The organism is Streptomyces sp. 1222.5 (genome assembly GCF_900105245.1).
Taxonomy (GTDB): Bacteria; Actinomycetota; Actinomycetes; order Streptomycetales; family Streptomycetaceae; genus Streptomyces; species Streptomyces albidocamelliae.
In genome coordinates, this window is sequence record NZ_FNSZ01000001.1 from 4,447,498 (window position 1) to 4,505,168 (window position 57,671).

Below are 57,671 nucleotides of genomic sequence, written 5' to 3' on the forward strand. Positions count from 1 at the left end.
CCAGGCGGCCCACGTCGACCCCGCCGAGCGCGCGGCCCGCATGGCCGTCGCGGAGGCCAGGGCCCGCGTGCTGGCGGAATACGGATGGGCCCGACCGGACCGTCAGGCGGGCCGCTGAGCCGTACCGGCACCGTCCCTCACCGCTGCCGCCCCGTCACTGCGTGAGCCCGATCGCCTGCGAGGGACACTTCTCGGCCGCCTCCCTGACCCGCGGATCCTCGGTGATCTCCGCACGGCCGGGCCGTACGACGCCGTACCCGTCCTCGAAGCCGAACACCTCCGGCGCGCGGTGCGCGCACTCGGCGGAGCCGTAGCACAGGCTGCGGTCGACGGAGACCTTCATGCGTCCTCCAGACGTCGGCGCCCCCGGCCGCTGTGGGCCGTCCGGGGGCGGCTCGGTGGCTTCAAGGACGTCACTGCCCGACGGAACGTGCGCCGAACCGGCCCGGCGGGCGGTTGTGCGGACCGGCGTGGTGCGCGGCCGCGCGCTACTGCCGGCCGCCCGCCACCGACAGCCAGTGCGCCACCCGGCGGACCGTGATCTCGTCGAGCCGGTCGGCCAGCACGCGGACCGCCTCACCGTCCTCGGGACCCAGGTCGTACAGGCCCGCCTTGCCCAGACCGGCCATCAGCACCTGGTGCCGCCGGTCCGTCATGCGCTCGGCCAGCACGGCCGGTCCGGCGACTCCGTCCGCGGCTGCCACGGGCGAGGCGGCGGCGGGGGCGGGTGCCTGGGCGGCGGCCGGCGCGTCGTGGAGATGCCAGGCGTCGCCCTCCGGGCCCCACAGGGCGATCGTCGCCTCCTCCCCGCGGGCTCGCACCGTCTGCGTCATGTCCCCGACGGCGTACAGCACGGGTTCCCGGTGGGGGGACTCGGCGGCCACCGTCCAGGAGTTGCGGGAGGGCTGGTGGAACATCGCGACCCAGCGCGGAACGCCGGGCGGTCGCGGGCACCGGGGACGCTTCTCCATGGCACTCACCCTTTCGAGAACGGCCGAGAGAGCGACCGTAACTGACACTCCGTCAGATTTCCAGGTGGGCCCCACCCGCGTGCGGCCTGATCCGGCGCCCCGCGACCACCTCGTGCCCGCATGCTTCTGGTCTCTTCGCGGCCGCCGTGGCACCCTGCCCGCGCCCGGCCCGCAACCGGACGAAGGAGGCCGAGGATGAGCGGACGGAACGAGACGTCGACCGGATCCGGAGCACCGGAGGAGTCCCTGCGCACCGCGCACGGCGCCCGCGCGCACAGCGCCTACGAGCGTGCGGTGGCCGCCTGCCGGTACGCCGGGGTCGCTCCCGACGCGGCCGAGATCGTGCCGAAGGACCCCGTCGGCAGGGCCGCCAACGCGCTGCGGCTGTCGGCCCGGTCGCTCGCCGCACTCGCCGCGAGTGCTCCGGACCCGGCGGCGGACGCCCGCTGCGCCCGCAACACCGCCGCCACCGCGGCCCTGGCCGCCCAGGTGGCCGCGGCCCGGAAGTCCTCCGAGGCCGCCGACGCGGCCTTGCGCGCGGCCCTCGCGGCGTCCGGGGCGGCAGCGGCGGCGGCCGGCGGCATCGCACCGGGACGGAACGCGTCCCTGAACGCCGCCGCCGAGGAGGCGGAGCGGCGCGCGGTCGCGGCGGCCCGTGGGGCGGGATGGTCCGAGGCGGACGCGGTGACCGTCTGAGCGTTCCCGGGGCACCGCGACACGAACAGGACCCTGCCCGCCCGGCACCGGTCCCTCCCCTCGTGGGGACCGGTGCCGAACGGTGCAGGGAGTGCCGGCCCGTGCCATGTCGGCATGGTGGCGCGGGCCGAAGAAGGGAGCCGTTCCCCGCGGGGCTCGTGGGTTCAGCCGAGAGCGTCGTCGCCGATCGCCGGGTCCGACGCGACACACCGGTGTCGACGCGGGGGAAGTTGACCGAGAACGTTCGCTGCCATGGGCTGTCCCTCCGAGCACCGAGCCGGTGGCCTGTCCGGACGGTTCGTGACGGGTCCGCTACCGGGTTCGGATCCTGCCATCTGTCGCGCCCCGCGAGGAGGTTCCGGTGTCCGGCCCAGGCCTTATCCGCAGGTCAGCCGTATAAGGTGAGTTTTCCGGTCCGGACGTCCGAACGTGGGGGGAGAGCAGAGGGGTGGGACCTTGAGTTCCGACTCAGGGGCACGAACGGCCTTCGCGGAGCGCCTCGCGCTGCTGTACAAGGAGGCTGGGAACCCTCCCCTCAAGAGCGTCGCCGAGGCGGTCGTACGGCTCCAGCGGGTCGACGAGCGCGGCCGTCCGGTGCGGGTGTCCGCGCAACGGATCAGCGACTGGCGGCGGGCCCGGAACGTGCCGGCCCAGTTCCCCGCCCTCGCCGCCGTCCTGCACATCCTGATCCCGGAGGCGCGCCGGCAGCGGGCCGCCCCCGTGTCCGGCGGCCTGTACGACCTCGTGCAGTGGCAGCGCCTGTGGGAGCGCGCACTGGCCGACCCGGTGGGCGACCGGCCCGCGCCGCCCGCCGAGGAGAACCTGCGGCAGGCGCCCGAGGCCCCGCCCGTCGCCGGTGGCGTCTGCCCCTACCGGGGGCTGGCCCCGTACCGGCGGGAGGACGCACGGTGGTTCTTCGGCCGCGAGCGCAGCACGAACTCCCTGGTGGCCCAGTTGCGCGCCGCGCGGCGGACGGGCGGGCTGGTGATGCTGGTGGGCGCCTCGGGGGCCGGGAAGTCGTCCCTGCTCAACGCCGGCCTGGTCCCCGCCCTGCATGACGGCGTCCTCGACACCCCCTCGGCCGACATGGCCGACGGCCTCGTGAGGGCGCCGGCCGGCGCCCTGCCCGAGGACCACTCCGCCGACGCGGCCGCCGCCCCTTGCGGGCCCGTGCTGCAGCTCGTCCCCGGCCCCCACCCCTTGGGCGAACTGGTCCGGCGCATCCCGGACCTCGCCCCCGTGGCCGCCGACGCGCGCAAGGCCGAACAGGAGGCCACGGAGAACCCCGCGGCACCCGGCTCCGACGCCCCGCGCCTCGCCCGCGCGGCCCGCGAGGCAGTCTCGGCGTGGGCGCGCCGCGAGGCCGCGCCGGACACCCGGCCGGTCGTCATCGTGGACCAGTTCGAGGAGGCGTTCACCCTCTGCGCGGACGAGGCGGACCGGCGCACCTTCATCCAGCTCCTGGCCGCCGCCTGCACCCCGCCCGCCGGCTCCCCCGGCCCCGCCCCCGCGCTGGTCGTCCTCGGTGTCCGCGCCGACTTCTACGAGCAGTGCCTCGCCTACCGCGAACTCGCCGACGCGCTCCAGCACCGCCACATGGTGCTCGGGCCGCTGACCAGCGGCGAGCTGCGGGAGGCCGTGAACGGCCCGGCCAAGGCGGTCGGTCTGGAACTGGAACCGGGACTCGCCGAGCTGATCGTGCGCGAGGTGAGCGCCGACGGCCCGCGCGGGACGCACGACGCGGGCGTGCTTCCGCTGCTGTCCCACGCCCTGCTCGCCACCTGGCAGCGCCGGAAGGCAGGGCGGCTGACCCTCGCCGGCTACCGCGCCGCCGGAGGCATCCAGGGAGCGGTGGCCGCGACCGCCGAGCGCGCCTGGACCGGCCTCGACCCCGCCGCCCGGACGGCCGCCCGGGGGCTGCTGCTGCGGCTGGTCCGGCTGGGCGAGGACACCCAGGCCACCCGGCGGCGGGGCACCCGGCGGCAGCTGGCGGAGGAGTCGACGGACCCCGGCAAGACGGAGGAGTCCCTGGAGGCGCTGGTCCGCGCCCGGCTGGTGACGCTGGACGCGGAGACCGTGGAGATCACCCACGAGGCGCTGCTGCACGCCTGGCCGCGGCTGCGGCACTGGATAGACGACGACCGCAACGACCACCTGCTGCGGCAGCGGCTGGAGGAGGACGGCCGGGCCTGGGAGGAGTCCGCCCGGGACAGCGCGCTGCTCTACCGGGGCTCCCGGCTGGAGCAGGCCGGCAGTTGGGCGCGGTCGGCCGGGGACACCTATCTGACCCGCGGCGCGATGGAGTTCCTCGCCGCCTCGGTCAGGCTGCGCAGGCGCTCGGTGTGGCTGCGCCGGGCGGCGGTGGCGACTCTGGTCGTCCTGGCACTGCTCGCCGGCGGTTCGGCGGTGATCGCCTGGCAGCAGCGCGACGACGCCGTGTTCGCGCAGGTCCTCGCCGAAGCCGACCGGGTGCAACGCTCGGATCCGTCCCTGGCCGCGCAGCTCGATCTGGTCGCCCATGAGCTGCGCCGGGACGACGAGGGCACGTACAGCCGGCTGATATCGATCGTGAACGCGCCCCTGGCCACCCCGCTGTCCGGCCACACGGGCGCCGTGTACCTCACCTCCTTCAGCCCCGACGGCAGGACGCTGGCCACGGCCAGCTACGACCGCACGGTCCGGCTGTGGAACGTCGCCGACCCGCACCGCCCGAAACCCCTCGGCGCCCCGCTCACCGGCCACATCAGCTGGGTGAGCAGCGCCGTCTTCAGCCCGGACGGGCATACCCTCGCCAGCGCCGGCGACGACGGCACCATCCGGCTGTGGGACGTGACCGACCCCGCCCACCCGGTGGCGCTCGGCCGGCCCCTGACCGGTCACACCGGCACGATCTACCTGGCCGCCTTCAGCCCCGACGGACGCACCCTGGCCTCGGCCGGCGAGGACCACACCGTGCGTCTGTGGGACGTGGCCGACCCGCACCGGCCGAAGGCCGTCGGCGTGCTGCGCGGGCACACCGCGGCGGTGCGCTCCGTGGCGTTCAGCCCGGACGGGCGGACGCTCGCGGCGGGCGGCGACGACGCCCGGATCCTGCTGTGGGACACCGCCGACCCGCACCGGCCGGAGCGGATCCGCGCGGTGCTCGAAGGCCATCAGGACATCGTCCACTCGGTGGCGTTCAGCCCGGACGGGCGCACGCTGGCCAGCGGCAGCGCGGACGACACGGTCCGGCTGTGGGACATGACCGACCCCCGCCGTCCGGCCGCGCTCGGCTCACCCCTGACCGGCCACACCGGTCCCGTCTGGTCGGTGGCGTTCAGCCCGGACGGCGGCAGGCTGGCCGCCGCGAGCGCGGACTCCACCGCGAGCCTGTGGAACGTCGCCGATCCGGCGTCCCCGTCGCAGGTCGGGGAGTCGCTCGCGGGGAGCAGCGGGGAGATGTACGCCCTGGGGTTCAGCCCCGACGGCCGGACCCTCGCCACCGGCAGCGGGGACGGCAAGGTGCGTCTGTGGTCGGTGCCGGCCACCGACATGGTCGGCCGGAACGGCGCGTTCCGGCCGGACGGCCGGGTACTGGCCACGGCCGCGCGGGACGGCAGGCTGCGCCTGTGGAACGTGTCCCGTCCGGGCCGGCCGGTGCCGCTGGGCAAGCCGTTCATGCGGGCCGACGGCGACCAGCGGTCCCTGGTGTTCTCCCCCGACGGCCGCACCCTCGCCGTGCTCACGGGCAAGAAGACCGTCCACCTGTGGAAGGTCTCCGCCCCCTCGCACCCGGTCCCCGCCGGGCCGCCCCTGCGGCTGCGCACCCGCTTCATGGGCCCGCACGCGCTGGCGTACAGCCCCGACGGGCGCACAATGGCCACCGCCTACGACGACCGCACCATCCGGCTGTGGAACGTCGGCGACCCCGCGCGCCCCGTGCCGCTGGGCGAACCGCTCACCGGTCACCGCGGCTACGTCAACGCGCTCGCCTTCAGCCCGGACGGGCACACCCTGGCCGGCGGCAGCGCGGACAGCACGATCCGGCTGTGGGACGTCACCGACCCGTCCCGGCCGGCCCGGACCGGCGTCCCGCTCGACAAGCACACCGGGCCCGTCAACGCGCTCGCCTTCAGCCCGGACGGGCACACCCTGGCCAGCGGCAGCGACGACGACACGGTCCGGCTGTGGAACGTCACCGACCCGGCCGCCGCGAGCGCGCTGGGCGCACCGCTGACCGGCCACACCGAGGCGGTGACGTCCCTGACGTTCGGCTCGCGCGGCCGCACCCTGGCCAGCGGCGGCAACGACAACACCGTCCGGCTTTGGAACGTCTCCCGCCCGTTCGCGGCGACCCCCATCGGCCAGTCGATGAGCCCCAACGCCAAGACGGGAAACTTCCTTTCCTTCAGCCCGAACAGCCATGTCCTCGGCGTCTCCAGCGGTGCCGACACGGTCCGCCTGTGGAGCCTGGACGCGGACGCGGCGATCCGGCACATCTGCGCGGTCACCAGGGGCGTTCTGACCCCGGAGAAGTGGCACGAGTACCTTCCCCGCCTCTCCTACGACCCCCCGTGCGGACGATGATCGGCCAACCTCGCTGATTCCCCGCCGACTTGCCCCCACGGACGGCCCAACCTTGTTACCCTTGGCCATGGCCCGATCGCTGGTGCATCCCCCGTCGCCAGCGGTCGGGTCTTTTTTCATGTCCTGAGGCGCGAAGACCGCCCGTGCGGGTCTCTCAGCGGCGGAAGGTGCCAAGACCGTTCGCGTTCAGGTGCTCGACGGTGACGCTCGTGGCGTGGCCGGAGTCCCTGTGGAAGGTGACGCCGGACAGCCCGGCGGCGTTCTCGCCCCGGGTCCGGTAGCTGAAGGTGTCGCCCGTGTAGTGCGTCAGGCGGAACGACATCTTCTGCGGGCCCAGCGTCATGCTCAGCCGGCCGCCGCTGTCACCGGTGACGGTGACCGGCCCGAAGTACGGGTTGCCGTAGGTGCCCGTGTAGGTGGTGGCGGCCTTGGCCGGTGCCGCGTCGGCGGGCGGCTCGGCGTAGTTCGTGGGGGAGGCGCCCGTGTAGGCGGCGGCTTCGACCAGTTTCTTGTAGAAGGCCGCCCAGTCGACCGTCTGCCTGCCGTGGCGGGCGATGTCGAGGAACGCGGCGGACACCGACTCGGGCACGCCGATGGGCTGCCCGTTGGTCAGCACCACGATGCCGAGCCGTTCGCCGGGCAGCAGGGTCACCTCGGTGGCGGCCCCCAGGTCGAAGGCGCCGGAATGGTTCAGGCGCAGCGCTCCGCCGTCGTCGTAGCCGACGTTCCAGCCGAGCCCGTACAGGCCCGGTTCGCCCGCCGGTGCGAGCGGGGCCATGGAGACGGCGTGGGGGATGCGGGTCTGGTCCAGGGCCGCGGAGTCGATCAGTCGCTTCCCGCCGAGCGTGCCGTTGTCCAGCTGCAGGCGCATCCACTTGGTGAGGTCGTCGACGGTCGAACTCGCGCCGCCCGCGGGTGCCTGACTGTCGGCGTTCTCGGTGGTGGAGGGTTTCCAGTGGCCGTCGACCTGGACGTGGGCCGAGGCCTTGTCGGCGGCCTTGTCGTAGTCGGCGCGCCGATAGCTGGAGTGGTTCATCCCGAGCGGCTCGAACAGCGTGTCGGCCGCCAGCCGCGGCCAGTCCGTCTTCGCCGCGACGGCGACCGCCTCCCCCGCCTCGGTGAAGCCGTAGTTGGTGTAGGCGTAACTCGCCCGGAACGGGGACAGCGGCTCCAGCCGCAGGTGCCGGAGGATGTAGTCGCGCTGGTAGCCCAGGTCCTCCAGCAGGTCACCGGCATGGTCGGGCAGTCCGCTGCGGTGCGAGAACAGGTCGGCGACCGTCACGTGCGCGCTCACGTACGGGTCCTTCAGCGCGAAGCCCGGATCATGGCGGACCACGGGGTCGTCCCAGCCGACGGTCTTGTGTCCCACGACGCCGGCGACGACGGTGGACGACAGCGGCTTGGACACCGACGCCAGTTGGAAGACGGTCCCGGTGCCGACCTTGGCGCTCCTGCCGACCTCACGGACGCCGAAGCCCTTGGCGTACACGACCTCGCCCCGGTGGACGACGCCCACGGCGATCCCCGGTACCCCGGTCCGGCGCATCGCGTCCTCCACCAGCCCGTCGATCCGGCCGACGGCCGCGTCCACCTGTGCCTGCGTCAGCTGCGGCGGCGGCTGCTTCGGCGGCGTGGGGGCGAGCGACGTGGCAGGCGGACTGCCGGTGGCGGCGCTCATGCCGGCACACCCCGACAGGACCGCACCGAGCATCCCCAGGCATCCCATGGCCGCACCCGTACGGGCCCGTCGGCGGGGCCGTCTCCCCTGACTGTGAGTGGCCATGCTCCGCTCCCCTCGTACTCGAGGCCCGTAGGGGGCCTCGGGGGCACGCCAGCCGTCCGTTCCATACTCGCCGCGGCGGCGGACCGCGGCACTCGGGCGGCGGCGCGCGGATGAGGGACGCCGTGCGGACGGGTGCGTGCAGACGCAAGAGACCCCCGGTCCATGAGGACCGGGGGTCTCTTCGCAATCTGACGGAGGGGACCTGTGCCACGTCCCCTCTACGGAGTGAGGCCGTCGATCGCCACGGGAAGGTGGCGGGGGCCTCGCAGGACGGGGTTGAGTCGGTATGGCGGGGGGTCCGCCAGCAGCCGGGGGTTCTTGATCCGGCGGAAGAGCTGGGTCAGGGCGATCTGCGCCTCCAGCCGGGCCAGTGGGGCTCCGAAGCAGTAGTGGATACCGATGTAGAACCCGAGGTGCTGGTTGTCCTCGCGGTCGGGATCGAAGCGGTCGGGGTCATGGAAACGCCGCGGGTCCCGGTTGGCCGAGGCCAGCATCAGCCAGACCGGCGCGCCCTTGGGAATGGTGGTGTCGTTCCGGGGTGATGGTCGGGGACGGGCCGGAGACGCTGCTCGGTCGGTGAGCGGGAACGACGCTCCCGTCACGATCCGGTGCCGGTGAAAGAGGCCGCAGCGATGATCCGGCCGCGATACCCGCACACCAAGACTCGCTGATCGGTGAGGGTCCCCTGGGCGATGATCAACCGATCGCCCGACGTGGGCACACCCACCGAGTTGATGTTGCGGGCCGAACTGGTGGGACGCCTTGCTTCCAGGATCAACTCCGCCGGAGGGCCTGCAAGGTGGGAACCCCGGCCTGTCGGGCACGTATGGGGCAAGGGGGAGCGGGAAGCAGTGGGCACGCCGGCCGAGCTTCTGGAAGATCCACTCATCGGCTGATGTCGGCCGTGGATGTCAAAGACCCCCAGCCGGTACCGGCTGGGGGTCTTTTCGCATGTGGGGCTAACAGGATTTGAACCTGTGGCCTCATCCTTATCAGGGATGCGCTCTAACCAACTGAGCTATAGCCCCGCCGCGCTCTGCGGTGTGTGTCCCGCGCGCTGACTCCTGAAGATTAGCGCACGACCACGTCAGTCCCAAAATCGGTTGTCGGGGGACCGTCAGGCCGGGATTCCGCAGGCCGTCACTCGTCCTCGGCCAGGGTCAGCTCGATGCCGCCCACGAAGCCCGCGGACAGGTTGTAGATGAACGCGCCGAGCGTCGCGAGCGCCGTGGCCAGCACCACGTCGATGACCGAGATGACCGTCGCGAACATCAGGACGTGGGGGAGAGACAGGAACGCCTGGAGGTCGAAGCCGTTCGCCTCGTTGGATCCGGTCGCCTCCGAGATCGTGCCGCCGACCGTCGAGAAGACACCCATCGCGTCCATGACCATCCACAGCACCGCCGAGGCGACGATCGTGCAGATGCCGAGCGCGATGGAGAGCAGGAAGCTGACCTTCATCACCGACCACGGGTCGGCCTTGGCGACGCGCAGCCGGGCCTTGCGGGTGCGCGGCGCCGTCTTGGCGCCGGTGCGCGGCCGGCGCACGGCGCCGGCCGGGGCCTGCGCCGGGTAGGCCTGGGGCGGGTGGTACGGCCCGGCGGGCTGCTCGGGACGCCGCTCCCCGGGCAGTGGGGACGCCTGCTGGCCCTCGGCCGGGCCGGGCTGGGTCTGCGGGCCGCGCGTGTCCGTCACAGTTCCCCCCTGGGATCCATGCGTGTCGGGTGAGGTCGAGTCGGCCGTGCCTGCGTCGATCTTGCGCAGCTGGGTCGTGTGCGGATCCGCCGCGCGCGCGGCGGAGCCACGGCCGTCGCCGTCCGTCTCCGTACCCGTGGAGGTACCGGCCGATCCGGCGCCCGTGGCTCCGCTCACGATGACTCACTCCTCGTGCTACTCGGCCGAGGGCGCCTCACCCTCGTCCGTGCCGGTGGTCGTGGCATCCTCGGCGGTCTCGTCGACGTCGCCGTCGACCTCCTCCGCCTCGCGCCCCGCCTCGGCGTTACGTGCGATACCGACCACGGCATCGCGCTTGCCCAGGTTGATCAGTTGGACGCCCATGGTGTCACGGCCCGTCTCCCTGACCTCGTTGACTCGCGTACGAATCACACCGCCGGACAGGGTGATGGCGAGGATTTCGTCGTTCTCCTCGACCACCAGCGCGCCGACGAGCGAGCCGCGGTCCTCCACGATCTTGGCGGCCTTGATACCGAGGCCGCCGCGACCCTGGACGCGGTACTCGTCGACGGCGGTCCGCTTCGCGTACCCGCCGTCCGTGGCAGTGAACACGAACGTACCGGGTCGAACGACATTCATCGAGAGAAGCTCGTCGCCCTCGCGGAAACTCATCCCCTTGACGCCCGAGGTGGCACGGCCCATCGGACGCAGGGTGTCGTCCGAGGCGGTGAACCTGATCGACTGGGCCTTCCTGCTGATCAGAAGCAGATCGTCGTCGGCCGAGACGAGTTCGGCACCGATCAGTTCGTCATCGGTTCCGTCCTCGCGCTCCCGCAGATTGATCGCGATGACACCGCCGGAACGGGGCGAATCGTAATCCTTCAGAGGCGTCTTCTTGACCAGGCCGGACTTGGTGGCCAGGACGAGGTAGGGCACCGCCTCGTAGTCGCGGATCGCGAGGATCTCGGCGATCGCCTCGTCGGGCTGGAAGGCGAGCAGGTTGGCCACGTGCTGGCCGCGCGCCTCGCGGCCGGCCTCGGGCAGCTCGTACGCCTTCGCCCGGTACACCCGGCCCTTGTTCGTGAAGAACAGCAGCCAGTGGTGCGTGGTGGAGACGAAGAAGTGGTCGACGATGTCGTCTTCCTTCAGCTTCGTGCCGCGCACGCCCTTGCCGCCGCGCTTCTGCGCCCGGTAGTCGTCCGTCTTCGTCCGCTTGACGTAACCGCCGCGCGAGACGGTGACGACGATGTCCTCCTCGGCGATCAGGTCCTCGATGGACATGTCGCCCTCGTACGGGATGAGCTTGGTCTTGCGGTCGTCGCCGTACTTCTCGACGATCGCGGCCAGCTCCTCGCTGACGATCCCGCGCTGGCGCACCGGGGAGGCCAGGATCTGGTTGTACTCGCTGATCTTCGCCTGGAGCTCGTCGTGCTCCTGGACGATCTTCTGCCGCTCCAGGGCGGCCAGGCGGCGCAGCTGCATCTCCAGGATCGCGTTCGCCTGGATCTCGTCGATCTCCAGCAGGCCCATCAGGCCGTTGCGCGCGATCTCGACGGTCTCGCTGCGCCGGATCAGCGCGATGACCTCGTCGATGGCGTCCAGGGCCTTCAGCAGACCGCGCAGGATGTGCGCGCGCTCCTCGGCCTTGCGCAACCGGAACCGGGTCCGGCGCACGATGACCTCGATCTGGTGCGTCACCCAGTGCCGGATGAACGCGTCCAGCGACAGGGTGCGCGGCACGCCGTCGACCAGCGCCAGCATGTTGGCGCCGAAGTTGGTCTGCAGGTCGGTGTGCTTGTACAGGTTGTTCAGGACGACCTTGGCGACCGCGTCCCGCTTGAGGACGATCACCAGGCGCTGACCGGTGCGGGACGACGTCTCGTCGCGGACGTCGGCGATGCCGCCGATCTTGCCGTCCTTCACCAGGTCGGCGATCTTCTGCGCCAGGTTGTCGGGGTTCACCTGGTACGGCAGCTCGGTGACGACCAGGCACTGGCGGCCCTGGATCTCCTCGACCTCGACCACCGCGCGCATCGTGATCGAACCACGGCCCGTGCGGTAGGCCTCCTCGATGCCCTTGCGGCCCACGACGAGCGCGCCGGTCGGGAAGTCCGGGCCCTTGATGCGCTCCATGAGCGCGTCCAGCAGCTCCTCGTGCGAGGCCTCGGGGTTCTCCAGGTACCACTGGGCACCGGCCGCGACCTCGCGCAGGTTGTGCGGCGGGATGTTGGTCGCCATACCGACCGCGATACCGGCCGAACCGTTGATCAGCAGGTTCGGGAAGCGGGCCGGCAGGACGGTCGGCTCCTGGGAGCGGCCGTCGTAGTTGTCCGTGAAGTCGACGGTCTCCTCGTCGATGTCGCGGACCATCTCCATCGACAGCGGCGCGAGCTTGCACTCGGTGTACCGCATCGCCGCCGCCGGGTCGTTGCCCGGGGAGCCGAAGTTTCCGTTGGAGTCGACCAGCGGCATCCGCATCGACCACGGCTGGGCGAGGCGCACCAGGGCGTCGTAGATCGAGGAGTCGCCGTGCGGGTGGTAGTTGCCCATGACGTCGCCGACGACGCGGGCGCACTTGTAGAAGCCGCGCTCGGGGCGGTAGCCGCCGTCGTACATCGCGTACAGCACGCGGCGGTGGACGGGCTTGAGACCGTCGCGGACGTCGGGAAGCGCACGGGACACGATGACGGACATCGCGTAGTCCAGGTACGAGCGCTGCATCTCCGTCTCGAGCCCGACGGGCTCGACACGCATCACGAGTTCGCCGCCCTCTTCAGGGGTGACAGGGGTGTTCTCGTCGGCCATTGCTGGTGAAGATCCTTCCTGGTGCGGTCAGCTGAGACCGACTCAGATGTCGAGGAAGCGGACGTCCTTGGCGTTGCGCTGGATGAACGCGCGTCGGGCCTCGACGTCCTCGCCCATCAGGACCGAGAACAGGTCGTCGGCCTGGGCGGCGTCGTCGAGCGTGACCTGGCCGAGGACGCGGTGCTCCTGGTCCATGGTGGTCACCCGCAGCTCCTCGGCGTTCATCTCGCCGAGACCCTTGAAGCGCTGGATCGAGTCCTCGCGGACGCGCTTGCCGCGCTGCCGCCCCATCTCGATCAGCGCGTCGCGCTCGCGGTCCGAGTACGCGTACTCCGTGTCGTCCCGGCCCCACTTGATCTTGTAGAGCGGCGGGCGGGAGAGATACACGTGTCCGGCCTCGACCAGCGGCCGCATGAAGCGGAACAGGAAGGTCAGCAGCAGGGTGCTGATGTGCTGCCCGTCGACGTCGGCGTCCGCCATCAGGATGATCTTGTGATAACGGAGCTTCTCGATGTCGAAGTCCTCGTGCACGCCGGTACCGAAGGCGGAGATCAGCGCCTGGATCTCCTGGTTCTGCAGGATCTTGTCGATCCGGGCCTTCTCGACGTTGAGGATCTTGCCGCGGATCGGGAGGATCGCCTGGTACTGCGGGTTGCGGCCGGACTTGGCCGAGCCGCCGGCGGAGTCACCCTCGACGATGAAGATCTCGCACTTGGTGGGGTCGTTCGACTGGCAGTCGGACAGCTTGCCGGGCAGGGACGCCGACTCCAGCAGGCCCTTGCGGCGGGTCAGGTCGCGGGCCTTACGGGCCGCCACGCGCGCGGTGGCCGCCTGGATGCCCTTGCGGATGATGTCGGCCGCCTCGACCGGGTTGCGGTCCAGCCAGTCGTTGAGGTGCTCGTAGACCGCGCGCTGCACGAAGGTCTTGGCCTCCGTGTTGCCCAGCTTGGTCTTCGTCTGGCCCTCGAACTGCGGCTCGCTCAGCTTGACCGAGATGATCGCGGTCAGACCCTCGCGGATGTCGTCACCCGTGAGGTTGTCGTCCTTCTCGCGCAGCAGCTTCTTGTCGCGCGCGTACTTGTTGATCAGCGACGTCAGCGCGGCGCGGAAACCCTCTTCGTGGGTACCGCCCTCGTGCGTGTGGATGATGTTCGCGAAGGAGTACACGCCCTCGCTGTAGCCGCTGTTCCACTGCATCGCGACCTCGAGGGACAGGCTCTTGTCCTTGTCCTCCGCCTCCAGGTCGATGACGGTGGGGTGGACCGCCTCCCCCTTGCGGGAGTTGAGGTACTTCACGAAGTCGACGATGCCGCCTTCGTAGTGGTACGTGACGGTCTTGACCTCGTCCTTCTCGTCCGCACCCGCCTCGTCCGCCCCGGCGGTGGCCTTCGCCGACTCGCGCTCGTCGGTGAGCTTGATCGTCAGACCCTTGTTGAGGAACGCCATCTCCTGGAAACGCCGTGACAGCGTCTCGAAGGAGTACTCGGTGGTCTCGAAGATCTCCGGGTCGGCCCAGAAGGTGACCGAGGTGCCCGTCCGCTCGATCGGCTCGTGCTTGGCCAGCGGCGCCGTGGGGACGCCCATCTTGTAGTCCTGGGTCCAGCGGTGGCCGTCGGTCCTGACCTCGACGGACACCTTGGACGACAGGGCGTTCACGACGGACACGCCCACACCGTGCAGACCGCCGGAGACCGCGTACCCGCCGCCGCCGAACTTGCCGCCCGCGTGCAGCACGGTCAGCACGACCTCGACGGCCGGCTTGCCCTCCGAGGGCACGATGCCCACGGGGATGCCGCGGCCGTTGTCGACGACGCGCACCCCGCCGTCGGCGAGGATCGTCACGTCGATGGTGTCCGCGTAACCGGCCAGCGCCTCGTCGACCGAGTTGTCGACGACCTCGTACACCAGGTGGTGCAGGCCTCGCTCGCCCGTGGAGCCGATGTACATGCCGGGCCGCTTGCGGACCGCGTCCAGCCCTTCGAGCACGGTGATGGCGCTGGCGTCGTAGGAGGCGGAGACCGGGGCCTCGCCGTTCACGCCGGCGTCGGTGGACGGGATGTTCTCGTTGGGGTTGCCGGAATCGGCCACGAAGCGCCCTTTCTGGCACAGCACGAGCCGGGCTCGTCGGCAGGTTGCCGGAGCGGCTGCGGCATGTTGCGTTGGTAAGCCTTGATCAGCGTTGCTCAGCTTTTCCCGGGCGGTCCCCACGTTGGGGCGGGATTGTCTTCCAGTCTACCGGTAGCGCTGACATCGATGGGGGTTTGCCGGTACCTGAGTCCCCATGTGCCGCCCTCAACCGGTCTCCACCGGGTCCCGATATGCGGATGGGGGCTCCAAGGGGCTCACAGCGGCATTCAGCGCTTCGAGCCGTCAACCCTTGGCTACTGGCGGGTCAGATGGCCGTCAGGGCGCGAACGGGTGGTGATCCACACCGGTGTGCGCAGGTACGACGACATGCGCGCGCGACCGCGGGACGTGAGGTACGTCACCCGTACGTATCGCCCGGTCCGGTGCTTCCCGGGGCCCGCAGCGGGCCGTAGCGGCGGGCCGGGCCGCCCGGATTGAGCACCTTGATCATCCGCACCGTGCCGTGCCCGAGATCCTCGTTGAGCCGGGCCACCAGCGTGGGGGCGAGCACCCGCAGCTGGGTCGCCCACGCCGTCGAGTCGCACTGCACCGTCAGCACGCGCTCGTCCTCGTCGTAGCGCTGCGGCACACAGTGGTTCGCCAGGTCCGCGCCGACGATCTGCGGCCAGCGGCCCATCACCCCGCCGACCGCCGCGGGCGTCTCCCAGCCGCGCTCGGTCAGCAGCCGGTTGATCGCCGCGCCCAGCGCCATCGGGTCCCGGCCGTCGGCACGCGCCCCGGAGCGCAGGCCGCCGCCGCGCCGCGCCTGCTTCTTCTGCCGCGCCGCGTCCCCACGCGCGCGTGCCTGCTCCTTCGCGGCGCGCAACGCCACGCGCGCGAGATCGACGCCGGAGGGCTCGGTGCCGCCCGGCTGCTTCCCGCCGGAGCGGTCCCCGCCCGCGGGGGGCCCGGGTTCGCCGATGCTCATACGCGTTCCACCGTCCCGTCGGCCACCGCGTACCGCGCCCCGGCCAGCACGTGCGGAACGTCGTCGTCCACCGCGGCGGTGACCAGCACCTGCTCGCCGGGCGCGACCAGTTCGGCCAGCCGCTCGCGCCGGCGGGCGTCCAGCTCGGCGAAGACGTCGTCGAGGATCAGCACCGGCTCGTTGCCCTCGGCACGCAGCAGGTCGTACGAGGCGAGGCGCAGTGCGAGGGCGTAGGACCAGGACTCGCCGTGCGAGGCGTACCCCTTGGCGGGCAGCTGCCCGAGCTTGAGGAGCAGATCGTCGCGATGCGGGCCCACGAGGGTGACACCCCGCTCGATCTCCTGCTTCCGCGCCTCCTCGAGGGCGGCCGTCAGCTGCGCGTACAGGTCCTCGCGCGTGTGCGCGTCGCCGGGCGCGGACGGCTTGTACTCCAGCGCGACCGGCCCACCGCCGGGCGCCAGCTGCTCGTACGCCTTGTCGGCCAGCGGCTGCAGCGCGGCGATCAGGTCCAGGCGCCGGGCGAGCAGCTCGGCACCCGCGCGCGCGAGGTGCTGGTCCCACACGTCGAGGGTGGACAGGTCCATGGAGCGACCGCCGTGCCTGCGGGCCAGGGCCGCGGACTTCAGGAGCGTGTTGCGCTGCTTGAGCACCCGCTCGTAGTCGGAGCGCACCCCCGCCATCCGGGGGGAGCGCGCGGTGATCAGCTCGTCGAGGAACCGCCGCCGCTCCCCGGGGTCCCCCTTGACCAGCGCGAGGTCCTCGGGGGCGAACAGCACGGTCCGTACGATGCCCAGCACGTCCCTCGGTCTGACCTGCGAAGACCGGTTGATCCGGGCGCGGTTGGCCCGGCCGGGGTTCAGTTCCAGCTCGACCAGCTGCTGCCGCTCGCCCTGCCGGACCTGCGCCCGGACGACCGCCCGCTCGGCGCCCATGCGGACCAGCGGCGCGTCGGAGGCGACCCGGTGGCTGCCCAGGGTCGCCAGATAGCCGACGGCCTCGACCAGGTTGGTCTTGCCCTGTCCGTTGGGACCGACGAATGCGGTGACGCCCGGGTCGAGCGGGACCTCGGCCCGGACGTACGAGCGGAAGTCGGCCAGCGAAAGATGCGTGACGTGCATGGTCGTTCCGCCGGCCTTCCTCGGTGCGCTGTCGAACTGTGGATCACCGGGCTCGCGGACGCGGACCTGTGGATCCCCGGGTGTCCCTGTGGACTACTTCTTCTCTACGGCGTGGCCGCCGAACTGGTTGCGCAGCGCGGCGATCATCTTCATCTGCGGCGAGTCCTCCTGACGCGAGGCGAACCGCGCGAACAGCGACGCGGTGATCGCCGGCAGCGGCACCGCGTTGTCGATCGCGGCCTCCACAGTCCAGCGTCCCTCACCCGAGTCCTGTGCATAACCGCGCAGGCCGTTCAGGTGCTCGTCCTCGTCGAGGGCGTTCACCGCGAGGTCGAGCAGCCAGGAGCGGATCACCGTGCCCTCCTGCCAGGAGCGGAAGACCTCGCGGACGTTCTCCACGGAGTCGACCTTCTCCAGCAGCTCCCAGCCCTCGGCGTAGGCCTGCATCATCGCGTACTCGATGCCGTTGTGGACCATCTTCGCGAAGTGGCCCGCGCCGACCTTGCCGGCGTGCACCGCGCCGAAGTCACCCTCGGGCTTGAGCGCGTCGAAGACCGGCTGCACCTTGGCGACGTGCTCGGCGTCGCCGCCGTACATCAGCGCGTACCCGTTCTCCAGGCCCCAGACGCCGCCGGAGACGCCGCAGTCGACGAAACCTATGCCCTTGGCGGCCAGCTCCTCGGCGTGCTTCTCGTCGTCCGTCCAGCGGGAGTTGCCGCCGTCCACGACCACGTCGCCGGGCTCCAGCAGCTCGGCCAGCCGGTCGACCGTCGCCTGGGTCGGCTCGCCGACCGGGACCATCACCCAGACCACGCGCGGGCCGCTGAGCTTGCCCACAAGCTCTTCCAGGCTGTGGACATCGGCGAGATCCGCGTTGCGGTCGTATCCGACGACGGTGTGGCCCGCGCGGCGGATCCGCTCGCGCATGTTGCCGCCCATCTTGCCGAGGCCGACGAGACCGAGCTCCATCAGTTGTGTTCCTTAGGTCGCTGTGTGGCGTACAGGCACCTGCGTGCCGAGCCGAGCCTAAACCCGGACGGTCACGCACAGTTGTGGGCGTACGCGCTCATGCGAGGACCACCTGACCTGGGGCTTTCCACAGCCGGTGAACAACCCGCCTCGGCCCGGCCGCAGCGCCGGTCACCCACAGGGGGCGCCCGGCGCTGTGCACAGCTGTGGACGGACGATCAGCCGCTGAGCCGCACCGGCATGATCAGGTACTTGTACGCGTCGTCGGCCTCGGCGTCGAGCGCCGGCTTCCCGCTGAGCAGCGCGGGCTTGGTCGACGTCGTGAACGACAGCTGGGCCACCGGGGAGTCGATCGCGCTCAGACCGTCCAGCAGGAACGTCGGGTTGAAGGCGATCGAGATGTCGTCGCCCTCCAGCTGGGCGTCGACCCTCTCCACAGCCTGTGCGTCGTCGCTGGAGCCGGCCTCCAGGATCAGCACGCCCTGCTCGAAGCTCAGCCGCACCGGGGTGTTGCGCTCGGCGACCAGGGCCACGCGCTTGACGGCCTCCACGAAGGGTGCGGTCTCGATCACGGCGACGGAGTTGAACTCGGTCGGGAACAGCGTGCGGTACTTCGGCAGGTCGCCCTCGAGCAGCCGCGTCGTCGTACGGCGGCCCGCGCCCTCGAAACCGATCAGGCCCTCGCCCGCGCCCGAGCCGGACAGCGCCAGGATGACGCTGTCGCCGCTGGTCAGGGCCTTGGCGGTGTCCTGGAGCGTCTTGGCGGGCACCAGGGCGACCGCGGAGACGTCCGGGTTCTCCGGCTTCCACAGGAACTCGCGGACCGCGAAGCGGTAGCGGTCGGTGGAGGCCAGGGTGACCGTGTCGCCCTCGATCTCGATGCGCACACCGGTCAGCACCGGGAGCGTGTCGTCACGGCCGGCCGCGATGGCCACCTGGGACACGGCGGCGGCGAAGACCTCGCCGGGGACGGTGCCCGTCGCGTTCGGCATCTGCGGCAGCGCCGGGTACTCCTCCACAGGCAGGGTGTGGAGGGTGAAGCGCGAGGAGCCGCAGACCACGGTCGCCCGTACACCGTCTGTGGAGATCTCCACCGGGCGGTTGGGGAGGGCGCGGGAGATGTCGGCGAGCAGACGGCCGGAGACCAGGACCGTGCCGTCCTCCTCGACCTCGGCCTCGACGCTCACCTTCGCGGAGACCTCGTAGTCGAAGCTCGACAGGCTCAGCTGGCCGTCCTCGGCCTTCAGCAGCAGGCCGGCGAGGACAGGCGCCGGCGGACGGGCCGGGAGGCTGCGTGCTGCCCACGCCACTGCCTCCGCGAGTACGTCGCGTTCCACCCGGATCTTCACCGTAAGCCGCCTCCTGCTGTTGCTACTGAGTCCTCCGACTCGGTGTCACCGCCCACTGCGAAGGGAAGGACACCGGGGACCAGTCTGACGCACCGCACTGACAGTAGGTGCCTGTCGGGGTCAAGTCGCTCCGGGGGGCAGCCGGGCTCGAGACGGCGAGTTGTGCACAGGCCCCGCTTCGAAACGGTTTCCCAGCTATCTCTAGTCGGGAGTAGTAGTAGGGCCTGTGGATACCGTGGATAACCCCGTTTTCCCAGCTCAGGGCCCAAATTTTGTCCACTGCCCCTGTGGGTGGAGCCGGTGGACAACCCGGGGTGTCTGTGGAGAACAAGAAGTTCTGCACACACCGCCCACAGATCGAGGGCAGTTCTCCCCAGCTGCGTCCCCAGGTTTACCCACGTTTCCCACACCCCAACCCGGCACCTTCGTGTGACGCCTTTCACTCGACGCAGTGAGAGGGGGCGTCGGGTTGCCGAACAGTGGACAGCCATGTGGAGAAGCAGGCCGCCGCTGGGGACAACCGCCCCCAGCCTGTGGGTTGTCCGTGGACAACTTCGTACACAGCCTGTGGATCCCCGCTTCGTCCACAGTCTGTGGAGATCGTTCGTCCACGATTCCACAGGCACCTGAGCTGGGCAGACGCCCGGTGAACCGGCTGCCTGTGGACGCAGTTCGGGACAACTCCGCAGTCCCCAGTATGTGGACGGAAGAAAGTCACCGAATCTGTGGAGAGTGGCCGTAACCAGGCAGTTAATCGAACACCGGGTTGCGGTCCAAGGGCGCCCCACGGCCCGCATGGCGCCCTTCCCCGGCCGCCGGGCACCGGTCGAGGACGGCCGGGTCGTGACGGTGGTGGTCGTCGCGCGGCTCCGGGCGGGCGGCCGGGAGCCCCGCGGACAGGGGAGGACACTGAAGGGCACGCCTGGGCGTGGGAGGGCGAGCCGTCGCCGCGTCGGCCGGCTGTGCGGCTCTGCGGCTGTGCGGCGCAGGGCGGGAGGCGGGCACGCACGGGGCGGCGGGCTCCCACCGGGCCGCGGCGCTCGGGACGGCCACGGTGGACGCCCGGTTCATGCCGAAGGCGCCCCGGGACGTGTGACCCGGGGCGCCCTTTGCTGTCGTCGGTGTCGTCGCCGGCCGGTGCAGGCCGTCGCCCGGCCGGGCGTCAGCCGTTCTTGATGCGGTTGGTCAGCTCGGTGACCTGGTTGTAGATCGAGCGCCGCTCGGCCATCAGCGCGCGGATCTTGCGATCGGCGTGCATGACGGTCGTGTGGTCGCGGCCGCCGAACTGCGCGCCGATCTTCGGCAGCGACAGATCGGTCAGCTCACGGCACAGGTACATGGCGATCTGCCGGGCGGTGACCAGCGCGCGCCCGCGCGAGGTGCCGCACAGGTCCTCCACCGTCAGCCCGAAATAGTCGGCGGTGGCCGCCATGATGGCCGGGGCCGTGATCTCCGGCGCGCTGTCCTCGCCGCCCGGGATGAGGTCCTTGAGCACGATCTCGGTCAGGCCCAGGTCCACCGGCTGCCGGTTGAGCGACGCGAACGCCGTCACCCGGATCAGCGCGCCCTCCAGCTCGCGGATGTTCCGCGAGATCCTGGAGGCGATGAACTCCAGCACCTCCGGCGGGGCGTTCAGCTGCTCCTGCACCGCCTTCTTCCGGAGGATCGCGATGCGCGTCTCCAGCTCGGGCGGCTGCACATCGGTGATCAGGCCCCACTCGAAACGGTTCCGCAGCCGGTCCTCCAGCGTGACCAGCTGCTTGGGCGGCCGGTCGGAGGACAGCACGATCTGCTTGTTGGCGTTGTGGAGCGTGTTGAAGGTGTGGAAGAACTCCTCCTGCGTCGACTCCTTGTCCGCGAGGAACTGGATGTCGTCGACGAGCAGGATGTCCATCTCGCGGTAGCGCTTGCGGAAGCTGTCGCCCTTGCCGTCGCGGATGGAGTTGATGAACTCGTTGGTGAACTCCTCGGAGCTGACGTAGCGCACCCGCGTGCCCGGGTACAGGCTGCGCGCGTAGTGCCCGATGGCGTGCAGCAGGTGCGTCTTGCCGAGCCCCGACTCCCCGTAGATGAACAGGGGGTTGTAGGCCTTCGCGGGCGCCTCGGCCACCGCGACCGCCGCCGCGTGCGCGAACCGGTTGGACGCGCCGATGACGAACGTGTCGAACAGGTACTTCGGGTTCAGCCGCGCGGTCGGCTCACCCGGGCCGCTCGCCGGCGCGGGCTGCGCCGCCAGCGGACCGGGAGCACCGGTCGCGGGCCCGTCCGTCCGGCCGTGCCCCCCGCGGTGCGCGGGGCCGACGCCCGACTGCTGGTCGGGCAGCTCCCGGCGGACGGGGTCGCGCTGGTCGTACTCGGCCCGGGGCGGCTCGTACTCGGGGCGCCCCGAGTCGTAGTCCGGACGTGAAGGCTCGTACTCCGCGCGCGGGTTGTCGTAGTCGCCGCGAGGACTGTCGTACTCACCACGGGGCTTGTCGTAGTCGCCGCGCGACTGCGGCTGCTCGTACGACGGGCGGTCCGTGCCCTTCGGGCGGTAGTCCTGGGACGGCGAGCCGTAGGAGTCGGGCCTGGAGCCGTAGGAGTCGCGGCCGGAGCCGTAGGAGTCCTGGGAGGACGGCGAGGCGTACGGGTCGCGCTCGGGGAAACCGAGCCGCGGCTGCTGCCAGCCGTACTCGTCCTGCCCGGGACGCGGCCAGGCGCCGGGTTCGGGGCGCTGGTACTCGGAAGGGTAGGCGGGCCGGGCCGTCGGAAGCTGGTCGCGGTCGCCGCGGGACGGCGGCTCGCCGCCCGGCATCTTGTCGCCGGCGCGGTGGCGGCCGTAGCCCTCGTACGGTCCGGACGGCAGCTCCGGCTCCTCGTAGCGCGGCTTCGGCGCCTGCTGCACGGGGGGCGCCGCGGGAGGCGGCGGCTCGCCCGCGGAGTCGTCCACGGTGATCGCGATACGGATGGGACGCCCGCACTCACGGCTCAGGGTCTCGCTGACGATCGGCGCGAGACGGCCCTCCAGTACGTTCTTCGCGAATTCGTTCGGTACGGCGAGCAGAGCGGTGTCCGCGACCAGCGCCAGCGGCTGGCAGCGGCGGATCCAGTGCTCGTCCTTCACCTCGACACCCTGGCCCCGGCCCTCGCCCAGGAGCTGCTCGAGTACTCGTGGCCACACTGCGGCAAGATCGGCAGGTACGTCAGCCACAGGGCACGCTCTCTCACAGGTCCCACGAACGTGTGGTTCGCGGACGGGTCGGGATGGAATCCGGGTGGACGGGCGGGGGCAATACCGCTCGGGCGGGGATAAGGGAACGAATCGGAGTTCAGCCACGGTAGTCAGCGCGGCGGGTAGGGTTCAAGTTGTTGTCCCCAGCCTGTGGACAGTGTCTCCCGGTGACCCCTGGTTTGACCGGATGGCGTAGCCGCGCGTACCGTAACCAGGTCGAGTTGTCGATGGCTGCTGCCGCCTGCCTCCGATGGGCACAGATCACTACAAGGTGATCGGGAAGCGGTGCACTCGGGCGTGACGCGAGCTACTCGTGGGCGCACGGTGACAGCCAGGACGGCACCCCGCCACTACCGATTTTCTCTGGAGCCCCCGAGTGAGCAAGCGCACCTTCCAGCCGAACAACCGTCGTCGCGCGAAGACCCACGGCTTCCGGCTGCGTATGCGTACCCGTGCCGGCCGCGCGATTCTCGCGTCCCGCCGTAGCAAGGGTCGCGCCCGCCTGTCCGCCTGATTCCGATCAGGTCATGACGTCGTGCTGCCCACCGAGAACCGGCTGAGGCGGCGCGAGGATTTCGCGACCGCGGTACGACGAGGTCGCCGGGCTGGTCGCCCGACCCTCGTCGTCCACCTTCGAAGCGGTGCCACGGACCCGCACGCGCCTGGGGAGAGCGCTCCCCCGACGCGTGCGGGTTTCGTCGTGAGCAAGGCCGTGGGTGGAGCGGTCGTGCGCAACAAAGTGAAGCGCAGACTGCGCCATCTGATGCGTGACCGAGTCGCCCTGTTTGCCCCCGGTAGCCTGGTAGTCGTACGAGCGCTGCCCGGAGCGGGTGACGCAGACCACGCACAGCTGGCCCGAGACCTGGACGCCGCCGTCGAGCGGCTACTGGGAGGGGGCGCGCGATGAAGTACCCACTACTGGCTCTGATCAAGCTGTACCAGTGGACGATCAGTCCACTGCTCGGGCCGGTGTGCAAGTACTACCCGTCGTGCTCCCACTACGGCTATACGGCCATCGACCGGCACGGTGCGATCAAGGGAACGGCACTCACCGCCTGGCGCATCCTCCGGTGCAATCCGTGGTCGCTCGGCGGTGTGGACCATGTCCCCCCGCGCAAGCGTCCCCGGTGGCACGAAATGCTGCGCAACGCTTGGCGCGCACGCACGGGCGGGCCCTCCGCCGCCGAACCGGCCACCGAAGAGAAGCTCTCCCCCGAGCTTTCTCCGGGCCCGGCCGCAGAGACCTCGTCCCATGCCCAAGGAGCATGATTAGTGGACACGATTGCCAGCCTGTTCAGCTTCATCACGACACCTGTCTCATGGGTCATCGTCCAGTTCCACACGGTGTACGGCGCCATCTTCGGCCCCGACACCGGGTGGGCCTGGGGCCTGTCGATCGTGTCCCTGGTGATCCTGATCCGCATCTGCCTGATCCCGCTCTTCGTGAAGCAGATCAAGGCGACCCGGGCGATGCAGACGCTCCAGCCCGAGATGAAGAAGATCCAGGAGCGCTACAAGAACGACAAGCAGCGTCAGTCCGAAGAGATGATGAAGCTGTACAAGGAGTCGGGTACCAACCCGCTCTCCTCGTGCCTTCCCATCCTGGCGCAGTCGCCGTTCTTCTTCGCCCTGTACCACGTGCTCAACGGCATCGCGTCGGGCCAGACCATCGGCGTCATCAACGAGTCGCTGCTGGAGAGTGCCCGTAAGGCGCACATCTTCGGCGCCCCGCTCGCGGCGAAATTCAAGGACAGCGCCGAGACGATCCACGCCCTCGGCGCCTCGGTCACCGACGTGCGCGTCGTGACCGTGATCATGATCGTCCTGATGTCGGCGTCGCAGTTCTACACGCAGCGCCAGCTGATGACGAAGAACGTCGACACGACGGTGAAGACGCCGTTCATGCAGCAGCAGAAGATGCTGATGTACGTCTTCCCCATCATGTTCGCCGTCTTCGGTATCAACTTCCCGGTCGGTGTCCTCGTCTACTGGCTGACCACCAACGTGTGGACCATGGGCCAGCAGATGTACGTCATCCACAACAACCCGACCCCGGGTTCCAAGGCTCAGGCCGCCTACCTGGAGCGTCTGACCAAGCACGTCACGCACCACGGCAAGGTCAGCCGCCGCAGCGAGAAGACCATCGTCAAGGCGATCGTCGCCAAGGGCCGCGACCGCAACGAGGCCGAGCGCAAGTTCATCAACTCGCTGACCAAGGCCGGCCTCGCCGCCCAGTCCGACGGCAGCGTGGAGAAGAGCTCGGCCCAGGCCGCGATGGAGACCGAGGACGGCACGGCCACCACGACGGCCACCGCCGGGCGGCGCCAGCAGCCCAAGCGCCAGTCAAAGTCCCAGCGCCAGTCCGGTACGCCCAAGCAGGCCGACGACCCCCTCTCGCTGGAGAAGTCCGACACGCCTCAGGACGCCAAGCCCGCCGCTGCCCAGCAGCCGCAGAAGTCCGGCTCCGGCACCCGCAGCAAGGCCCAGTCCGGCCAGCGCAAGGGTGGCCCGCAGCGGCCCAAGTCCCCGTCCAAGAAGTAAGAAGGAGCCCATCCCGTGACGGAAGGCACCACCTCCGCCGCTGCCGAGGGAGCAGACACCCTCACCCGCCTGGAGCAGGAGGGTGAGATCGCGGCGGACTACCTGGAGGGTCTGCTGGACATCGCCGACCTCGACGGCGACATCGACATGGACGTCGAGGCCGATCGCGCCGCCGTGTCGATCATCAGCGACAGCGGCAGCCGCGACCTGCAGAAGCTGGTCGGACGGGACGGTGAGGTGCTGGAGGCCCTGCAGGAGCTGACGCGCCTGGCCGTGCACCGGGAGACCGGCGACCGCAGCCGGCTCATGCTGGACGTCGCGGGCTACCGGGCCAAGAAGCGCACCGAGCTGTCCGAGCTCGGCGCCAAGGCCGCCGCCGATGTGAAGAACACCGGCGAGCCGATGAAGCTCCAGCCGATGACCCCGTTCGAGCGCAAGGTCGTGCACGACGCGGTCAAGGCCGCGGGGCTGCGCAGCGAGTCGGAGGGCGAGGAGCCGCAGCGCTTCGTCGTCGTGCTTCCCGCCTGATCGGTACGCCACGTTCCACCGGCCCCGTCTGTTGAGCAGACGGGGCCGAACTTTGTCAGCCTGGTAGTTCTGGTGGCCGGTGTGTGAAGCGCCGGCGCTGTACGGAAGGACGGTCCCCGTGACGGAGGCAGCGGAGCTTCCCCCCGTGCCCGAAGAGGCGCGGGAAGTGTTTGGTGAGCGCTTCGCCGACGCGGTCCGCTACGCGGAACTGCTCGCCGAGGCGGGCGTGCAGCGCGGCCTGATCGGCCCGCGGGAGGTGCCCCGCCTCTGGGAGCGGCACCTGCTCAACTGCGCGGTGCTCTCCGAGGCGGTTCCCGAGGGAGTGACGGTCTGCGACGTCGGATCCGGCGCCGGGCTGCCGGGCATCCCGCTGGCCCTGGTCCGGGACGACCTGAACATCACCCTGCTGGAGCCCCTGCTGCGGCGCACCAACTTCCTCACCGAGGTCGTCGAGCTGCTGGGCCTGGACCATGTCACCGTGGTCCGCGGCCGCGCCGAGGAGGTCCTCGGCAAGCTGCCACCGGTCCACGTGGTGACCGCCCGGGCCGTCGCCCCGCTGGATCGCCTGGCCGCTTGGGGCATCCCGCTGCTGCGCCCGTACGGCGAGATGCTCGCGCTGAAGGGCGACACCGCCGAGGAGGAGCTGAAGGCCGCGGCCACGGCACTCAGCAAGCTCGGCGCGGTGGAGACCTCCATCCTGCACGTGGGCGAGGGAGTGGTGGATCCGCTGTCCACCGTCGTGCGCGTCGAGGTCGGGGAGAGCCCCGGCGGTGTGCGGTTCGCGGCGAAGCGGGCGAAGGCGGCCAGGGCGGGCCGGGCGCGCAGGCGCCGCTGAGTACGGCCGTTGTGCCTCGGACGTGTCGACCATCACGTACCGGGCGTACTAATGAGCCGTGTTGATGCGTCCCGGGAACGAGACGTACTCCACACAAGCTGCCGAACCTACGCAGGTCGGAGTGTCGCGAGGGTCCGGTCGCGGCCGCTGTGCATCGTGTTTCACGTGAAACGTCGCTCACTGTTGCACGGCATCATCAGCCGCGGTCGGGCTGCGGCCGAACCGCGTGACCGCAAGCCTCTCGGTTCTCTAGGAGATGACACCCCCGCTGCGGGCGCTCCCTCCCCCGCACGGGGGTCGGAGCTGTCCACAGAGGTGGATTTCTCCACAGAAGACCAGGCCTCACTGGTTCATGACCCCGAAGACATGGGAGGCTCTGTTCATTGCGAGCCTGAAGTCGAGGAGAGTGAATCCTTGCGGTCCGACGCCAACATCGCGGGACCGATGACCGATCCGGTCCCCGGTCCCCGTACCGAGTCGATGGGAGCGGATGTTTCACGTGAAACACCGCCCCCGATGGACGACACTCCCATCGGTCGTGCTGCCCAACTGGCGGTAGAGGCTCTTGGCCGCGCAGGCGAAGGCCTGCCGCGACCGGAGCAGACCCGAGTCATCGTGGTCGCCAACCAGAAGGGCGGCGTGGGCAAGACGACGACGACCGTCAATCTTGCTGCTTCGCTGGCTCTGCATGGCGGCCGTGTCCTGGTGATCGACCTCGATCCGCAGGGCAACGCGTCCACGGCCCTCGGGATCGATCATCACGCCGAAGTTCCCTCGATCTACGACGTCTTGGTGGACAGCAGGCCGCTCGCCGAGGTCGTCCAGCCGGTCCCGGATGTGGAAGGCCTCTTCTGCGCCCCCGCCACCATCGATCTCGCCGGTGCGGAGATCGAGTTGGTGTCGCTGGTGGCCCGGGAAAGCCGGCTGGAGCGCGCGATCCAGGCGTACGAGCAGCCGTTGGACTACATCCTGATCGACTGCCCGCCCTCACTGGGGCTGCTGACGGTCAACGCGTTGGTCGCGGGGCAGGAAGTCCTCATCCCGATCCAATGCGAGTACTACGCGCTGGAGGGCCTCGGCCAGCTGCTGCGCAATGTCGACCTGGTGCGAGGGCACCTCAACCCCACCTTGCACGTGTCGACCATCCTGCTCACCATGTACGACGGCCGGACGCGACTCGCCTCGCAGGTCGCGGACGAGGTGCGTACCCACTTCGGTGACGAGGTGTTGCGGACGAGCATTCCCCGCTCGGTCCGGATCTCCGAGGCGCCGAGCTACGGGCAGACGGTGCTGACCTACGATCCTGGATCGAGTGGTGCGCTGTCCTACCTTGAGGCGGCCCGAGAAATTGCGCTGAAGGGCGTGGGCGTCAGCTACGACGCCAGCCAGGCCCACATCGGCGCCCAGAACGACCCGAGCATGGTGGAGGGGATCCAGTGAGCGATCGACGGAGGGGGCTGGGCCGTGGACTCGGCGCACTGATCCCCGCTGCCCCGACCGAGAAGACGCCGCCCCCAGCCGCCATGGGAGGCGGAGCGTCCTCTTCTCCCGCAGCCGTGCCGGTACTGACGACCGACCGCGGTGTGGCCGCGGCGAAGGTGGCCACGCTGCCGCCTGTCGTCCAGGAGGCCGAGGAGTTCCCGGCGAGCCCGCTGGCGGAGACACCCGAGCCTCCGGTGGGTGCCCACTTCGCCGAGATCCCGCTCGACGCCATCACGCCGAACCCGCGGCAGCCGCGTGAGGTCTTCGACGAGGACGCTCTGCAGGAACTGGTGACCTCCATCCAGGAGGTCGGTCTCCTTCAGCCTGTCGTCGTACGGCAGCTCGGCCCCGCCCGCTATGAGCTGATCATGGGCGAGCGGCGCTGGAGGGCCTGCCGTGAGGCCGGCCTGGAGGCCATCCCGGCCATCGTCCGGGCCACGGACGACGAGAAGCTCCTCCTGGACGCGCTGCTGGAGAACCTGCACCGCGCGCAGCTGAACCCGATCGAAGAGGCCGCTGCGTACGATCAGCTGCTGAAGGACTTCAACTGCACACACGACCAGCTGGCCGACCGGATCGGACGGTCCCGTCCTCAGGTCTCCAACACCCTGCGTCTGCTCAAGCTCTCGCCGACCGTCCAGCGACGGGTGGCCGCCGGCGTGCTCTCGGCCGGCCACGCCCGGGCACTGCTGTCGGTCGAGGACTCGGAGGAGCAGGACCGGCTGGCGAACCGCATCGTGGCCGAGGGTCTGTCGGTGCGGTCCGTGGAAGAGATCGTGACGCTGATGGGCTCGCGGCCCCAGCGAGCCACGCGTGCCAAGGGCCCGCGGGCCGGCTCCGTCCCTTCTCCGGCACTGAACGAGCTGGCCACCCGGCTCTCCGACCGGTTCGAGACGCGGGTGAAGGTGGAGCTGGGCCAGAAGAAGGGCAAGATCACCGTGGAGTTCGCCTCCCCGGACGACCTTGAGCGGATCCTCAGCACGCTCGCCCCCGGCGAGAGGCTGGCCCTCCAGAAGAGCCTCCGGGAGGACGCGCCCGAGGAGACAGAGGACTGATTCCTCAGGCGATGCCGCCTGGCAGAGCAAGGGAGCGGGTCGTGTCCGGTGTGTACCGGAACACGGCCCGCTCTTTGCTTTGAGGCGGTATCGAGCGAATCGCATCGTGGATACGATGCGAACGGGTATGGCGCATCCACCGGACAGCAACTGCACCTCTGAGTGGGGAGTCGGGGGCCATGCGATCGATGAACCGCACCGGACTGGTGAGCGCGGGTCTGAGCCTGGGAGCGGTCGGCGGGTTCGTCGGCAGCCTGCTCAGGGAACGGAGCGCTCTGACAGCCGCTCTCGATGCGGCGGGCGAGGAAAGTGAGGAACAGCCTTCATGGGGCGTCGGCTCGTGCCGCTCACGCTGGACAACCTTCAGGACCTTCCCCAGCGCTGTCGCTCGTGCGTCTTCTGGGAGCTGGACCCTGTCAGCGGCGAGGCGGCGCTGAAGGCGGGCACTTCCGCATCGGAGAAGGAGGCCTGGATCTCCGCGGTGCTGCTGGAGTGGGGATCATGCGGCCGCGTGGCCTATGTCGATGACGTGCCGGTGGGTTTTGTGTTCTACGCTCCGCCGGCCTATGTCCCGCGCTCCTCGGCCTTCCCCACGAGCCCGGTCTCGCCGGACGCCGTCCAGCTGATGACGGCCTTCATCATGCCCGGCTATCAGGGCCAGGGGCTCGGCCGTGTGCTCGTGCAGACGGTCGCCAAAGATCTTCTGCGCCGGGGCTTCAAGGCCATCGAGGCTTTCGGGGACTCGCGCTGGAAGGAGCCGGCCTGCATGCTGCCGGCCGATCATCTTCTGGCCGTGGGCTTCAAGACCGTCCGCCAGCATCCGACGCATCCTCGGTTGAGGCTGGAGCTGCGGTCGACCCTCTCCTGGAAGGAAGACGTGGAGATGGCCCTCGACCGGCTCCTGGGCGCGGTTCAGAAGGAGCCGGCGCTGAGGCCGCTGTAGCCGGGCGACTGGAGCGGATGGCGGCTGCGCAGGGCTTACATGCGAATGGGCCGACCCCTCAGGGGTTGGCCCATTCGTGTTTCACGTGAAACATCTGCCACCGGCCGGAGACGGCAGCGCTCCGATCATCGCCCTACTTGGTGATGAACTCTTCCAGGTCGCGGACGATCGCGGCCTTGGGCTTGGCGCCGACGATGGTCTTGGCGACCTCGCCACCCTGGTAGACGTTCAGGGTCGGGATGGACATGACGCCGTACTTGGCGGCCGTACCCGGGTTCTCATCGATGTTGAGCTTGACGATCTCGATCTTGTCGCCGTACTCGGCCGCGATCGCCTCGAGGGACGGGGCGATCTGGCGGCACGGACCGCACCAGGCGGCCCAGAAGTCCACCAGGACGGGCTTCTCGTTCTTGAGGACGTCCTGCTCGAAGGAATCGTCGGTCACGTTCTTCAGGGTGCCGGCCACGGCGGGCTCCTTAGCTTGTTCGTGCGGTGGGGCGGGGGAAGGGGAAAGTCAGACTGCGGCGGTCTTCTCGGGCTCCGCCTTGTCCTCGTCCGCGAGGGCGGCGAGGAAGCGCTCGGCGTCCAGAGCGGCGGAGCAGCCGGTGCCGGCTGCGGTGATCGCCTGGCGATACGTGTGGTCGACCACGTCACCGGCGCCGAAGACGCCGGTCAGGTTGGTGCGGGTGGAGGGGGAGGCGACCTTCAGGTAGCCCTCCTCGTCCAGGTCCAGCTGCCCCTTGAAGAGCTCCGTGCGCGGGTCGTGGCCGATCGCGATGAACAGGCCGGTCACCGGCAGGTGGGACAGCTCGCCGGTCTTGACGTTGCGCAGCTTCAGGCCGGAGAGCTTCTGGTCGCCCTGGACCTCGGCGATCTCGCTGTCCCACACGAACTTGATCTTCGGGTCGGCGAAGGCGCGCTCCTGCATCGCCTTGGAGGCGCGCAGCGTGTCCCGGCGGTGGACGATCGTCACGGACTTGGCGAACCGCGAGAGGAAGGTGGCCTCCTCCATCGCGGTGTCGCCACCGCCGATCACGGCGATGTCCTGGTCCTTGAAGAAGAAGCCGTCGCACGTGGCACACCAGGAGACACCGCGACCGGAGAGGGCGTCCTCGTTGGGCAGGCCGAGCTTGCGGTGCTGCGAGCCGGTGGTGACGATGACGGCCTTCGCCCGGTGGACCGTCCCAGCGGTGTCGGTGACAGTCTTGATCTCGCCCGTCAGGTCGACGGAGACGATGTCGTCCGGAATCAGCTCGGCGCCGAACCGCTCGGCTTGGGCGCGCATGTTGTCCATGAGGTCGGGGCCCATGATGCCCTCGCGGAAGCCCGGGAAGTTCTCGACCTCGGTGGTGTTCATCAGCGCACCACCGGCGGTGACGGCACCCTCGAACACCAGGGGCTTCAGCGACGCGCGCGCGGTGTAGAGCGCCGCCGTGTAGCCGGCGGGCCCGGAGCCGATGATGATCACGTTTCGGACGTCGCTCACGGCTTGATTCCTCGTCTCTGGTCTGCGTCAGTCGACCGGCGGGAGCCCCTTTCGGGACTCTCACACCACCCAACGGATCCTACGGGGCCCGCATTCCCGGTGTGTCCGGGCACACGCACGCACCCAGAGACTGACGAAACGCTCCGCCAGTTCAGGACCGGGGGAAGGACTGCTTGAGGAGAACCTTGCCGACGGAGACGGGCTGTTGACCGGCGCAGGCCGCGTCGACGACATAGGCCATGACACGCGCGCTGTCCTCGGCGCCGCGGGCGACGACCAGGTAGGCGGCCTTCCCGTCGTACGTTCCCGTTTTGGCGCCCAGAACGGCGCCGCTCCGAGGGAGCGCCTGCCGGACACAGTCAGGGACGGCGGCGTCGGTCTGGATCAGGGTGTTGGCGCTCTCGGTCGACCCCGGGGTGTTCTGCTTGGTCCCGATGCCGCCGTCGGGGCTCTGGCTGCCGGTCCCTTGCCGCGTCTTCTTCCCGGCGAGCAGATCGGCGACCTGGCTCTGGACGCTGTTGCCGGAGAACGGCCCGGCGGAAGCGGTCGGGTGCCCGTGGGCTGTGGTGTCGGAGGGGTGGCCCTGGAAGGACTGGAGGACCAGTGAGCCGGCCCCCAGCACTGCCGCGGTGAGGACGGCACCCAGGACTACGCGCCTGCGCCGTCGGCCTCGCTCACGGCCCTTGCGGCCCGGACCGGTCGCCGCTTGGGGGTGCCCTGCCGGGCGACCAGACGTGGCCGTTGTTTCACGTGAAACATGCCCCTGGTTCTCCGTGTGACCAGCCTGGGTGGCTCCCAAGAGGTGGGCGTCGACCGTGTCCGGAGTGGTAGCGCTGAGCAGTGCCTCGGCAGCGAGGGCGGCATCGATGCGCCCGGCGACATCGTCCGGCATACGCTCCGTCCCGGCCGTGGAGCCCAGCAGTCCCCTGATCCCCTCCAGCGAGGTGTGGACGTCCGCACACAGCTCGCACGAGTCCAGGTGCCGGCGTATGTCCGAGCTACGGTCCGGTGGAAGAAGACCTTCGGTGAGGTCGGAGATCTCCGCGACGTCCGGGTGCCCGGCCGTGTCTGTCGAGGAATTCACGCTCGCCCACCTCCGCCCTTCACTGCGGCTGAATCGCTCGTTCCCGTATCCCCGGGGCTTCCGTTCGGATCCCCCGCTGCCGGTGGGACGGATGTCCCCGTCGCCCGGTTCCGCCCCGGGCCGGATTCTTTTCCGCCCCCGGCGCCCTCGGGCCGTAGATGGGTGAGCAGGGGGAGCAGCTTGGCTCTGCCCCGGGCGCAGCGGCTCTTCACGGTGCCCGTCGGCACATCAAGGATCCGGGCGGCCTCCGCCACGGGGTAGCCCTGCATGTCCACGAGCACCAGGGCGGCCCGCTGCTCATAGGGGAGGGTGCCGAGCGCCTCCACCAGCTGACGCTGTACGTCGTTCCGCTCCGCTGGCGCCGAGGCCGACTCGTGCGGCTCCAGCAGCTGCTCCAGCCGCTCGGTGTCGTCGACGGGAGCGGTCTTCCGGGTGGCGGCCTTACGGGCCCGATCCAGGCAGGCATTGACCGTGATCCGGTGCAGCCACGTCGTGACGGCCGACTGGCCCCGGAAGGTGTGAGCGGCCCGGTAGGCGGACACGAGGGCGTCCTGGACCGCGTCAGCGGCCTCCTCGCGGTCCCCCAGCGTCCTCAGGGCAACGGCCCAGAGTCGATCCCGATGCCGCCGCACAATCTCCCCGAAGGCATCGTGATCGCCCTCGACATGACGAGCGAGCAACTCCTCGTCCCGCACGCCGCCGTACCCGGCACCTTCAGCCATGGGCCCCTCCCTGGGGGGAACCTAGCTGGTGACCTTGATATCGGCCACTCTGCCGCGCCATTTGCCGTCGTCAGCCTGCATGGGCAGCTTGGTCAGCCACACGAGCAGGTACCGGGACTTGAGAGACTTGCCGGGCTTGAGTTGCACGGTCGATCCCGAACCTTCGGCGACCTTGGAGTAGTCGTTGAACGAGGTCGGCTCGGAGCCGGCGTCCGCACTCGCGCTGCGAAGTTCGACCGAGGTGTCGCCCACGAGACTGACGGTCACCTTTCCGACCTGCTGGACCTTGCCGAGGTCGAGGATGACGCCCACGCCCGACTTCAGATTGCCGAACGCCGGGCTCAGGTAGAAGTCCGTCTGCCAGTAGGTGGCCGTGCTGTCGTCGTAGACCTTTCCTATGTCACCCGGCTTCTCGGACTGGTCCTTGCCGAACGGGTCGAAGTCACGAGCGCTCTCGATGGCGATCGGTTTGCCGGACGTCGGCTTCTTCGCGCCCTTGTCGCCGCCGTCCTCGGTCTGGGTGTTGTTCGTGTCGGTCGGCTTGTCGCTGTGGTCCATCAGGGCGTCCGCCAACTGCCAGCTTCCCAGGCCGAGGGCGGCGATGAGGAGGGCGGAGACCGCCCACTTCAGCGCCTTGCCGGTGCGGCTCTGCAGGGGAGGCGGCGGGGTCGTGAGGGGCTGGGTGGCCCCGGGGCGCGGCGCCGGGCGGCCGTAGGTGCCCTGCTGGTAGGTCGTGCGCTGGTACTCCGGCGGTGCTGTGAACGCCGGCTCCGGCGGGCGGATGCGGGGCATCTCGCCGATCGCCTTGACCAGCTCTTCAGGCGTGGCGCACGCGGCCTCGTGACGCGAGGCGGTGGCACCGTCGTTCACCAGAGCACGCATGGCCAGCTCGGACAGGCCGCGGTGGACGCCGGCGCGCACCTGGTCGGGTGCGATGAGCCCGATGTCCTTGGGGAGACCGGACATGCCGTAGGCGTCGTTCTCGTACGGCCAGCGCTGGGTCAGCGCCGCGTACAGCAGAGCGCCGATCGCCTCGGTGTCGGCCCGCTGCGGGGTATCGGTGCTGATGCCGCGCAGCGCGGCGTTCACCGCGAGGCCGCGGATGCGCCACTGGCCGCTGGACGTACGCAGGACAGCGTTCGGGTTGAGCCGCAGATGGGCCAGGCCCTCACGGTGGGCGGCAGCCATCGCCGAGGCGATCTGACTGACCATCTGGTAGGCGTCGTGCGCCTCCAGCGGGCCGGCCGCCAGGAGCGGGGTCAGCTCGGTGGCGTCGGGCAGCCACTCGTGCACGACATAGACGAGGTCGTTCTCCTCGACCGCGTCGAGGACCTGGACGAAGCGGGGATCACCCAGCAGCGCCGAGGAGCGGGCCGCGGCGAGGACCGAACGGGCCCGCACATGATCCGCGGGAAGGATGTGGACGCCGACGGCACGACGGAGTTTCTCGTCGACCGCGCGCCAACTGCTGAATCCGTCCAGTCGGGTGACGCACTCCTCCAGCCGGTACCGTCTGGCGAGCTTGTGACCGCTGTGCAGTTCGGGCGGGGACGTCTTCTGCCCGGGACCCTCGATTCCGCCGCTCCCCTGCGCCTCGTCGCTGTCCTTGTCCCGCTCCGGGTTCTTGGCCACCCCGTCGGCCGTGGACTGCTCCGCCTTGGCGGTCAGCGGTTGCTCACCGCTGTTGTCTGCCACGTCGACGGCAGCCGTGCTCCGTTCCGCCACCGTCGTCCCTGCCTCCCCATCCGTTGCACGCTGTCCGACGCCGAAACCAATTGTGCCCACAGTCCGCCGCTATGCACGACACACAGCGGCGGACGATGGTTGTGCGCCTACCCCCGCCTCAGCGCCCCAGACGCCCGCGAACCATACCCACGAGCGAGTTGAGCTCCTCGATGCGCATACGCCGGGCGGCGACGAAGAAGACGCCGAGCAGCACGGCGCCGCCCACGATCAGGGCGGCGAAGGAACCCACCACGCCGTGACCCAGAGTGTTCCCGATGCCGTAGCAGGCCGCGCCGCTGAGCAGGGCCGCGGGCACCGAGGCGATGGCCAGCCGCGCGTACGTGCGCAGCACCCGGGCCCCGTCCAGGTCGCCGCCGAGCCGCTTGCGCAGCCGCCGCCAGGCGATGCCCACACCGATCGCGTAAGCCAGGCCGTACGCGGCGGCCATTCCGGCAACCGCCCATCGGGCCGGCAGCAGGAAGTAGCAGAGCGCGGAGGCGCTCGCGTTGACCGCCGCCACGATCACGGTGTTGTAGAAGGGCGTGCGGGTGTCTTCGTAGGCGTAGAAGGCGCGCAGGACGACGTACTGGACCGAATAGGGGATCAGGCCGAGGGCGAAGGCCATCAGCATGTACCCCATGTTGACGGCCGAGCTCGTCCCCGCCGAGCCGAAGATCAGCGTGCACATAGGGATGCCGAGCGCGAGGAAGCCGAAGGCGATGGGCACGATGGCGACCGCGGTGGTGCGCAGGCCCTGGGAGATGTCGTCGCGAACCGCACCGGCGTCGTCCTCGGCCGCCGAGCGGGAGATGCGCGGCAGCAGGGCGGCCATCAGGGACACCGTGATGATGGCCTGCGGCAGCCCCCAGATCAGCTGGGCGTTGGCGTAGGCGGCGAAACCGGTGCCCTTGACGCCCGAGTCCTTGCCGGCGGCCGTGGACAGCTGGGTGACGACCATGGCGCCCGCCTGGTTGGCGAGAACGAACAGGATCGTCCACTTGGCGAGCATGGCGGCCTTGCCCAGGCCGTGGCCCTTCCAGTCGAACCGCAGCCGGATCCGGAAGCCGGTCTCGCGCAGGTAGGGGATCATCGCCAGCGCCTGCACGACCAGACCGAGCAGCACGCCGACACCGAGCAGGCGCTGCCCCTCCGGCGGGATGCTGGTGACGTCCATGTGGGAGTTGGCGGCGCTGCCGTAGACCCAGATGAACGCGCCCAGCGAGATGATGATGACGATGTTGTTGAGGACCGGCGTCCACATCATCGCGCCGAACTTCCCGCGCGCGTTGAGGATCTGACCCATCACCACATGGATGCCCATGAAGAAGATCGAGGGCAGGAAGTAGCGGGTGAAGGTGACCGCCACGTCGTTGGCGGCCGGGTTGTCGGCGATGGGTTGCGACAGCGCCCGCACGAGGAGCGGCGCGGCGAACATCGCGAGGCCGGTGAGCGCGGCCAGTGCCACCATGACGAGGGTCAGCAGACGGTTGGCGAATGCCTCGCCGCCGTCCTCGTCCTCCTTCATGGACCGCACGAGCTGCGGCACGAAGACGGAGTTCAGACCGCCGCCCACGGTGAGGATGTAGATCATCGTCGGCAGCTGGTAGGCCACCTGGAAAGAGTCGGCGAGAAAGCCGAGGCCCAGGGCCGCGGCGATGAGTGCGGAGCGGATGAAGCCGGTGAGGCGGGAGACCATCGTGCCCGCCGCCATCACGGCACTGGACTTCAGCAGCCCGGCGGCCTTGCCGCCCTTCTTGGCGGGAGCGGCCGGGGCCGCGGGAGCCGCCGGCGCCTCGGCCATGACCGCGCGGGCCGGATCCGGGGCCGTGGTCGGCGCGGGAACCGGCGTCTGCGGCGGATTCCCGGCGAACGGAGCCGCGGGGTACGCGGCCCCGGCGTACGGACCGCCCGGCTGCTGGCCCTGCCCGTACGGCGAGGGGTACGGACCCGCTCCCCCCTGGCCGTAGCCAGGCGCCGGGGCAGGCCCCGGGACGCCGGGCTGGTCCATGGGCGGGTGTCCGCCGCCCTGCTGCTGGTCCTTGAAGAGATGCGCGAAGGCGTCCGGCTCGTGGTACTCCTCGCCGGAGTGCGACACCAGGTCGTCCACGCCCACGAACTGCGTCGTGCGCGGGTCGTCGCCGAAGGGCATGGTGTTCGCGCCCTCCGGCTCGGGCGCCGGCGTCTGAGCCCACACACGGGGGTCGGGGGCGTACGGCGTCTGGGCGGGCGGGGCGTAGAGCGGCTGCTGCTGCTCGTAGCTGCCCGGGGGCGGCGGCGGGTGCGCGGCGCGGTCGTAGAGCGCCTCGGCGACCGGGTCCTGCGCGGTCAGGTCGTGCGCCCGGTAGGGGTCCTGGTCGTAGGCGTCCTGGAGGTACATGTCCCCCGCGTGCTGCGGCGGTACCTGGCCGGGCTCTGGCGGCGTCTCGGGGTAGCCCGAGCCGGCCGCGCCCTGGCCGCGTTCACCGTCGTACGGCGCGTTCATGCTTACCCCACCTCATCGTCCCGGGCCCACCGGCCACGACATCGCTCAACGGTCCACTCTCTCACCCGTCCCGGACGGGTCGGTGCTTTCCGGTGCGGTGTCCGGCGCAGGGTCACTCGGCTGCTCCGGGTCGCCTGCCCCGGTGGCGGAGTCGGACTCCTCGGGGAGACGGTCGCCGGGTGCTCCGGGGTTCCCGGGCTCGTCGGTGGCCTCGGCCGTCCCGTCGGGGCCGTCCTCCTCGGCCTGGCGGGCGGCCGCGCGCTTGCGCTGGGTGTACATCCGGAAACCGGCGAGGACGAGCAGCAGCACGCCGCCGCCGATGACCAACATCACCGTGGGGGTGACCTCGGTTACCTTCACGTCGAAGCTGACCGCGTCGCCGTACTCCTGGCCGTCCTCCGTGTACAGCTGGGCGATCACCGTGACGCGGCCGTTGGCGCCTGCCGCCGTGGCGAACTTCACGGACTGGCTGTGCCCGCCGGAGACCTCCACAGGCTGCTCGTAGTAGGCCTTGCCGTGGATCTTCAGACGGGTCGGCATGGTTGAGGTCAGGCGCAGGACCAGATGTCCGACGGGCTGGACCAGGTTGTTCTGGACGGTGACCGGGATGGTGGCGCTGCGGCCGGAGAGCTTGGTCTCCGACTTGTCGATCAGCTTCACCTGGTCGGCGAGCTCGTCGAGCCATGCCTCCACGCCGCCCCGGTAGCTGTCAGCCTCCTCGCCGCGGCCGCGCCACGACGTCGACATCTCACGGTTTATGGCCCGCCCGAACGGGGTGACCACACGGGACCGGTCGGCGAGGATCACCTGGAAGTTGTCGAGCTTGTCCTGGGTCAGGGCGATCTGCTGGAAGGCCGTCCGCGGCAGCTCCTGCCGGCGCAGCGAGGACGGGTAGGCGGACGTCGACGGGATGCGCGTGGTGGCTTCGGCGTCGGGCTTGTCCTTGGCGGCCGCCGTGAGGTCCTGGGACTCGGACCAGGTGCTGTCCTGGAGAGCCTTCAGGGCGGTCGCCATCGCCTGAGCCTGGCTCGCGGTGGGTGTGCGCTGCGGTGCGACGACGATGCTGCGCTGCTCGCCGGTCTGGGCGTTCAGCTCGAGGGTCTGGGCGAGGAACCGCTGCACGGCGAGCGTGGACGAGCCGGCGTCCGTCAGATCGCGCTCGAAGGCGGTGGACAGTCGGCCGTCGGCCACCACCGCCGTGGTGCCTCCGCCGACCGGGCGGGCGGCGGAGGGGGTGTACGGCAACCCGGCCGTCTCCTGGAGGCTGTCGCTGCGGGCGATCACCCGGTCGGCTCCGGCGGACGTGGCGACCTTCATGATCGACGGGTCCACGGCCCCGTTCACGGGCCAGGCGAAGTCGGTGCTCGGTGTGACGTGAAGCACGGTCTTGACCGTGGTGGCGGCGACGTCGGTGGCGCCCTTGAGGTAGCTGAGGGAGCCGGTGACGCTGGTGCCGTTGTGCGCGAGGGACGCCAGGTCGGGGTCGCCGAAGGGGAGCGCGACGACCTCATTGCCCGCCACCGCCTTCTGCAGGTTCGCCAGCCACTGCTTGGCGAGCGCCTGATGCTCGCGGGAACCGGGCGTGGTGCTGTCACCGTCACCCTGGATCCGGTAGTTGCCCAGCGCCATCGCGTCCACGGAGGCCAGCAGGTCCGGGTCGATCACCCAGGTGACGTCCAGGTCCTTGCCCAGCTCCACCATCTGCGCCAGCCGACCGCCCGGCGCGAGTTCCTCGGCCAGGTCGTTGTCACGGAACACCGGCGTCTGCTGCTCGCCCGCGCCCGTCTTGGCCGTCATGTGGACGGTGGACAGCAGTGGCCACAGGAAGGTGGTCTTCGTCTTGGTGTCGGCCTCGGAGGGCTGCCACGGCAGGAACGTCCGCTGGATGCCGAGAATCTGGTCCCAGGGCTGGGCGGAGGTCTGGCCGGACAGGGCGACACCGAACTCGTAGACGCCGTCCTGGCCGAGGTCCAGCTTGTCGACGGGCACGGAGATGCTGAAGTGCTCGGCGACGCCCGGGGCCAGCTTGGCGAACTTCTCCTCGTACTTGCCGTCGACCTCGGTGCCGGTACCGCCCTGCAGATCGTCGGCGTGCCGGGCGACCCCGTCGACGGCCGAGCGAGTGTTGAGTATCGGGCCCACCCGCAGACCCACGTGGGCGCCGGTGACGGTCTGCTTGCTCTTGTTGGTCACCGTGCCGGAGACGGTCAGCGTGTCCCCGTCACCGGGGGCATTGGGGCTGAGTGAATCCAGGGCGACGGCGACCGTGTCCGAGGCGGCGGCCTGGGCGGGCGCCGCGGCGGGCAGCTGGAGCAGACCGGCGAGCAATGGCGCACCCGCGAGCAGCGCGCCGGTGCGCCTCAGCCACCGGCGGGCAGGTGAGGCACTGGTCCCCTGGAAGTGAGCCGCCTCGGCCACGCGCTCGTCCGTCCCTCGTCGTCGTCAGTGGTCGTCGGAATGTGCGTCCACGCATGGTAACGAGGCGCGCTGAGGGGAAGTGCCGCGGTCTGCCAGACAAGATCGCATGGCAGAGGGCACCCCGTCCTCTATATCCAGTATCGAGGGGACCACATCCATACGCGGTAAGAGCTCCGATTGCGGGGGTATGGCAGGAGCTGCTACGGCCGCCTAATGCGGGAGCCTCCGGAGGCGCGAGGCACGTACCCTCTTCTGTTGTGCCGAACGCCAACGAAGACACTCCCTCCGCCCTGAGCCAGGCGCAGCAGCGCGCGGTCGCCGAGCTGCTGCGGGTGGCCCCTGTCGCTGATGATCTCGCCCGCCGATTCCACGAGGCCGGGTTCTCCCTCGCCCTGGTGGGCGGATCGGTACGCGACGCATTGCTGGGCCGGCTGGGGAACGACCTGGACTTCACCACCGACGCCCGCCCCGAGGACGTACTGAAGATCGTCCGGCCCTGGGCCGACGCCGTCTGGGACGTGGGAATCGCTTTCGGCACCGTCGGCGCACACAAGGGCGGCTACCAGATCGAGATCACCACCTACCGCTCGGAGGCCTACGACCGCACCTCCCGCAAGCCGGAGGTGTCGTACGGCGACTCCATCGGGGAGGACCTGGTCCGGCGTGACTTCACGGTCAACGCGATGGCCGTGGCGCTGCCCGAGAAGGAGTTCGTCGATCCCCACGGCGGCCTGGAGGACCTGGCGGCACGGGTGCTGCGCACGCCGGGCACACCCGAGGCGTCGTTCTCGGACGATCCCCTGCGGATGATGCGGGCGGCCCGCTTCGCCGCCCAGCTGGACTTCGAGGTGGCCCCCGAGGTCGTCACCGCCATGACGGAGATGTCCGGACGGATCGAGATCGTCTCGGCGGAGCGGGTCCGGGACGAACTCAACAAGCTGATCCTCTCCGACAACCCGCGCAAGGGCCTGTCCCTGCTCGTCGACACCGGGCTCGCCGACCATGTGCTGCCCGAGCTTCCGGCACTGCGCCTGGAGAGTGACGAGCACCACCGGCACAAGGACGTCTACGACCACACGCTCATCGTCCTGGAGCAGGCGATGGCGCTGGAGACCGACGGCCCCGACCTCACGCTCCGGCTGGCCGCCCTGCTGCACGACATCGGTAAGCCGCGTACGCGCCGCTTCGAGAAGGACGGCCGGGTCTCGTTCCACCACCACGAGGTGGTCGGCGCCAAGATGACCAAGAAGCGCATGACCGCCCTGAAATACTCCAACGAGCTGGTGAAGGACGTCTCACGGCTGGTCGAACTGCATCTGCGCTTCCACGGCTACGGCACCGGTGAGTGGACGGACTCGGCGGTCCGTCGATACGTCCGCGACGGGGGCCCGCTGCTGGACCGCCTGCACAAGCTGACCCGATCCGACTGCACCACCCGCAACAAGCGGAAGGCCGCCACGCTGTCCCGGGCCTATGACGGCCTGGAGGAGCGGATCGCCCAGCTTCAGGAGCGGGAGGAGCTGGACTCGATCCGTCCGGACCTCGACGGCAACCAGATCATGGAGATCTTGGGCGTGGGTCCCGGACCGGTTATTGGCAAGGCGTACAAGCACATGCTGGAGCTGCGCCTGGAGAACGGACCCATGGAGCACGATGCCGCGGTGGCCGCTCTCAAGGAGTGGTGGGCCGCGCAGAGCTGAGCCGGAGGCCGGGCAGTGTTTCACGTGAAACATTCACCGGCCCGGCGAAGCGAGGGGGCGATGTTTCACGTGAAACGTCGCCCCTGTTTTCCTTCTCACTCTCGGTCCCACCATCGCTCGAAGCGGCCCAACGCCAGGGCGACCGCCCCGTAGATCAGGGCGACGAGCACTACCAGGACGGCCGAGCGGCCGCTCGGCGGCAGCATCAGAGCCGCCACGCCCGCCGCACCGACGAACGCCACATTGAACAGGACGTCGTACACGGAGAAGACCCGGCCGCGGAAGCCGTCGTCGACGGACGCCTGGACGATCGTGTCGGTGGCGATCTTGGCGCCCTGGGTGGTCAGGCCCAGCAGGAAGGCCGCGACCAGCAGCGGCCCGGTGGTGAACGAGAGGCCCAGGGCCGGTACCAGCACCGCAGCCGTACCGGAGCACACCACGATCCACCGGCCGGGGCCGAGACGTCCCGCCGTCCACGGAGTCACCGCGGCCGCGGCGAAGAAGCCGGCGCCGGACAGGGCCAGCATCAGTCCCAGCAGACGGAGGCCGTCGTCCGTGCTGGTGGAGAGGGAATAGCGGCACAGCATGAGGAGCAGGACCAGGAGCGCGCCGTAGCAGAAGCGCATCGATGTCATCGCGGCCAGAGACCAGGCCGCCTCCCTGCGCCGGGGCTCGCCCAGGTGTCGCACGGCCGCCATCAGATCGCGTGCGTCGTCGGCGAGCGCGGTGCCCAGACGTGACCGTGCCGGCCGCCGGTCCGGGCCGAGGAGGGTGGGGGCCATGCTCAGGGACGCGAGGCCCGCGCAGAGGTAGAGGAAGGCGCCGAGCAGCACCACCGCGGCGTCGGAGCCCGATGCCCCCAGTCGCACGGCGAAGGCGAGACCGCCGCCGGCGGTCGCCGCGAGGGTCCCGGCTGTCGGGGACAGGGAGTTGGCCAGCACCAGACGCTCGGTGTCGGCCACGCGGGGCAGCGCGGCGGACAGCCCGGCGAGGACGAAGCGGTTGACGGCCGTCACGCAGAGCGCGGACACGTAGAAGAGCCAGTCCGGAACGTCACTGATCATCAGGACGGCGGTCACGCCGGCCAGCAGTGCGCGCAGCACATTGCCGTACAGGAAGACCTGCCGGCGGCGCCAGCGGTCCAGCAGGACTCCCGCGAACGGGCCGACCAGTGAATAGGGGAGCAGCAGGACCGCCATCGCCGAGGCGATTGCGGTGGCCGAGGTCTGCTTCTCCGGGGAGAAGACGACGTAGGCGGCGAGCGCGACCTGGTAGACCCCGTCGGCGCCCTGGGACAGCAGGCGGACATACAGCAGGCGCCGGAAGTTCCGCAGACGCAACAGGACGCGCAGGTCACGGACGACGGGCATGGATCACACCCTCACACATGCGGAGGGTCCCCGGGTCGACAACCCGGGGACCCTCCGCAGCCCTGGCAGGAGCGTTCTCGTGCGAGCGGCTGTCTTAGCGCTCGACCTCGCCGCTGATGAACTTCTCGACGTTGGTGCGGGCCTCGTCGTCGAAGTACTGGACCGGCGGGGACTTCATGAAGTACGAGGACGCGGAGAGGATCGGGCCGCCGATGCCGCGGTCCTTGGCGATCTTCGCGGCACGCAGCGCGTCGATGATGACACCCGCGGAGTTCGGGGAGTCCCAGACCTCGAGCTTGTACTCGAGGTTCAGCGGGACGTCACCGAAGGCGCGGCCCTCGAGGCGGACGTAGGCCCACTTGCGGTCGTCCAGCCAGGCCACGTAGTCGGACGGGCCGATGTGCACGTTCTTCTCGCCGAGATCCCGGTCGGGGATCTGCGAGGTCACGGCCTGCGTCTTGGAGATCTTCTTGGACTCCAGACGCTCGCGCTCGAGCATGTTCTTGAAGTCCATGTTGCCGCCGACGTTCAGCTGCATCGTGCGGTCGAGGATGACACCGCGGTCCTCGAACAGCTTCGCCATGACGCGGTGCGTGATGGTGGCGCCGACCTGCGACTTGATGTCGTCACCGACGATCGGGACACCGGCCTCGGTGAACTTGTCCGCCCACTCCTTGGTGCCGGCGATGAAGACCGGGAGGGCGTTGACGAAGGCGACCTTGGCGTCGATGGCGCACTGGGCGTAGAACTTCGCCGCGTCCTCGGAACCGACGGGGAGGTAGCAGACCAGGACGTCGACCTGCTTGTCCTTCAGGATCTGGACGACGTCGACCGGCTCGGCGTCGGACTCCTCGATGGTGGCCCGGTAGTACTTGCCGAGACCGTCGAAGGTGTGACCGCGCTGGACCGTGACACCGCTGTTGGGCACGTCGCAGATCTTGATGGTGTTGTTCTCCGAGGCACCGATCGCGTCCGCGAGGTCGAGGCCGACCTTCTTGGCGTCGACGTCGAAGGCGGCGACGAACTCGACGTCGCGCACGTGGTAGTCGCCGAACTGCACGTGCATCAGGCCGGGGACCTTCGACGCCGGGTCGGCGTCCTTGTAGTACTCGACGCCCTGCACCAGCGACGCGGCGCAGTTGCCCACGCCGACGATGGCTACGCGAACCGAACCCATTCCGGTTGCTCCCTGTGTGTACGAGTGAGGCCCTGAGTGGGTCTCACGTGGCGGTGTCGTCGTCGGGCGTATCCGTCCGGGGGGTTTCCCCGGCGCGGGGCAGGCCGCCCGTCGATCCAGTGGTGGTGTCCTGCTGAGCGGGCCCCCCGGACGCGGAACCCTTCAGGTCCCGTCCGGCCCGCTCGCTCTCGATGAGCTCGTTCAGCCAGCGCACTTCGCGCTCCACGGACTCCATTCCGTGGCGCTGGAGCTCGAGTGTGTAGTCGTCGAGGCGCTCCCGCGTGCGCGCGAGGGAGGTGCGCATCTTCTCCAGGCGCTCCTCCAGGCGGCTGCGCCGGCCTTCCAGCACGCGCATGCGCACATCGCGCGAGGTCTGCCCGAAGAAGGCGAACCGTGCCGCGAAGTGTTCGTCCTCGTAGGCGTCGGGGCCGGTCTGCGAGAGCAGTTCCTCGAAGTGCTCCTTGCCCTCGGCCGTCAACCGGTAGACGATCTTGGCGCGTCGTCCGGTGAGGGGGGCGGTGAGGGCGTCCTCGTGGGTGCTGCCGGGTTCCTCGATCAACCAGCCGTTGGTGACCAGTGTCTTGAGGCAGGGGTACAGGGTTCCGTAGCTGAACGCACGGAACACACCCAGTGAAGTATTGAGTCGCTTGCGCAGCTCGTAGCCGTGCATGGGGGACTCGCGGAGCAGGCCGAGCACGGCGAACTCGAGGATGCCGGAGCGCCGGCTCATCGTCGCCTCCTCTCGTCCCGCAGGTGGTCCCGCAGGTCTCGCAGTGCCTCTCAGCGTCTTTATCTCGCGCTGATGTATCGACTCGATACATCCCGACGATAGAACGGCCTTGCCCGTGCGACAAGAGGGAGGGTGGTGAACGGGATCACATCACCGATTCGTAGGAGGTGAGTTGCCTGATTTGGGGTGAACTTCCAGACTCGGCAGGTTTTGGCGGTGCGTAGTCTGTGCGGCATGCATACCGCCGGGAACCAAGTGACGTTTGGGGAGCGTCCTTGTCCCCGGTGCAGTACGGGTGAATGCAGAACCGACCACATCCGTATTTCGGGGGGACCGGAAAACAGCCGCCGTTCCAGGCGCGCAGGGGTGCGCCTGCCCGAGGAGTAATCGTTCGATGAGCGAGCACCGTCGCAAACCGCCGCAGCCGCAGGGAGGCGGACGTGCCGCGGCCCGACGCGGCCAGCCCGATGCGTCCTCCGGCCGCCGTGCGGCACCGCGAGGCGCCACCGGGTCTCCTGCCGACTCCTATGGTTCGGGAGGTGAGGAGCGCTCCTACGGCGGACGTGCAGAGGCCCGCCGAGCGGCGCAGAAGGGCAGCCGCCGCCGAGCGCCCGAGAACACGGGCCCGGGCGGCCGCCGTGGCGGTCCGGGAGGTCCGACCGGACCCGGGCGCGGCAGAGGCCGCGCGACCCCGCCTCCCGGTAAGAAGCGCTTCATCGACTACCCCAGGTCCGACAAGTTCGGCTGGCAGCGCTGGATGCCGTCCTGGAAGCTCGTGACCGGCCTGTTCATCGGCTTCATGGGAAGCCTGGTGGCGGTGGCGGGCATCGGGTACGCGATGGTGGACATCCCCATCGTGGCGAAGACCGCCAAGGCGCAGAACAACGTCTACTACTGGTCCGACGGTTCGGTGATGGTCGCCACCGGCGGTGAGATCAACCGCCAGATCATCAACTACGCGGACATCCCCAAGGAGATGCGCTACGCCGTCATCTCGCAGGAGAACAAGACCTTCGAGACCGACAGCGGTATCGACCCCAAGGGCATCGCGCGCGCGGTCTTCAACATGGCCAAGGGCGGTCAGACACAGGGTGGCTCGACGATCACCCAGCAGTACGTGAAGAACGCCATGCTGGACGACCAGTCGCAGACGCTCTCCCGCAAGTTCAAGGAGATCTTCGTCTCGATCAAGGTGGGCGCCGAGGTCCCGAAGCCGCAGATCATGGCCGGCTACCTGAACTCGGCCTACTTCGGCCGTGGCGCCTATGGCCTCGAGGCGGCCTCCCGTGCCTACTTCAACAAGGACGCCGACGAACTGAACCCGGGCGAGTGCGCCTTCCTGGCGGCGATGCTCAAGGGCGCCACCTATTACGACCCGGCAGGCGCCACCTCGCTGGACCCGACCGGCGCCACCCCCGAGGCGAACAAGAAGCGTGCCCTGTCGCAGATGCAGGACACCCTCGACAAGATGGTCGAGTACGGCCACCTGAGCGCCACCGAACGGGCCAAGTACCGGACTCTCCCGAAGTGGCAGAACCCGCGGTCGAACAGCCGGCTCGGCGGTCAGATCGGCTATCTGGTCGACCTCGCCAAGTCCTATCTGATCAACAACAGCGAGAAGACCAAGGTCACCGAGGAAAAGCTGCAGAAGGGCGGCTACCGGATCTACACGACCTTCGACAAGACGAAGGTCAAGGAGCTGGAGTCCGCGGTCAAGAAGGTCCAGAAGAACAACATCAAGCCGAAGCAGCGTCCGGAGACCGACACCCACGTCCAGTTCGGCGGAGCCTCGGTGGACCCGGCGTCGGGTGCCATCAAGGCCATCTACGGCGGTGAGGACGCGACCAAGCACTTCACCAACAACGCCGACTCCACCGGCGCCCAGGTCGGCTCGACGTTCAAGCCGTTCGTGCTGGCGGCGGCGATGAAGTGGGGCGTCCGGAACCCGGACCTCGGTGCGGACCAGGCGCAGGACGAGCGTACGCAGGCCTCCCCCAAGAGCCTGTACAGCGGCAAGAACAAGCTGAAGATCAAGAACTACGACGGGTCGGTCTGGACGGACAAGGACGGCAAGGAGTGGCTCCAGACCAACGACGGCAACGAGTCCGTCAACCCGCCGACGTACAAGATCGACCTTCGTGAGGCGATGCGGCTCTCGGTGAACTCCGCCTATGTCCAGCTCGGCATGGACGTCGGCCTGGACAAGGTCAAGGAGACGGCACTGGACGCAGGCGTTCTGGAGGGCAGTCTCGCCAGCGCGAACTATCCGTCGTTCTCGATCGGTACGTCCGACCCCAGCGCGATCCGCATGGCGGGCGCCTATGCCACGTTCGCCGCGAGCGGCGAGCAGAACTCCCCGTACTCGGTCTCCAAGGTCGAGGACAAGGACGGGCAGGTCTACAAGCACCGGGCGGAGACCAAGGAGGCCTTCACCTCGGCGGTGGCGGACAACGTCACCGACGTCCTGAAGACGGTGGTCGACAAGGGCACCGGTACCAGCGCCAGGCTCCCGGGCCGCCCGGTGGCCGGCAAGACCGGTACCACGGACGGCAACAAGTCCGCCTGGTTCGTGGGGTACACCCCGCAGTTGTCCACCGCGATCAGCATGTTCCGCCTGGACGACAACGCGAACAACAAGAAGCGCACGTTCCTGGAGATGTACGGAACCGGTGGCCAGGAGAAGATCCACGGCGCCTCGTTCCCGGCCGAGATCTGGCACGACTACATGGCGCAGGCGCTGAAGAACGAGCCGGTGAAGCCGTTCCCGACGCCCGTGCCCATCGGCAAGGTGATCAACGCCGAGCCGAGCCCCACCCCCACTCCGTCGGTCACCCAGACCGAGGAGACGAGTCCGACACCGACTCCGACGCCGACCCAGAGCTCGCCCTCGCCGACGCCCTCGGCCAGCGACACCTGCGGCTTCTTCGGCTGCAACAACAACGGTGGCAACGGCAACGGTGGCAACGGCAACGGTGGTACGGACGGTGGCACCGACGGGGGCACGACACCGACACCGACGATCACGGAGACCACCGGTAGCGGCGGCACCCGGGGCAATGGCAACGGTGGCTTCTTCGGAGGCCAGGACGGTTAGCGCCGCTTTCTGCCCGGTTGGCGGCCATACCGTCCGTCCTGGGTGTTTCACGTGAAACATGGGCCGCCGCACCGACGAGGTGCGGCGGCCCACGGCGTTTTCATGGACAGGTACGGCAGGATGTGCCCCATGCCCAGTGCAGAGATGACGCCCGCGAGCACGCACGAGCCCGAGCCCGTGCGGCGCACCACGGCAGAACCGGTGCAGCCGACCAGGGAGGACGAGGTCGCCGCGGCCGGCAGTGAGCTGATCGGCGGTCCCCTCGGGCGGCGTGCCCTGCTCGGGACCTCTTGGTGGACCCCGGTACGGGTCGTCGCGCTCGTGGCGATCGGCATGTTCGCCCTCGGCCTGGTCCAGAAGGCGCCCTGCTACGACGGGGCCTGGTTCTTCGGCGCGAGCAGCCAGTACACCCATGCCTGTTACTCGGACATCCCGCACCTCTACCAGGGCCGCGGGTTCGCCGACCACCTCGTGCCGTACTTCGACAGGCTCTCGGGGGACATGGACTACCTCGAATACCCGGTACTGACCGGAGTGTTCATGGAGGTGGCCTCCTGGCTGACCCCGCACAGCGGCAGCATCCAGCACCAGGAGCAGTGGTACTGGTTCGTCAACGCCGGCCTGCTCATGGTGTGTGCGGCCGTCATCGCGGTGTGCGTGGCGCGGACCCAGCGTCGCCGCCCCTGGGACGGCCTGCTGGTGGCTCTGGCACCCGCCTTCGCTCTCACCGCGACCATCAACTGGGACCTGCTGGCCGTGGCGCTGACGGCCGCGGCGATGCTCATGTGGTCCCGGAGCCGGCCCGCCGCCTTCGGCGTCCTCCTGGGGCTCGCCACGGCCGCCAAGCTGTACCCCCTGTTCCTGCTCGCCCCGCTGCTGGTGCTGTGCTGGCGGGCGGGCAAGTGGCGGGAGTTCTTCCAGGCCGTGGGCGGCGCGCTGGTCGCCTGGCTCGTGGTGAACCTGCCGGTGATGCTGTTCGCGTTCGACGGCTGGTCGAAGTTCTACCGGTTCAGTCACGACCGAGGCGTCGACTTCGGTTCCTTCTGGCTGATCTGGGCGCAGAACTCCAGCCACCCGCCCACCACCGACTTCGTGAACACCGTGGCCTCGGTGCTGGTGGTGCTCTGTTTCCTCGGGATCGGCGCGTTGACGTTCACCGCCCCGCGGCGGCCGCGCTTCGCCCAACTGGCCTTCCTGATGATCGCGGCCTTCGTGCTCACCAACAAGGTCTACTCACCGCAGTACGTGCTGTGGCTGGTGCCGCTGGCAGTCCTCGCCCGGCCGAAGTGGCGGGACTTCCTGATCTGGCAGGCGTGCGAGGTGGCCTACTTCCTGGGCATCTGGCTCTACCTCGCGTACACGACCAGCGGAGACGCCCACAAGGGCCTGCCGACGCACGGCTACCACTGGACGATCGTGCTGCACCTGCTGGGCACGCTCTACCTGTGCGCCGTCGTCGTACGGGACATCCTCATGCCGGAGCGGGATGTGGTCCGCAGGTCGGGCGACGACGACCCCTCGGGCGGGGTGCTCGACGGCGCGGAGGATGTCTTCGTGCTCGGTGCGGCGGCCCACCCGCCTCGTCACGCGGCGCACTCCGACGGTCCCCCGGTGGACTGGGGGCGGCCCGAGCACGTGCCCCACGAGGAGCGTTCGCTGTGAGCGAACTCCCATGGCAGGGTTCATGAAGAAGGCCGTACACGCGAGGCGTGTACGGCCTTCCTGCTGTTCCGGAGGAGGTCTTCGCCCCGATCGGACCGGGTCTAGCGATCCACGATCCGGTCGAACTGCGTGGTGGTGTGCCGCAGATGGGCCACGAGTTCGTCGCCGACCTTCGGCTCCGGGGCGTCCGACGGGACGAACAGGATGGAGACCTGCATGTGCGGCGGCTCGGCGAACCAGCGCTGCTTGCCGCCCCAGACGAACGGAGAAAGGTTCCGGTTGACCGTGGCGAGGCCGGCCCGGGCGACGCCCTTGGCGCGCGGCATGACGCCGTGCAGAGCCTTCGGGGCCTCCAGGCCCACCCCGTGAGACGTACCGCCCGCCACGACCACCAGGAAGCCGTCCGAGGCCGCCTTCTGCTGCCGGTAGCCGAAGCGGTCACCCTTGGCCACCCGCGTGACGTCCAGGACGGCACCGTGGTACTCGGTGGCCTCGTGGTCCCCCAGCCACAGGCGGGTGCCGATGCGGGCGCGGAACCGCGTCTGCGGGAACTGCTGCTGGAGCCGGGCGAGTTCGTCGGCCTTGAGGTGGCTGACGAACATCGTGTGCAGCGGCAGCCGGGCCGCGCGCAGCCGGTCCATCCAGCCGATGACCTCCTCGACGGCGTCCGAGCCGTCGGTGCGGTCCAGCGGCAGGTGGATGGCGAAGCCCTCCAGCCGGACGTTCTCTATGGCCTGGTGCAGCTGTGGCAGGTCCTGCTCGCTGATGCCGTGGCGCTTCATCGAGGACATCACCTCGATGACGACACGCGCGCCCACGAGGCCGTACACGCCGTCGATCGACGACACCGAGCGCACCACCCGGTCGGGCAGCGGTACGGGCTCCTCGCCGCGTCGGTACGGCGTCAGCACCAGCAGGTCCCCGCCGAAGAAGTCCTTGATGCGTGCGGCCTCGTACGTCGTGCCGACGGCGAGCAGGTCCGCGCCGAGTCGCGTGGCCTCCTCCGCCAGGCGCTCGTGTCCGAAGCCGTAGCCGTTGCCCTTGCAGACCGGGACGAGCCCCGGGAACTGCTCCTGCACGTGCTTGTGGTGCGCCCGCCAGCGCGCGGTGTCGACGTAGAGCGTGAGCGCCATGGCCGGACCCGGAACCTTTCTAGTGGCTGCGGTGTGTCAGAGGTGTGGAAGCTGTGATGCCTATGGAACCAAACGACCGCGGCTCAGCGGCGCGACATGTAGATGTCGAGCGCCTTGTGGAGCAGCTTGTTCAGCGGGAAGTCCCACTCGCCGAGGTATTCGGCGGCCTGTCCGCCCGTGCCGACCTTGAACTGGATCAGGCCGAACAGGTGGTCCGTCTCGTCCAGTGAGTCGGAGATACCGCGCAGGTCGTAGACGGTGCCGCCGAGCGCGTAGGCGTCGCGCAGCATCCGCCACTGCATCGCGTTCGAGGGTCGGACCTCGCGGCCGATGTTGTCGGAGGCGCCGTAGGAGTACCAGACGTGCCCGCCGACGATCAGCATCGTCGCCGCGGAGAGGTTCACCCCGTTGTGGCGGGCGAAGTACAGCCGCATGCGGTTGGGGTCCTCGGAGTTGAGGGCCGTCCACATGCGCTGGAAGTACGACAGCGGACGCGGCCGGAAGTGGTCGCGCACGGCCGTGATCTCGTACAGCCGCTGCCACTCGGCGAGGTCCTGGTAGCCGCCCTGGACGACCTCGACGCCGGCCTTCTCCGCCTTCTTGATGTTGCGGCGCCACAGCTGATTGAAGTTCTTGTGGACCTCTTCCAGCGAGCGGTTGGCCAGCGGCACCTGGAAGACATAGCGGGGCTGCACGTCACCGAAGCCGGCGCCGCCGTCCTCACCCTGCTGCCAGCCCATGCGCCGCAGCTTGTCGGCCACTTCGAAGGCGCGCGGCTCGATGAAGTCGGCCTCCAGGTCACGCAGGCGCTTGACGTCCGGGTCCTGGATGCCCTTCTTGATGGTCTCGGCGTTCCAGCGCCGGATGATCACCGGGGGGCCCATCTTGACGGAGAAGGCGCCCTGCTGCTTCAGGTGCGCCAGCATCGGCTGGATCCAGTCGTCCAGGTTCGGCGCGTACCAGTTGATGACCGGGCCCTCGGGGAGGTAGGCGAGGTAGCGCTTGATCTTGGGCAGCTGACGGTAGAGGACCATGCCCGCACCGACCATCTCGCCGGTGCGGTCGTCGAACCAGCCGAGGCTCTCCGAGCGCCACTCAGCCTTCACATCGGCCCATGCCGGGACCTGCATGTGGCTTGCCGCCGGCAGGCTCTGGATGTAGGCCAGATGCTGCTCGCGACTGATGGTCCTCAGGGTCAGGCTCATTCGGGGCGCTCCTCGGGCTGGGGTGTCCCCATGGGGTCAGGGGCTCCGGCTCTCGCGCCGAAGCCTACTGCGCCTTTCGAGCACCCCGACTGGGGTGTACGGGCTTCCGGTCCGCGGACACGGCTCGGCGGGGCACCTCCACAGGGCTGCGGAGGTGCCCCGCGAGCGGTCGGCCCGATTCAGCCGATGAGGCCGCCGAACAGTCCGCCGTTCGCCATGCCGAGCATGAAACCGACGCCGGAGGCGCCGAGGCCCAGGATCAGGCCGAAGCGTTCACGGGTGGTCACCGAGATCCACTGCCCGTACGCCCCGACGACGAGACCCACCAGGCCGGCCCAGGAGGCGAGCAGGTGGAGGCCGGCGAAGAAGCCCGTGATGAACGCCAGCACGCCCAGGACCAGTGTCACGGCCATCAGGGTGTCCTGGAGCGGATGGGGCTTGCCGTCGGTGGCGAAGAGAGATCCGGCGGTGTTGGGTCGCAATGCCTGCTGTGCCATGTGGCACCTCCTGCGGATCGCGGCGCACTGTAGCGCCATACACACCCGATGTGTACAGACTGACGGCCCCCGCCGCCTGATTTCAACCGGAAGCAGGTGTGCGGGTAGTCTGTACCGTCTGCACCGGTGTCTGCCCAGAGCTGGCCAGGTCACACTGGGGCCACGTTGCGGGATCCCCTTCGGGACCCCGCATTGTCAGTGGCGGCCGATACCGTTGCGTACGCATCACGACCCTCCTGCCACGGAACGACCGTGGCCGCTGAGTCCAAAGGAGGTGGGTTCCACATGCGTCACTACGAGGTGATGGTCATCCTCGACCCCGATCTCGAGGAGCGTTCGGTCTCCCCGCTGATCGAGAACTTCCTGTCTGTCGTCCGTGACGGCGGCGGCAAGGTTGAGAAGGTCGACACCTGGGGCCGTCGTCGTCTCGCCTACGAGATCAAGAAGAAGCCCGAGGGCATCTACTCGGTCATCGACCTGCAGGCCGAGCCTGCGGTCGTCAAGGAGCTCGACCGCCAGATGAACCTGAACGAGTCGGTCCTCCGGACCAAGGTCCTCCGTCCCGAGACCCACTGAGCTCTCCAGCTCAGCTGATCCCGGGATTCGAGTAGCAACCAAGCAGCCAGAGCAAACCCGCCGAGAGGTTCCCCCATGGCAGGCGAGACCGTCATCACGGTCATCGGCAATCTTGTCGACGACCCCGAGCTGCGCTTCACCCCGTCCGGTGCGGCTGTCGCGAAGTTCCGCGTCGCGTCCACTCCCCGCACCTTCGACCGCCAGACGAACGAGTGGAAGGACGGCGAGAGCCTGTTCCTGACCTGCTCGGTCTGGCGTCAGGCGGCGGAGAACGTCGCCGAGTCGCTGCAGCGAGGCATGCGCGTCATCGTGCAGGGCCGGCTGAAGCAGCGGTCCTACGAGGACCGCGAGGGCGTCAAGCGCACGGTCTACGAGCTGGACGTCGACGAGGTCGGCCCCAGCCTGCGCAACGCCACTGCCAAGGTCACCAAGACCGCCGGTGGCGGTGGCCGCGGTGGCCAGGGTGGTTACGGCGGCGGTGGCGGCGGCGGCCAGCAGGGCGGCAGCTGGGGCGGTGGCTCCGGCGGCGGCCAGCAGGGCGGCGGCGGTGCTCCGGCCGACGACCCCTGGGCGACCGGCGCTCCCGCCGGTGGCCAGCAGGGCGGCGGCGGTTGGGGCGGTGGCTCCGGCGGCGGTGGCGGCTACTCGGACGAGCCCCCCTTCTAGGTCTTCGGACCGAAGGGTGGGTCGTACCCAAACTTCTTGATCACACAGGAGAAACACCATGGCGAAGCCGCCTGTGCGCAAGCCTAAGAAGAAGGTCTGCGCTTTCTGCAAGGACAAGGTCACGTACGTGGACTACAAGGACACGAACATGCTGCGGAAGTTCATTTCCGACCGCGGCAAGATCCGTGCCCGCCGCGTGACCGGCAACTGCACGCAGCACCAGCGTGACGTCGCCACGGCCGTCAAGAACAGCCGTGAGATGGCGCTGCTGCCCTACACGTCCACCGCGCGATAAGGGAAGGGTGACCGAAACATGAAGATCATCCTCACCCACGAGGTCTCTGGCCTCGGTGCCGCCGGCGACGTCGTCGACGTCAAGGACGGTTACGCTCGCAACTACCTGATCCCGCGGAATTTCGCTATCCGCTGGACCAAGGGTGGCGAGAAGGACGTCGAGCAGATCCGCCGCGCCCGCAAGATCCACGAGATCCAGACCATCGAGCAGGCCAACCAGATCAAGGGCCAGCTCGAGGGCGTCAAGGTCCGCCTGGCCGTCCGCTCCGGCGACTCCGGCCGTCTCTTCGGTTCCGTCACCCCGGCCGACGTCGCTTCCGCGATCAAGGCTTCCGGTGGCCCCGAGGTGGACAAGCGCCGCATCGAGCTGACCGCTCCGATCAAGACCCTGGGCGCCCACGAGACGTCCGTGCGTCTGCACCCCGAGGTTGCCGCCAAGGTCAACATCGAGGTCGTCGCGGGCTGACCGCGAGCTTTCTCGAGCAGTCCTGAAGAGGGCCGCACCCTTCGCGGGTGCGGCCCTTTTCGCTGGCTCGGCGTCAGACCCGGCGCCATACAGAGCCGGCTTCGTGCGGAGCGGAGGTGTTTCACGTGAAACACCCCTGCCGCTCTGTGCCACGTGGAACGGTCAGCGGGTCGCGCCCGTCACGATCCAGCGGCCGGAACGCATGCGGAGCCACAGCGTCAGCATGCGGACCGTCATCATCAGCGTCATCGCGGCCCAGAGGGCGGTGAGACCGCCGCCGACGGTGGGGACGAGCAGCGCCACGGGAGCGAACACCGCCAGCGTGACGACCATGGCCCAGGCCAGGTACGGGCCGTCGCCCGCGCCCATCAGGACGCCGTCCAGGACGAAGACGATCCCGCAGATCGGCTGCGAGAGCGCCACCATCAGAAGTGCGGGCAGTGCCGCGTCCTTGACCACCGAGTCATCGGTGAAGAGCGGCAGGAAGAGTGGCCGGGCGGCGCCCACGAGCAGGCCGAGTACGACGCCGGTCGCGATGCCCCACTGGACCATCCGGCGGCAGGCCTCGCGTGCTCCCTGGGCGTCGGCCGCACCGAGGTAACGGCCGATGATCGCCTGCCCCGCGATCGCGATCGCGTCGAGAGCGAAGGCGAGCAGGCTCCACAGGGACAGGATGATTTGATGGGCGGCGATGTCCGCGTCACCGAGGTGGGCCGCGATCACCGTGGCGATCATCAGGACCGCTCGCAGGGACAGCGTGCGGACCAGAAGAGGGACGCCTGCCTGCGCCGAGGCTCGGATACCGGCCGCGTCGGGGCGAAGGGAGGCTCCGTGTCGGCGTGCTCCGCGCACGACGACGGCAAGGTAGACGGCGGCCATGCCGCACTGCGCGATGACCGTGCCCCAGGCCGAACCGGCGATACCGAGTCCCGCGCCGTAGACGAGGACCGCGTTGAGCGCACCGTTGGCGATGAAGCCGGCGATGGCGACGTAGAGAGGGGTCCGGGTGTTCTGCAGTCCACGCAGAACTCCTGTCGCTGCCAGGACGACGAGCATCGCCGGGATGCCGAGTGCGGAGATGCGCAGATACGTCGTGGCATGGGGGGCCGCTGTCGAGGAGGCTCCGAAGAGCTCGACGATGCCGGGAGCCAGCGGGAGCACGAGTGCGATGACGGCACTGCCCAGCAGCAGAGCCAGCCAGATGCCGTCCATGCCCTGCCGGATGGCGGCCGGCAGGTCTCCGGCGCCGACGCGGCGGGCGACGGCGGCCGTAGTGGCGTAGGCGAGGAAGACGAAGACGCTCACGGCGGTGGTCAGAAGCGCCGAGGCGACCCCGAGACCAGCGAGTTGGGCGGTCCCGAGATGGCCGACGATCGCGCTGTCCGCCATGACGAAGAGGGGCTCCGCGACGAGAGCGCCGAAGGCCGGGACGGCCAGCGCGACGATCTCTCGATCGTGCCGCCAACGGGTGACCTCGGGTATCGCGGGAGCTTGTGTCATGAGCACCAATCTAATCGTCCACAGGTAAGAGATGCAAATGGCTTGTGACCCTTACTTTGCTCGGTGGGTCACATCCTTTCGGGCACCGTTCGAGGCGATCTTGGTCCGACTGGGAAAGTTTTTCTTCTGCACAGGCGGTGGACGGCAAAGGTGCAGGTCACGTGGGTGACCAAGTAAGCAGCGAGGGCTTGTTCACAGGGCTGTCCACCGAGTCGTGCACAGGTTTCGCCGAGTTCTCCACAGCATCGGGGCGGTCGTCCACATGGCCTGTGGATAACCAGATTGGCTGACGGTGCCGACGGGCCTACCGTGGTCCGGCGCCTGCTCCTTTCCCCCGGCCCGGGAGGTGCGTCCTTCGCGGCCCTGGAACCGTCATAAATCCGACGCGCCAGAACCGGAGTTGGGTCTCTCAGTTGTCAGTGTCGTGCCGTACAAAAGAGGGCACGGCGAGGTCCGCCGCGCGGACGGGAGGAGGTGGCTCGGTGAGCATTTCCGAGCCCTTGGACGATCCGTGGGCCGACGCCGGACCCAGTGATCGTCTGCCCGCCTCCCGCCGGCGGAGCGACGGCGGTCGGGGCCGTGACGAGCAGCACGACCGGGGCAGGGAGAGCGGTGGCTGGGACGGCGGAGGTTCGTCCTTCGAGCGGGTGCCCCCGCAGGATCTGGATGCCGAGCAGTCGGTGCTGGGCGGCATGCTGCTGTCCAAGGACGCCATCGCCGACGTCGTCGAGATCCTCAAGGGCCACGACTTCTACAAGCCCGCGCACGAGACGATCTACCAGGCGATCCTCGACGTCTACGCCAAGGGCGAGCCGGCCGACCCGATCACCATCGCCGCCGAACTCACCAAGCGCGGCGAGATCAACAAGGTCGGCGGCGCCGCGTATCTGCACACCCTCGTCCAGACGGTGCCGACGGCCGCCAACGCCGAGTACTACGCGGAGATCGTCCACGAGCGGGCCGTGCTGCGCCGTCTGGTCGAAGCCGGAACGCGCATCACCCAGATGGGATACGCGGCCGACGGCGACGTGGACGAGATCGTCAACAGCGCCCAGGCGGAGATCTACGCCGTCACCGAGCAGCGCACCAGCGAGGACTACCTGCCGCTGGGCGACATCATGGAGGGCGCCCTCGACGAGATCGAGGCGATCGGCTCGCGCAGCGGTGAGATGACGGGTGTGCCGACCGGCTTCACCGACTTCGACTCGCTGACGAACGGTCTGCACCCCGGTCAGATGATCGTCATCGCCGCTCGTCCCGCCATGGGTAAGTCGACCCTCGCGCTGGACTTCGCGCGGGCCGCCTCGATCAAGAACAATCTGCCGAGTGTGATCTTCTCGCTCGAGATGGGCCGCAACGAGATCGCCATGCGTCTGCTGTCCGCCGAGGCCAGGGTCGCCCTGCACCACATGCGCTCCGGCACGATGACCGACGAGGACTGGACCCGACTCGCCCGCCGCATGCCGGACGTCTCGGCCGCGCCGCTCTACATCGACGACTCGCCGAACCTGTCGATGATGGAGATCCGCGCCAAGTGCCGGCGGCTCAAGCAGCGCAACGACCTGAAACTGGTCGTCATCGACTACCTCCAGCTGATGCAGTCCGGCGGCTCCAAGCGCGCCGAGAGCCGGCAGCAGGAAGTCTCGGACATGTCCCGTAACCTCAAGCTGCTCGCCAAGGAGCTGGAGGTCCCGGTCATCGCGCTCTCCCAGCTCAACCGTGGTCCGGAACAGCGCACCGACAAGAAGCCGATGGTCTCGGACCTGCGTGAGTCCGGCTCCATCGAGCAGGACGCCGACATGGTCATCCTGCTGCACCGTGAGGACGCGTACGAGAAGGAGTCCCCGCGCGCGGGTGAGGCGGACCTGATCGTGGCCAAGCATCGAAACGGCCCGACCGCGACGATCACGGTCGCGTTCCAGGGCCACTACTCCCGCTTCGTGGACATGGCCCAGACCTGATCCCGTCCGGGTCTCCGGCCGGTGTGCCCGCAGAGCGGCGAAATGGATTCGACGTCCGGCGCGGCACCCGCTGGACTGGGCCCATGACGACACCTCACGAAGCACTGCTGCCTGCGACCCGGCGTGCCCTGCTGCACCGGAT

At 69.6% G+C, this 57,671-nt stretch carries 46 protein-coding genes, 1 tRNA gene and 1 pseudogene (2 of these 48 only partly in view); 21 read left to right on the forward strand and 27 right to left on the reverse strand.

Annotated features, from left to right (window positions below):
- Positions 1 to 118: the final stretch of a glycosyltransferase family 2 protein gene (locus BLW57_RS19910; RefSeq protein WP_256339538.1), read on the forward strand. It extends 662 nt beyond the left edge of the window; only the last 118 of its 780 coding nucleotides appear in the window; the start codon falls outside the window, past its left edge; its stop codon occupies positions 116 to 118.
- A 36-nt stretch (positions 119 to 154) separates the two neighbouring features.
- Here the strand turns inward: BLW57_RS19910 and BLW57_RS19915 are convergent, their stop codons facing one another.
- Entirely contained in the window at positions 155 to 343 is a 189-nt protein-coding gene (locus BLW57_RS19915; protein WP_093476246.1) for a ferredoxin, read from the reverse strand.
- Between the two features lie 145 nt (positions 344 to 488).
- A complete protein-coding gene (locus tag BLW57_RS19920; RefSeq protein WP_143051613.1) occupies positions 489 to 971 on the reverse strand; it encodes a hypothetical protein in 483 nt (160 codons plus the stop codon).
- Positions 972 to 1,166: 195 nt separating this feature from the next.
- Between BLW57_RS19920 and BLW57_RS19925 the strand changes: the two genes are divergently transcribed.
- The gene (locus BLW57_RS19925) at positions 1,167 to 1,667 is read left to right on the forward strand and encodes a hypothetical protein (RefSeq protein WP_093476249.1); all 501 of its coding nucleotides are present in this window, start codon (positions 1,167 to 1,169) and stop codon (positions 1,665 to 1,667) included.
- Between the two features lie 456 nt (positions 1,668 to 2,123).
- Positions 2,124 to 6,233 (forward strand): WD40 repeat domain-containing protein, encoded by a 4,110-nt coding sequence (locus BLW57_RS19930; RefSeq protein ID WP_093476251.1) that lies wholly within the window; start codon positions 2,124 to 2,126, stop codon positions 6,231 to 6,233.
- Between the two features lie 154 nt (positions 6,234 to 6,387).
- Here the strand turns inward: BLW57_RS19930 and BLW57_RS19935 are convergent, their stop codons facing one another.
- The 11 genes and pseudogenes from BLW57_RS19935 to dnaA all read right to left on the reverse strand — a co-directional run bounded on the left by BLW57_RS19935 (position 6,388) and on the right by dnaA (position 22,176).
- Positions 6,388 to 7,911: a serine hydrolase gene (locus BLW57_RS19935; RefSeq protein WP_256339539.1), complete on the reverse strand. Its 1,524-nt coding sequence runs from the start codon at positions 7,909 to 7,911 to the stop codon at positions 6,388 to 6,390.
- A 323-nt stretch (positions 7,912 to 8,234) separates the two neighbouring features.
- Positions 8,235 to 8,540: pseudogene (locus tag BLW57_RS19940) on the reverse strand (cytochrome P450); the annotation flags it as partial.
- A 430-nt stretch (positions 8,541 to 8,970) separates the two neighbouring features.
- Positions 8,971 to 9,044 (reverse strand) — tRNA-Ile (locus BLW57_RS19945).
- 112 nt (positions 9,045 to 9,156) lie between these two features.
- Positions 9,157 to 9,888 (reverse strand): DUF3566 domain-containing protein, encoded by a 732-nt coding sequence (locus tag BLW57_RS19950; RefSeq protein ID WP_093476256.1) that lies wholly within the window; start codon positions 9,886 to 9,888, stop codon positions 9,157 to 9,159.
- Between the two features lie 18 nt (positions 9,889 to 9,906).
- Positions 9,907 to 12,495: a DNA gyrase subunit A gene (gene gyrA, locus BLW57_RS19955; RefSeq protein ID WP_093476258.1), complete on the reverse strand. Its 2,589-nt coding sequence runs from the start codon at positions 12,493 to 12,495 to the stop codon at positions 9,907 to 9,909.
- 42 nt (positions 12,496 to 12,537) lie between these two features.
- Positions 12,538 to 14,607, reverse strand: a complete 2,070-nt coding sequence (gene gyrB / locus BLW57_RS19960) for a DNA topoisomerase (ATP-hydrolyzing) subunit B (RefSeq protein WP_093476259.1) — start codon at positions 14,605 to 14,607, stop codon at positions 12,538 to 12,540.
- A 373-nt stretch (positions 14,608 to 14,980) separates the two neighbouring features.
- A complete protein-coding gene (locus BLW57_RS19965) occupies positions 14,981 to 15,550 on the reverse strand; it encodes a DciA family protein (protein ID WP_093476261.1) in 570 nt (189 codons plus the stop codon).
- The gene (recF, locus tag BLW57_RS19970; protein ID WP_093476262.1) at positions 15,547 to 16,668 is read right to left on the reverse strand and encodes a DNA replication/repair protein RecF; all 1,122 of its coding nucleotides are present in this window, start codon (positions 16,666 to 16,668) and stop codon (positions 15,547 to 15,549) included. Before recF ends, BLW57_RS19965 begins: the two co-directional genes overlap by 4 nt.
- A 93-nt stretch (positions 16,669 to 16,761) precedes the next feature.
- Positions 16,762 to 17,637, reverse strand: coding sequence for a phosphogluconate dehydrogenase (NAD(+)-dependent, decarboxylating) (gene gnd, locus BLW57_RS19975; protein ID WP_093476263.1), 876 nt, complete (start codon positions 17,635 to 17,637; stop codon positions 16,762 to 16,764).
- A 218-nt stretch (positions 17,638 to 17,855) separates the two neighbouring features.
- Positions 17,856 to 18,986, reverse strand: a complete 1,131-nt coding sequence (dnaN, locus tag BLW57_RS19980) for a DNA polymerase III subunit beta (RefSeq protein ID WP_073887369.1) — start codon at positions 18,984 to 18,986, stop codon at positions 17,856 to 17,858.
- Positions 18,987 to 20,148: 1,162 nt separating this feature from the next.
- Positions 20,149 to 22,176 carry a chromosomal replication initiator protein DnaA gene (dnaA, locus tag BLW57_RS19990; protein ID WP_093476265.1) on the reverse strand — a complete coding sequence of 676 codons (2,028 nt, stop codon included), beginning with the start codon at positions 22,174 to 22,176 and terminating at the stop codon, positions 20,149 to 20,151.
- A 397-nt stretch (positions 22,177 to 22,573) separates the two neighbouring features.
- On the opposite strand from dnaA, the gene rpmH reads away from it, so the two are divergent.
- The 9 genes from rpmH (at position 22,574) to BLW57_RS20035 (ending at position 29,581) form a co-directional block, all read left to right on the forward strand.
- Positions 22,574 to 22,711: a 50S ribosomal protein L34 gene (gene rpmH / locus BLW57_RS19995; protein ID WP_003956500.1), complete on the forward strand. Its 138-nt coding sequence runs from the start codon at positions 22,574 to 22,576 to the stop codon at positions 22,709 to 22,711.
- Between the two features lie 21 nt (positions 22,712 to 22,732).
- Positions 22,733 to 23,104: a ribonuclease P protein component gene (gene rnpA, locus BLW57_RS20000; RefSeq protein ID WP_073887343.1), complete on the forward strand. Its 372-nt coding sequence runs from the start codon at positions 22,733 to 22,735 to the stop codon at positions 23,102 to 23,104.
- Positions 23,101 to 23,466, forward strand: a complete 366-nt coding sequence (gene yidD / locus BLW57_RS20005; protein WP_093476267.1) for a membrane protein insertion efficiency factor YidD — start codon at positions 23,101 to 23,103, stop codon at positions 23,464 to 23,466. Before rnpA ends, yidD begins: the two co-directional genes overlap by 4 nt.
- A gap of 3 nt (positions 23,467 to 23,469) precedes the next feature.
- Positions 23,470 to 24,738, forward strand: a complete 1,269-nt coding sequence (gene yidC, locus BLW57_RS20010) for a membrane protein insertase YidC (protein ID WP_093476268.1) — start codon at positions 23,470 to 23,472, stop codon at positions 24,736 to 24,738.
- 15 nt (positions 24,739 to 24,753) lie between these two features.
- Complete coding sequence (locus BLW57_RS20015; RefSeq protein WP_093476270.1) at positions 24,754 to 25,266, forward strand: Jag family protein; 513 nt, start codon at positions 24,754 to 24,756, stop codon at positions 25,264 to 25,266.
- Between the two features lie 118 nt (positions 25,267 to 25,384).
- Complete coding sequence (gene rsmG, locus BLW57_RS20020; RefSeq protein ID WP_093476271.1) at positions 25,385 to 26,101, forward strand: 16S rRNA (guanine(527)-N(7))-methyltransferase RsmG; 717 nt, start codon at positions 25,385 to 25,387, stop codon at positions 26,099 to 26,101.
- A 366-nt stretch (positions 26,102 to 26,467) separates the two neighbouring features.
- A complete protein-coding gene (locus BLW57_RS20025) occupies positions 26,468 to 27,541 on the forward strand; it encodes a ParA family protein (RefSeq protein ID WP_093480784.1) in 1,074 nt (357 codons plus the stop codon).
- Complete coding sequence (locus BLW57_RS20030; RefSeq protein WP_093476273.1) at positions 27,538 to 28,638, forward strand: ParB/RepB/Spo0J family partition protein; 1,101 nt, start codon at positions 27,538 to 27,540, stop codon at positions 28,636 to 28,638. The genes BLW57_RS20025 and BLW57_RS20030 overlap by 4 nt, the downstream gene beginning before the upstream one ends.
- Positions 28,639 to 28,963: 325 nt before the next feature.
- The gene (locus tag BLW57_RS20035; RefSeq protein WP_093476274.1) at positions 28,964 to 29,581 is read left to right on the forward strand and encodes a GNAT family N-acetyltransferase; all 618 of its coding nucleotides are present in this window, start codon (positions 28,964 to 28,966) and stop codon (positions 29,579 to 29,581) included.
- 133 nt (positions 29,582 to 29,714) lie between these two features.
- Here the strand turns inward: BLW57_RS20035 and trxA are convergent, their stop codons facing one another.
- From trxA to BLW57_RS20070, 7 genes are all read right to left on the reverse strand, one after another.
- The gene (gene trxA, locus BLW57_RS20040; RefSeq protein ID WP_073887332.1) at positions 29,715 to 30,047 is read right to left on the reverse strand and encodes a thioredoxin; all 333 of its coding nucleotides are present in this window, start codon (positions 30,045 to 30,047) and stop codon (positions 29,715 to 29,717) included.
- A 48-nt stretch (positions 30,048 to 30,095) separates the two neighbouring features.
- Positions 30,096 to 31,067 carry a thioredoxin-disulfide reductase gene (trxB, locus tag BLW57_RS20045; RefSeq protein ID WP_093476276.1) on the reverse strand — a complete coding sequence of 324 codons (972 nt, stop codon included), beginning with the start codon at positions 31,065 to 31,067 and terminating at the stop codon, positions 30,096 to 30,098.
- Positions 31,068 to 31,218: 151 nt separating this feature from the next.
- Positions 31,219 to 31,689, reverse strand: coding sequence for a hypothetical protein (locus tag BLW57_RS43120; protein WP_306822934.1), 471 nt, complete (start codon positions 31,687 to 31,689; stop codon positions 31,219 to 31,221).
- A gap of 458 nt (positions 31,690 to 32,147) precedes the next feature.
- Positions 32,148 to 32,873: an RNA polymerase sigma factor SigM gene (sigM, locus tag BLW57_RS20055; protein WP_093476279.1), complete on the reverse strand. Its 726-nt coding sequence runs from the start codon at positions 32,871 to 32,873 to the stop codon at positions 32,148 to 32,150.
- A gap of 21 nt (positions 32,874 to 32,894) precedes the next feature.
- Positions 32,895 to 34,598, reverse strand: a complete 1,704-nt coding sequence (locus tag BLW57_RS20060) for a protein kinase family protein (RefSeq protein ID WP_093476280.1) — start codon at positions 34,596 to 34,598, stop codon at positions 32,895 to 32,897.
- A gap of 118 nt (positions 34,599 to 34,716) precedes the next feature.
- Positions 34,717 to 37,080, reverse strand: coding sequence for a murein biosynthesis integral membrane protein MurJ (gene murJ, locus BLW57_RS20065; RefSeq protein WP_093476282.1), 2,364 nt, complete (start codon positions 37,078 to 37,080; stop codon positions 34,717 to 34,719).
- Positions 37,081 to 37,125: 45 nt separating this feature from the next.
- Positions 37,126 to 39,498 (reverse strand): DUF6049 family protein, encoded by a 2,373-nt coding sequence (locus BLW57_RS20070; RefSeq protein WP_093476283.1) that lies wholly within the window; start codon positions 39,496 to 39,498, stop codon positions 37,126 to 37,128.
- Between the two features lie 257 nt (positions 39,499 to 39,755).
- Here BLW57_RS20070 and BLW57_RS20075 point away from each other — a divergent pair, with 257 nt between their 5' ends.
- Positions 39,756 to 41,198: a CCA tRNA nucleotidyltransferase gene (locus BLW57_RS20075; RefSeq protein WP_093476285.1), complete on the forward strand. Its 1,443-nt coding sequence runs from the start codon at positions 39,756 to 39,758 to the stop codon at positions 41,196 to 41,198.
- 95 nt (positions 41,199 to 41,293) lie between these two features.
- On the opposite strand, the gene BLW57_RS20080 is transcribed toward BLW57_RS20075, so the two are convergent.
- The 3 genes from BLW57_RS20080 to BLW57_RS20090 all read right to left on the reverse strand — a co-directional run bounded on the left by BLW57_RS20080 (position 41,294) and on the right by BLW57_RS20090 (position 44,475).
- On the reverse strand, positions 41,294 to 42,568 hold the full coding sequence (locus BLW57_RS20080) for an MFS transporter (RefSeq protein WP_093476286.1): 1,275 nt from the start codon (positions 42,566 to 42,568) through the stop codon (positions 41,294 to 41,296).
- 94 nt (positions 42,569 to 42,662) lie between these two features.
- Positions 42,663 to 43,745, reverse strand: a complete 1,083-nt coding sequence (locus BLW57_RS20085) for an inositol-3-phosphate synthase (RefSeq protein ID WP_093476288.1) — start codon at positions 43,743 to 43,745, stop codon at positions 42,663 to 42,665.
- A 43-nt stretch (positions 43,746 to 43,788) separates the two neighbouring features.
- Positions 43,789 to 44,475, reverse strand: a complete 687-nt coding sequence (locus tag BLW57_RS20090; protein WP_093476289.1) for a PadR family transcriptional regulator — start codon at positions 44,473 to 44,475, stop codon at positions 43,789 to 43,791.
- Between the two features lie 394 nt (positions 44,476 to 44,869).
- Here BLW57_RS20090 and BLW57_RS20095 point away from each other — a divergent pair, with 394 nt between their 5' ends.
- Both BLW57_RS20095 and BLW57_RS20100 read left to right on the forward strand, forming a co-directional pair.
- Entirely contained in the window at positions 44,870 to 47,569 is a 2,700-nt protein-coding gene (locus BLW57_RS20095; protein WP_093476291.1) for a transglycosylase domain-containing protein, read from the forward strand.
- A gap of 129 nt (positions 47,570 to 47,698) precedes the next feature.
- Positions 47,699 to 49,231, forward strand: coding sequence for a glycosyltransferase family 87 protein (locus tag BLW57_RS20100; protein ID WP_176985659.1), 1,533 nt, complete (start codon positions 47,699 to 47,701; stop codon positions 49,229 to 49,231).
- A 101-nt stretch (positions 49,232 to 49,332) separates the two neighbouring features.
- Here BLW57_RS20100 and BLW57_RS20105 read toward each other — a convergent pair whose 3' ends face one another.
- From BLW57_RS20105 to BLW57_RS20115, 3 genes are all read right to left on the reverse strand, one after another.
- The gene (locus BLW57_RS20105) at positions 49,333 to 50,364 is read right to left on the reverse strand and encodes an alanine racemase (RefSeq protein WP_093476294.1); all 1,032 of its coding nucleotides are present in this window, start codon (positions 50,362 to 50,364) and stop codon (positions 49,333 to 49,335) included.
- A gap of 83 nt (positions 50,365 to 50,447) precedes the next feature.
- Positions 50,448 to 51,569: a peptidoglycan bridge formation glycyltransferase FemX gene (gene femX, locus BLW57_RS20110; RefSeq protein WP_073887307.1), complete on the reverse strand. Its 1,122-nt coding sequence runs from the start codon at positions 51,567 to 51,569 to the stop codon at positions 50,448 to 50,450.
- A gap of 179 nt (positions 51,570 to 51,748) precedes the next feature.
- Positions 51,749 to 52,066 carry a hypothetical protein gene (locus BLW57_RS20115; RefSeq protein WP_093476295.1) on the reverse strand — a complete coding sequence of 106 codons (318 nt, stop codon included), beginning with the start codon at positions 52,064 to 52,066 and terminating at the stop codon, positions 51,749 to 51,751.
- Positions 52,067 to 52,351: 285 nt separating this feature from the next.
- Between BLW57_RS20115 and rpsF the strand changes: the two genes are divergently transcribed.
- The 4 genes from rpsF to rplI all read left to right on the forward strand — a co-directional run bounded on the left by rpsF (position 52,352) and on the right by rplI (position 54,068).
- Positions 52,352 to 52,642 (forward strand): 30S ribosomal protein S6, encoded by a 291-nt coding sequence (rpsF, locus tag BLW57_RS20120; protein WP_009189556.1) that lies wholly within the window; start codon positions 52,352 to 52,354, stop codon positions 52,640 to 52,642.
- Positions 52,643 to 52,717: 75 nt separating this feature from the next.
- Positions 52,718 to 53,308 carry a single-stranded DNA-binding protein gene (locus BLW57_RS20125; protein WP_093476297.1) on the forward strand — a complete coding sequence of 197 codons (591 nt, stop codon included), beginning with the start codon at positions 52,718 to 52,720 and terminating at the stop codon, positions 53,306 to 53,308.
- Positions 53,309 to 53,366: 58 nt separating this feature from the next.
- The gene (gene rpsR / locus BLW57_RS20130; protein WP_003949403.1) at positions 53,367 to 53,603 is read left to right on the forward strand and encodes a 30S ribosomal protein S18; all 237 of its coding nucleotides are present in this window, start codon (positions 53,367 to 53,369) and stop codon (positions 53,601 to 53,603) included.
- Positions 53,604 to 53,621: 18 nt separating this feature from the next.
- A complete protein-coding gene (gene rplI, locus BLW57_RS20135) occupies positions 53,622 to 54,068 on the forward strand; it encodes a 50S ribosomal protein L9 (protein ID WP_093476298.1) in 447 nt (148 codons plus the stop codon).
- A 162-nt stretch (positions 54,069 to 54,230) separates the two neighbouring features.
- Here the strand turns inward: rplI and BLW57_RS20140 are convergent, their stop codons facing one another.
- Complete coding sequence (locus tag BLW57_RS20140; RefSeq protein ID WP_093476300.1) at positions 54,231 to 55,577, reverse strand: MATE family efflux transporter; 1,347 nt, start codon at positions 55,575 to 55,577, stop codon at positions 54,231 to 54,233.
- 473 nt (positions 55,578 to 56,050) lie between these two features.
- Between BLW57_RS20140 and dnaB the strand changes: the two genes are divergently transcribed.
- Positions 56,051 to 57,529: a replicative DNA helicase gene (dnaB, locus tag BLW57_RS20145; protein WP_093476301.1), complete on the forward strand. Its 1,479-nt coding sequence runs from the start codon at positions 56,051 to 56,053 to the stop codon at positions 57,527 to 57,529.
- A gap of 83 nt (positions 57,530 to 57,612) precedes the next feature.
- Positions 57,613 to 57,671, forward strand: partial view of a serine hydrolase domain-containing protein gene (locus BLW57_RS20150; protein ID WP_093476303.1) — the 5' portion only. The gene runs 1,327 nt beyond the window's last position; only the first 59 of its 1,386 coding nucleotides appear in the window; the start codon lies at positions 57,613 to 57,615; its stop codon lies off the right edge, out of view.

Coding starts and splice junctions, on each gene's coding strand:
- BLW57_RS20125 (WP_093476297.1), top strand. CDS start 52,718: ATGGCAGGCGAGACCGTCATCACGGTCATCGGCAATCTTGTCGACGAC.
- BLW57_RS20095 (WP_093476291.1), top strand. CDS start 44,870: ATGAGCGAGCACCGTCGCAAACCGCCGCAGCCGCAGGGAGGCGGACGT.
- BLW57_RS20090 (WP_093476289.1), bottom strand. CDS start 44,475: ATGAGCCGGCGCTCCGGCATCCTCGAGTTCGCCGTGCTCGGCCTGCTC.
- BLW57_RS19925 (WP_093476249.1), top strand. CDS start 1,167: ATGAGCGGACGGAACGAGACGTCGACCGGATCCGGAGCACCGGAGGAG.
- femX (WP_073887307.1), bottom strand. CDS start 51,569: ATGAGCCTGACCCTGAGGACCATCAGTCGCGAGCAGCATCTGGCCTAC.
- gnd (WP_093476263.1), bottom strand. CDS start 17,637: ATGGAGCTCGGTCTCGTCGGCCTCGGCAAGATGGGCGGCAACATGCGC.
- rplI (WP_093476298.1), top strand. CDS start 53,622: ATGAAGATCATCCTCACCCACGAGGTCTCTGGCCTCGGTGCCGCCGGC.
- BLW57_RS19935 (WP_256339539.1), bottom strand. CDS start 7,911: ATGAGCGCCGCCACCGGCAGTCCGCCTGCCACGTCGCTCGCCCCCACG.
- BLW57_RS19965 (WP_093476261.1), bottom strand. CDS start 15,550: ATGAGCATCGGCGAACCCGGGCCCCCCGCGGGCGGGGACCGCTCCGGC.
- recF (WP_093476262.1), bottom strand. CDS start 16,668: ATGCACGTCACGCATCTTTCGCTGGCCGACTTCCGCTCGTACGTCCGG.
- BLW57_RS20105 (WP_093476294.1), bottom strand. CDS start 50,364: ATGGCGCTCACGCTCTACGTCGACACCGCGCGCTGGCGGGCGCACCAC.
- rpsF (WP_009189556.1), top strand. CDS start 52,352: ATGCGTCACTACGAGGTGATGGTCATCCTCGACCCCGATCTCGAGGAG.
- BLW57_RS20085 (WP_093476288.1), bottom strand. CDS start 43,745: ATGGGTTCGGTTCGCGTAGCCATCGTCGGCGTGGGCAACTGCGCCGCG.
- rpsR (WP_003949403.1), top strand. CDS start 53,367: ATGGCGAAGCCGCCTGTGCGCAAGCCTAAGAAGAAGGTCTGCGCTTTC.
- BLW57_RS20025 (WP_093480784.1), top strand. CDS start 26,468: ATGGGAGGCTCTGTTCATTGCGAGCCTGAAGTCGAGGAGAGTGAATCC.
- BLW57_RS20035 (WP_093476274.1), top strand. CDS start 28,964: ATGGGGCGTCGGCTCGTGCCGCTCACGCTGGACAACCTTCAGGACCTT.
- murJ (WP_093476282.1), bottom strand. CDS start 37,080: ATGAACGCGCCGTACGACGGTGAACGCGGCCAGGGCGCGGCCGGCTCG.
- BLW57_RS19915 (WP_093476246.1), bottom strand. CDS start 343: ATGAAGGTCTCCGTCGACCGCAGCCTGTGCTACGGCTCCGCCGAGTGC.
- BLW57_RS20080 (WP_093476286.1), bottom strand. CDS start 42,568: ATGCCCGTCGTCCGTGACCTGCGCGTCCTGTTGCGTCTGCGGAACTTC.
- yidD (WP_093476267.1), top strand. CDS start 23,101: ATGAAGTACCCACTACTGGCTCTGATCAAGCTGTACCAGTGGACGATC.
- BLW57_RS20100 (WP_176985659.1), top strand. CDS start 47,699: ATGCCCAGTGCAGAGATGACGCCCGCGAGCACGCACGAGCCCGAGCCC.
- gyrA (WP_093476258.1), bottom strand. CDS start 12,495: ATGGCCGACGAGAACACCCCTGTCACCCCTGAAGAGGGCGGCGAACTC.
- BLW57_RS20115 (WP_093476295.1), bottom strand. CDS start 52,066: ATGGCACAGCAGGCATTGCGACCCAACACCGCCGGATCTCTCTTCGCC.
- sigM (WP_093476279.1), bottom strand. CDS start 32,873: ATGGCTGAAGGTGCCGGGTACGGCGGCGTGCGGGACGAGGAGTTGCTC.
- BLW57_RS19920 (WP_143051613.1), bottom strand. CDS start 971: ATGGAGAAGCGTCCCCGGTGCCCGCGACCGCCCGGCGTTCCGCGCTGG.